The organism is Pseudomonas sp. HMSC063H08 (assembly GCF_001813645.1).
Taxonomy (GTDB): domain Bacteria; phylum Pseudomonadota; class Gammaproteobacteria; order Pseudomonadales; family Pseudomonadaceae; genus Pseudomonas; species Pseudomonas aeruginosa.
The window spans coordinates 181459-239129 of record NZ_KV813417.1 but is presented as its reverse complement, the minus strand read 5'-3'; the positions used below and the strand labels follow the sequence as shown (position 1 = coordinate 239129).

Sequence of the window (57671 nt, the reverse complement as noted above, 5' to 3'; positions counted from 1 at the left end):
CGCCGAGCAGGCCGCCGCGCCGCTGACCCGCGCCCTGCGCGCGCTCGGCCAGCGGCCGCCGGCCGAACTGGCCCAGGCCAGCGCCAGCGAGGCGCTGGCCTGGGGCGTGGCGCACTGGGACGCCACGCGCATCCCGCGCTGCGCTACCCTTCCCGAGGAACGCCTGTAGCCCGCCCGGCGGCTTGCCGGCACCCACCCGCAGCCTGTAGCCTGCCGGCCCAAGCATGAGGGAAGCGGCATGTACATCTACCGACTGGTCCTGCTCCTGGTCGTGGGCATCTATCTCTTTTCCCCCGCCATCATGGACTGGTGGATCGACCCCAACGGCGCCTGGTACCGCCCGTACCTGCTGTGGCTGATCCTCATCGTGGTCACTTTCATCCTGCAGAGCCAGCGCGATGCTGACGAGCTTTAGCCTGACCCAGCTGATCCTGATCAGCGTCGCCTACCTCTCCACCCTCTTCGGCATCGCCTGGATCACCGAGCGCGGCTACGTGCCGCGCCGGCTGGTACGCCACCCGCTGGTCTACACCCTGTCGCTGGGCGTCTACGCCAGTGCCTGGGCGTTCTACGGCACGGTAGGCCTGGCCTACCAGTACGGCTATGGGTTCCTCGCCATCTACCTGGGGATTTCCGGGGCCTTCCTGCTCGCCCCGGTGCTGCTCTATCCGATCCTCCGGGTGACACGCGCCTACCAGCTGTCCTCGCTGGCCGACCTCTTCGCCTTCCGTTTCCGCAGTACCTGGGCCGGCGCCCTGACCACGCTGTTCATGCTGATCGGCGTGCTGCCGATGCTGGCCCTGCAGATCCAGGCGGTCACCGACTCGATCAGCATTCTCACCCGCGACCCGGCCCAGGAGCGGGTCGCATTCGTCTTCTGCACCCTGATCACCCTGTTCGCGATCCTCTTCGGCGCTCGCCACATCGCCACCCGCGAACGCCACGAGGGACTGGTGTTCGCCATCGCCTTCGAGTCGCTGGTCAAGCTGGTGATGCTCGGCGGTATCGGCCTCTACGCCCTGTACGGCGTCTTCGGCGGGCCGGAAGGCCTGGAAGTCTGGCTGCTGCAGAACCAGACCGCGCTGACCACCCTGCACACGCCGCTGGCCGAGGGACCATGGCGAACGCTGCTGCTGGTGTTCTTCGCCGCGGCCATCGTGATGCCGCACATGTTCCACATGATCTTCACCGAGAACCTCAACCCGCGCGCGCTGATTTCCGCCAGCTGGGGCCTGCCGCTGTTCCTGCTGCTGATGAGCCTTGCGGTACCGCCGATCCTCTGGGCCGGGCTGCGCCTCGGCGCCTCGACCACACCGGAGTACTACACCATCGGCCTCGGCCTGGCGGTGGACAGCCCGGCCCTGGCCCTGGCCGCCTTCATCGGCGGCATCTCCGCCGCCAGCGGGCTGACCATCGTGATGACCCTGGCGCTCTCGGGAATGGTCCTCAACCACCTGGTGCTGCCGCTCTACCAGCCGCCGGCGCAGGGCAACATCTACCGCTGGCTGAAATGGACCCGGCGCCTGCTGATCGTCGCCATCATCATGGCCAGCTACGCCTTCTACCTGCTGCTGGGCGCCGAACAGGACCTTTCCAACCTGGGCATAGTGTCCTTCGTCGCCACCCTGCAATTCCTTCCCGGCGCCCTCTCGGTGCTGTACTGGCCGACCGCCAACCGCCGCGGCTTCATCTCCGGGCTGATCGCCGGCATGCTGGTCTGGGCGATCACCATGCTGCTGCCCCTGATGGGGAACGTACAGGGCCTGTACCTGCCGCTGTTCGACGTGATCTACGTGCTGGACGACTCCAACTGGCACCTGGCGGCGCTGTCCTCGCTGGCGGCCAACGTGCTGGTGTTCACCCTGGTCTCGCTGTTCACCGAGGCCAGCGACGAGGAAAAAGGCGCCGCCGAGGCCTGCGCGGTGGACAACGTACGCCGTCCGCAACGCCGCGAACTGTTCGCCGGTTCGCCGCAGGAGTTCGCCAGCCAGTTGGCCAAGCCGCTGGGCGCCAAGACCGCGCAGAAGGAGGTCGAGCAGGCCCTGCGCGATCTCCACCTGCCCTTCGACGAACGTCGCCCCTATGCCCTGCGTCGCTTGCGCGACCGCATCGAGGCGAACCTTTCCGGGCTGATGGGACCCAGTGTCGCCCAGGACATCGTGGAGACCTTCCTTCCCTACAAGACCAGCGAAGAAAGCTATGTCACCGAGGACATCCACTTCATCGAGAGCCGCCTGGAGGACTATCACTCCCGGCTGACCGGCCTGGCTGCCGAACTCGACACCCTGCGCCGCTACCACCGGCAGACCCTGCAAGACCTGCCGATGGGCGTCTGCTCCCTGGCCAAGGACCAAGAAGTGCTGATGTGGAACCGCGCCATCGAGGAACTCACCGGGGTCGGCGCGCAGAAGGTCGTCGGTTCGCGCCTGTCGGCCTTGCCCGAACCCTGGAAGGGCCTGCTGGAACGTTTCATCGACGCCCCCGACGAGCACCTGCACAAACAGCGCCTGGTCTACGACGGCCACACCCGCTGGCTGAACCTGCACAAGGCGGCCATCGAGGAACCCCTGGCGCCGGGTAACAGCGGCCTGGTGCTACTGGTGGAAGACCTCACCGAAACCCAACTGCTGGAAGACAAGCTGGTCCACTCCGAGCGCCTGGCTTCCATCGGCCGCCTTGCCGCCGGGGTAGCCCACGAGATCGGCAATCCGATCACCGGCATCGCCTGCCTGGCGCAGAACCTGCGCGAGGAACGCGAAGGCGACGGCGAGCTGACCGAGATCAGCGAGCAGATCCTTGACCAGACCAAGCGCGTATCGCGCATTGTCCAGTCGTTGATGAGCTTCGCCCACTCCGGCAGCCACCTACAGGCCCTGGAACCGGTGTGCCTGAGCGAAGTCGCCCAGGAAGCCATCGGACTGCTGTCGCTGAACCGGCGTAGCGTCGAAGTAGAGTTCTTCAACCTCTGCGATCCGGCGCACTGGGTCGAGGGCGACTCGCAGCGCCTGGCCCAGGTGCTGATCAACCTGCTCTCCAATGCTCGCGACGCCAGCCCGCCGGGCGGCGCGATCCGGGTCCACAGCGAAGCCTCGGAACATACCGTGGACCTGGTCGTCGAGGACGAGGGCAGCGGCATTCCGAAGGCGATCATGGACCAGTTGTTCGAACCGTTCTTCACCACCAAGGACCCCGGCAAGGGGACCGGGCTCGGCCTCGCACTGGTCTATTCGATCGTGGAAGAGCATTATGGACAGATAACCATCGAGAGCCCGACGGATCACCAGCGAGAAGGCGGCACCCGCTTCCGCGTGACCCTGCCGCGGCACCCTGGCCCGACGGCCGAGCTGTAGACGAGCACGTCGAGAGAGCTGAATACATGGCACATATTCTGATCGTCGAAGACGAAACCATTATCCGATCTGCATTGCGACGCCTGCTGGAGCGCAACCAGTACCAGGTCAGCGAAGCCGGCTCGGTGCAGGAAGCCCAGGAGCGCTACACCATCCCCTCCTTCGACATGGTGGTCAGCGACCTGCGCCTGCCGGGCGCCCCCGGCACCGAACTGATCAAGCTCGCCGAAGGCATTCCGGTGCTGATCATGACCAGCTACGCCAGCCTGCGTTCGGCGGTGGATTCGATGAAGATGGGCGCGGTGGACTACATCGCCAAGCCTTTCGACCACGACGAAATGCTCCAGGCCGTGGCGCGCATCCTCAAGGACCGCCAGGAGAACCGCAGCGCGGCCCCGGTCTCCGCCAACGGCGGCAAGGCCGGCGGCGAGCGCGGCGCCAGCCCGGCGGCAGCCGACGGCGAGATAGGCATCATCGGCTCCTGTGCGCCGATGCAAGAGCTGTACAGCAAGATTCGCAAGGTCGCGCCGACCGACTCCACGGTACTGATCCAGGGCGAGTCCGGCACCGGCAAGGAACTGGTCGCCCGCGCCCTGCACAACCTGTCGAAGCGCGCCAAGGCGCCGCTGATCTCGGTGAACTGTGCGGCGATTCCGGAAACCCTGATCGAATCCGAGCTGTTCGGCCATGAAAAAGGCGCCTTCACCGGTGCCAGCGCCGGGCGCGCCGGGCTGGTCGAAGCGGCCGACGGCGGCACCCTGTTCCTCGACGAGATCGGCGAACTGCCGCTGGAGGCCCAGGCCCGCCTGCTGCGCGTATTGCAGGAAGGCGAGATCCGCCGGGTCGGCTCGGTGCAATCGCAGAAGGTCGACGTGCGCCTGATCGCCGCCACCCACCGCGACCTGAAGACCCTGGCCAAGACCGGACAATTCCGCGAAGACCTCTATTACCGCCTGCATGTGATCTCGCTGAAGCTGCCCGCCCTGCGCGAGCGTGGCAACGACGTGATGGAGATCGCCCGCGCCTTTCTGGCTCGCCAGTGCACCCGGATGGGGCGCGCGCCACTCAGCTTCGCCCACGACGCCGAACAGGCGATCCGCCATTACCCATGGCCGGGCAACGTGCGCGAGCTGGAAAACGCCATCGAGCGGGCGGTGATCCTCAGCGAGAGCCAGGAAATCCACGCCGACCTGCTGGGTATCGACATCGAGCTGGACGACCTCGAGGACGACTTCGCCGCCGACCTCGGCCTCGGCCCGGCGGGCGCCGCGGCCAGCAACCACGAGCCCACCGAGGACCTTTCGCTGGAAGACTACTTCCAGCACTTCGTCCTCGAGCACCAGGACCACATGACCGAGACCGAGCTGGCCCGCAAGCTGGGCATCAGCCGCAAATGCCTGTGGGAACGCCGCCAGCGCCTGGGCATTCCGCGACGCAAATCAGGGGCCTCGGCCGACTCGTAACACCCTGCAACCTGTTACCGCAGACGTACCGCGTAACAGAAACCGGGTTCATCGGTAACGGGAACCCGGTTTTTTTGTGCCCTCCGCCGACCCACCGAAAACCTCAACCCATTGATTTTACTGGGTTTCGAAAAACTGGCACGGCATCTGCTTATGTATTGGCACAACAACAATAACAAGCAACGACGAAGACAATAAAAACAACACGTAACGACTCCAGCACAACAAAAACAAAATCGCGGAGGCGCAGCTAACTGATTCTTTTGGAGAGGAGTTGCTGTCGGGACCCGTCCCGCAGCCAGTCGGAAGAAGAATAAAACTGCCTCGAGGCAGCGCACAGACTGGTTGGATCGCTCGACGATCATGGCAGCATCAGCGACCAAAGCAATCCGTTTGCTATTGAACTCCCAGCCTGGGAGATATCCCTGAAGCGACTGGCTCAAGGGACGGGTCGACAAACAAAAACAACAAGCCCGAAATCATAATAAAAACAAAGCACGCACCTACTTGGGGGGGAGCTTCGGCTCCCCCAGTAGCTTCACCCCTCCCTCTGTTTTTCCCGTTTTTCCTTCGCCTTACACCATTTCCCCATCCAATGCTAGAATCCGCGCAGACTATGCGGCCATCCGCATGCCTTGCCAGATTCACCGCAGCCTTCCCGGCCCTCTCCCGCTTCGCGGGAACAGGATGTACGGCCCCTGTTCGTTTCTGTCAGGATGCATGGCGCAGTCGGTTCCGGCGCCCGGGACGCCCTGTGCGTCGCGGGGCCAAACATTCAACGGGTACAGAACACGCCTCGCCCGAGAGGTCCTGATAATGCCGCAGCATTACCCGACGTCCGTCCTGTTTGAGCAACGCAGGCGTGCAATCACCCACATCGTGCTCCCGATAACACATCCATGCTGAAAAAGCTGATCCAGACCATTCGTTCCCCCCTGCGCCGTCCGCGCGCCGTCCGTACAACCCCGGAAGTCATCGGTAACAACCAGCACTCCCTGCGCCGGGACCAGTTCAGCCGGAACGCCGTCAAGGTCGTCGAGATCCTCCAGCGGGCCGGCTACCAGGCCTACGTGGTCGGGGGCTGCGTACGCGACCAGATGCTCGGCATCGCTCCCAAGGACTTCGATGTCGCCACCAGCGCCACGCCGGAGCAGGTCCGCGCCGAATTCCGCAACGCGCGGATCATCGGCCGCCGCTTCAAACTGGTACACGTGCACTTCGGCCGCGAGATCATCGAGGTCGCCACCTTCCGCGCCCATCATCCGGAAGGCCAGGACGATGGCGATAGCCGCGCGTCCAGCAACGAAAGCGGCCGCATCCTGCGCGACAACGTCTATGGCAGCCTGGAAGACGACGCCCAGCGCCGCGACTTCACCATCAATGCCCTGTACTTCGACGTCACCAGCGAGCGGCTGCTGGACTACGCCAATGGCGTTCACGACATCCGCAATCGCCTGATCCGCCTGATCGGCGATCCGGAGCAGCGTTATCTGGAAGACCCGGTGCGGATGCTGCGGGCGGTACGTTTCGCCGCCAAGCTCGACTTCGAGATCGAAAAGCACAGCGCCACGCCGATTCGCCGGCTGGCCCCGCTGCTGCGGGAAATCCCTTCGGCGCGCCTGTTCGACGAGGTGCTCAAGCTGTTCCTCGCCGGCCGGGCCGAGCGCACTTTCGAACTGCTGGTCGAGTACGAACTGTTCGCGCCGCTGTTCCCGGCCAGCGCCAAGGCACTGCAGGCCAACCCCGACTACACCGGCAAGCTGATCCGCCAGGCCCTGGCCAATACCGATGCGCGAATTCGCCAGGGCAAGCCGGTAACCCCGGCCTTCCTCTTCGCCGCACTGCTCTGGCCGGCCCTGCCGGCACGCGTCGCGCAGTTGCAGGAGAAAGGCATGCCGGCCATCCCGGCGATGCAGGAAGCCGCCCACGAACTGATCAGCGAACAGTGCCAGCGGATCGCCATTCCCAAGCGTTTCACCCTGCCGATCCGCGAGATCTGGGATATGCAGGAACGTCTGCCGCGACGCCAGGGCAAGCGCGCCGACCTGCTCCTGGAAAACCCGCGCTTCCGCGCCGGCTACGACTTCCTCCTGCTGCGCGAAAGTGCCGGCGAGGAAACCGAAGGACTCGGCCAATGGTGGACCGATTACCAGGAAGTCAGCGACAGCGAGCGGCGCAACATGATCCGCGACCTGGTCAGCCAGGAAGACGGCAGCGCCCCGCGCAAGCGTCGCCGCGGCGGCAACAGCGGCCGTCGGCGCCGCGGGCCGCGCAAGGAAGGCAGCGGCGGAAGCGGCGAATGATCCAGCGCGTCTACGTGGCGCTGGGCAGCAACCTGGCCGAACCGCGCGAGCAGATCCAGGCTGCCCTCGATGCCTTCGAGCGGCTTCCCGAGACCCGCCTGGTCGCCGTCTCGCCGCTCTATGTCAGCGACCCGCTCGGCCCCGCCGACCAGCCGCGCTTCGTCAACGGCGTGGCGGCCCTCGACACCACCCTGGCGCCGCTCGACCTGCTCGACGCCCTGCAGGCCATCGAACTGGAACAGGGGCGCGTCCGCGACCTGCGCTGGGGTCCGCGCACGCTCGACCTGGACATCCTGCTGTTCGGCGAACAATTGCTCGACCTGCCGCGCCTGAAGGTGCCGCACTACCACATGCAGGCGCGCGCTTTCGTGCTCTATCCCCTCGCCGATCTCGCCCCCGACCTGCGCCTGCCCGATGGCCGCCACCTGCCGGAGCTGCTCGCGGCCTGTCCGTTCGAGGGCATCGAACGCCTTCCGGGCGCCTGACCCTGCCTGCCCGCCGCTGCGCGGATACCTCGCGGCGGGCTCTTCACACTGTTACCGAAAAGCTGACGAAGGACGCCGCGGATGGGCGTACACTGCGCGCGCAACCGCAGGCGGCGCGGCGTTCGGCAGTGGCAGTAACGCCGTAACAATGCGGTAACACCTGCAATTGACTTCGAGCCACCCCATCCGGACTATAAGTGGCCGTTTGCCCCGCGCCGGCTCATCACCGGCCCAACGAGGAGCCTTTCCATGCCTGATGTAACCCTGACCACCCTGCAAGGGTTGAAGCAGAGCGGCGAGAAGATCGCCATGCTGACCTGCTACGACGCCACCTTCGCCCACACCGCCAGCCAGGCCGGCGTGGACGTGCTTCTGGTCGGAGATTCGCTCGGAATGGTATTGCAGGGTCACGACAGCACCCTGCCGGTCAGCAACGAGGAAATGGCCTATCACACGGCCTGCGTGAAACGCGGTAACAAAGGTTCCCTGATCGTCACCGACCTGGCCTTCGAATCCAGCCATTCCGTGGCCCAGACCCTTGCCGACGCGGTCCGCCTGATGCAGGCCGGCGCACACATGGTCAAGCTGGAGGGTGGGGCCTGGCTGGCGGAGCCGATCGCCCGCCTGGCACAGATGGGCGTGCCGGTCTGCGCGCATCTCGGCCTGACCCCGCAGGCGGTCAACCTGTTCGGCGGCTTCAAGGTCCAGGGCCGCCAGGAAACCCAGGCGCGCCAGTTGCGCGCCGATGCCATCGCCCTGGAGCAGGCCGGCGCCGCCATGCTGCTGCTGGAGTGCGTGCCCAGCGTGCTGGCCGAAGAGATCACCCAGGCGGTGAAGATCCCGGTGATCGGGATTGGCGCCGGTGCGGCGACCGATGGCCAGGTGCTGGTCATGCACGACATGCTGGGTCTCTCGCTGACCGGCCGCTCGCCCAAGTTCGTCAAGGATTTCATGCAAGGCCAGGAGAGCATCCCAGCCGCCATCGCGGCCTACGTCCGCGCCGTCAAGGACGTGTCCTTCCCCGCCGCCGAACACGGATTCAACGCATGAACACCGTCAAGACCGTCCGTGAACTGCGCGCCGCGGTGGCGCGCGCCCGCAGCGAAGGCAAGCGCATCGGCTTCGTGCCGACCATGGGCAACCTCCACGCCGGCCATGCCGCGCTGGTAAAGAAAGCCGGCGAACGCGCCGACTTCGTGGTCGTCAGCATCTTCGTCAACCCGCTGCAATTCGGCCCCAGCGAAGACCTCGACAAATACCCGCGAACCCTCGCAGCCGACCAGGAACGCCTGCTCGAAGCCGGCTGCCACCTGCTGTTCACCCCGACCGTCGAGGAAATGTACCCCGACGGCATGGACGGGCAGACCCGCATCCATGTTCCCGGCGTCTCCGAAGGCCTTTGCGGCGCCAGTCGTCCCGGCCATTTCGAAGGCGTGGCGACCGTGGTCAGCAAGCTGCTGAACATGGTCCAGCCGGACCTCGCGCTGTTCGGCGAAAAGGATTTCCAGCAGTTGGCGGTGATCCGCAAGCTGGTCCGCGACCTCAACCTGCCGGTGCAGATCTTCGGCGAGCCGACGGTGCGCGCCGCCGATGGCCTGGCGTTGTCCTCGCGCAACGGTTACCTCGACGAGCAGCAGCGCGCCGCCGCCCCGGCGATCTACCGCACCCTGCGGCAGCTCGGCGAACGCATACGCGCCGGCGCCGAGGACTTCCCGGCATTGCTCGCCGACGCCCGCCAGGCCCTGGAACAGGCCGGGCTGCGCCCCGACTACCTGGAAATCCGCGAGCCGATCAGCCTGCGCCCCGGGGTACCCGGCGACCGCCAACTGGTGATCCTGGCCGCCGCCTACCTGGGCAGTACGCGGCTGATCGACAACCTCTCAATCAACCTCGATTGACGCATGCCGAGCCCCCGGTTCCCGGGGGCTTGAGCGCTCACCACGGACTCGCCATACTCTGCCGCCCCCCGCGGACCCGATAGGAGTCGCCCCATGCACGCCATCATGCTCAAAGCCAAGTTGCATCGCGCCGAAGTCACCCATGCCGTCCTCGACTACGAAGGCTCCTGCGCCATCGACGGCGATTGGCTGGACCTCTCCGGAATCCGCGAGTACGAACAGATCCAGATCTACAACGTCGACAACGGCGAGCGCTTCACCACCTATGCGATCCGCGCCGAGAACGGCTCGAAGATGATCTCGGTGAACGGCGCCGCGGCACACAAGGCCAAGGTCGGCGACCGCGTGATCATCTGCGCCTACGCACACTACAGCGAAGCCGAACTGGCCAGCCACAAGCCGCGCATGCTGTACATGGCGCCGGGCAACCAGCTCAGCCATACCAGCGAGGCGATTCCGATACAGGTCGCCTGACCTCGCCCCCTCTGGATAAAGCCCGGTTTCATCCGGGCTTTTTCATGTTCAAATAAGTGCGCCATCGAATTCCAACCAGAAGGTCAGCCATGAAGCACCACCTCACTCCGCTGGATGCCACGCAACTCGACAGTTGGCGCGCCCTGGCCGCCCATCGCCAGGAACTGCAGGACTTCAGGATGCGCCAGGCGTTCATCGACGATCCGGAGCGCTTCAAGCGGTTTTCCTTCAGCGCCTGTGGACTGTTCCTCGACTTCTCGAAGAACCTGATTCGCCAGGACACCATCGACCTGCTGGTGAAGCTGGCCGAGGAGGCACGGCTGAGCGACGCGATCAGGGCGATGTTCGACGGCGAGGCGATCAATGCCTCCGAACGCCGGCCGGTACTGCATACCGCGCTGCGTCGACCGATCGGCGACAAGGTGCTGGTCGATGGCGTCGACGTGATGCCGGAAGTCCACCGCGTCCTGCACCAGATGACCGAGCTGGTGGGCTACGTGCACAACGGCCTGTGGCGCGGCTATACCGAAAAGCCGATCACCGACGTGGTGAACATCGGCATCGGCGGCTCCTTCCTCGGCCCGCAACTGGTATCCGAAGCCTTGCTGCCGTTCGCCCAGAAAGGCGTGCGCTGCCACTACCTGGCGAACATCGACGGTAGCGAGTTCCATGAACTGGCCAGCCGCCTGAACGCCGAGACCACCCTGTTCATCGTTTCCTCCAAGTCCTTCGGGACCCTGGAAACCCTGAAGAACGCCCAGGCCGCACGCGCCTGGTACCTGGCCCAGGGCGGCACCGAGGAAGAGCTCTACCGCCATTTCATCGCCGTCTCCAGCAACAAGGAAGCCGCGATCGCCTTCGGCATCCGCGAGGAAAACATCTTCCCCATGTGGGACTGGGTCGGCGGCCGCTACTCGCTGTGGTCGGCCATCGGCCTGCCGATCGCCATGTCCATCGGCATCTCCAACTTCAAGGAACTGCTGTCCGGTGCCTACAACATGGACCAGCACTTCCAGACCGCGCCGTTCGAACGCAACATCCCGGTGCTGCTCGGCCTGCTCGGCGTCTGGTACGGCGACTTCTGGGGCGCGAACAGCCACGCGATCCTGCCCTACGACTACTATCTGCGGAATATCACCGACCACCTGCAACAACTGGACATGGAGTCCAACGGCAAGAGCGTGCGCCAGGACGGCACGCCGGTCACCAGCGGCACCGGGCCGGTAATCTGGGGTGGTGTCGGCTGCAACGGCCAGCACGCCTACCATCAGTTGCTGCACCAGGGCACCCAGTTGATCCCGGCGGACTTCATCGTCCCGGTGAGCAGCTACAACCCGGTGGCCGACCATCACCAGTGGCTGTACGCCAACTGCCTGTCGCAGAGCCAGGCGCTGATGCTCGGCAAGAGCCGCGAGGAGGCCGAGGCCGAACTGCGCGCCAAGGGCCTGCCGGAAGCCGAAGTGCAGCGCCTGGCGCCGCACAAGGTGATCCCGGGCAACCGACCGAGCAACACCCTGGTGGTCGAGCGCATCAGCGCCCGCCGCCTCGGCGCGCTGATCGCCATGTACGAGCACAAGGTCTACGTACAGAGCATCCTCTGGGGCATCAACGCCTTCGACCAATGGGGCGTGGAGCTTGGCAAGGAACTCGGCAAGGGTGTCTATTCGCGCCTGGTCGGCAGCGAGGAAACCCCGGCCGAGGACGCCTCCACCCAAGGCCTGATCGACTTCTTCCGCGGCCGCCATCGCGGCTGATCCGCCCCTCCCCAAAGCCCGGCCCTAGGCCGGGCTTTTTCATTCCGCCCTGCGATTGACCCCGGCGCCTTCCCCGCTCGCGCCTTTGGCACTTGAACATGGCACTCGCCTGGCCCACCCTTGGTCGAACCTGAAGAGGGGCCGCGTGCGGTCTCTCGACACCTTGCGGAGCAGAAAAACAAAGGAAACCGCCATGTTCGAGATCAGCGTCCACCCGGTGCCGGACGCCGTCCGCCAGCGTGCCTACCTGAACGACGACGACTACCAGCGCCTGTACCGCCAATCCGTCGAGAACCCCGACGAGTTCTGGAGCGAGCAGGCCAAGGCCTTCCTCGATTGGTTCAAGCCCTGGCACAGCGTCCACCACGGCGACCTGAGGAAAGGCCAGGCCACCTGGTTCAAGGGCGGCCAGTTGAACGTCGCCTACAACTGCATCGACCGCCACCTGGAACGCCGCGGCGAACAGATCGCGATCGTCTGGGAAGGCGACAACCCCAGCGAATCCGCGCACATCACCTACCGCAAGCTGCACCACAACGTCTGCCGCCTGGCTAACGTGCTGAAGAGCCGCGGCGTGGAAAAGGGCGACCGGGTCTGCATCTACATGCCGATGATTCCCGAGGCCGCCTACGCCATGCTCGCCTGCGCCCGCATCGGGGCGGTGCACTCGGTGGTGTTCGGCGGCTTCTCGCCGGACTCGCTGCGCGACCGCATTCTCGATGCCGACTGCCGCACCGTGATCACCGCCGACGAGGGCGTGCGCGGCGGCAAGTACATCCCGCTGAAGCAGAATGTGGAAAAGGCGCTGAAGGACTGCCCGGACGTCTCCACCGTGGTGGTAGTCGAGCGCACCCAGGGCGACATACCCTGGGTCGAAGGCCGCGACATCTGGTACCACGAGGCGCTCCACGCGGCCTCAGCCGACTGCCCGGCGGAAGCGATGGACGCCGAGGACCCGCTGTTCATCCTCTATACCTCCGGCAGCACCGGCAAGCCGAAGGGCGTATTGCACACCACCGGGGGCTACCTGCTCGGCGCGGCGATGACCCACAAGTACGTGTTCGACTACCACGATGGCGACGTCTACTGGTGCACCGCCGACGTCGGCTGGGTCACCGGACACAGCTATATCGTCTACGGCCCGCTGGCCAACGGCGCCACCACCCTCATGTTCGAGGGCGTGCCCAACTACCCGGACGCCTCGCGCTTCTGGCAGGTGATCGACAAGCACCAGGTGAATATCTTCTACACCGCGCCGACCGCGATCCGCGCGCTGATGCGCGAAGGCGACGCCCCGGTCCGCCAGACCTCGCGCAGCAGCCTGCGCCTGCTCGGCTCGGTGGGCGAGCCGATCAACCCGGAGGCCTGGGAGTGGTACTACCAGGTGGTCGGCGAGAAGCGCTGCCCCATCGTCGATACCTGGTGGCAGACTGAGACCGGCAGCATCCTGATCACCCCGTTGCCCGGCGCCACTGCGCTAAAGCCAGGCTCGGCGACCCGCCCGTTCTTCGGCGTGCAACCCGTGCTGCTCGACGAGAAAGGCAAGGAAATCGACGGCGCGGGCAGCGGCGTACTGGCGATCAAGGCCAGTTGGCCGAGTCAGATCCGCAGCGTCTACGGCGACCACCAGCGGATGATCGACACCTACTTCAAGCCCTACCCCGGGTATTACTTCAGCGGCGACGGCGCGCGCCGCGACGAGGACGGCTACTACTGGATCACCGGCCGGGTCGACGACGTGATCAATGTCTCTGGACACCGGATCGGCACCGCCGAGGTCGAGAGCGCGCTGGTCCTGCACGATGCGGTGGCCGAGGCGGCGGTGGTTGGCTGCCCGCATGACGTGAAGGGCCAGGCCATCTACGCGTTCGTCACCCTGATGGCCGGCAGTCAGCCCAGCGAGGCGCTGCAACAGGAATTGCTGGCCCTGGTCGGCAAGGAGATCGGCAGCTTCGCCAAGCCGGATCACCTGCAATGGGCGCCCAGCCTGCCGAAGACCCGCTCCGGCAAGATCATGCGGCGTATCCTGCGCAAGATCGCCTGCAACGAGCTGGACAGTCTCGGCGATACCTCGACCCTGGCCGATCCGGGAGTGGTGCAGGGGTTGATCGACAATCGCCTCAACCGCTGACCCGCGCAACCGTCCCGCCGCCCTGCGGCGCGGGACGGTTCCAGTCGCTCCGGCGCCTGGGTTAAGCTCGTACCTGCCCCGTCGTAGCGGGCCCCCCATGGAAAGCGTCCGTCGCCATATTGAAAGCCAGGTGCTGAGCCTTACCGGGCTCGCCGTCGGCGGTGTCGACTTCGAATCGCCGAAAGGCGATCCGGGCCTGTTCGGCCCCGACGCCGCCTGCTGGAAGGTCCACGGCGACTTCAGCAGCATGATGATCGGCGGCATCGGCGCGCTGCTCCTGCAGATGCTCCATCCGCTGGCCCTGGCGGGGGTGTGGGACCACTCCAATTTCCGCGACGACCTGCTCGGGCGCCTGCGTCGTACCGGTCAGTTCATCTCGGCCACCACCTACGGCCCGCTGGCCGATGCCGAGCGACTGATCGAGCGGGTCCGGCGCATCCACGAAAGCGTCATCGGCCAGTTGCCCGACGGCACGCCCTATTCCGCCAGCGACCCGGACCTGCTGACCTGGGTGCATGTCGCCGAGGTCAGCAGCTTTCTCAAGTCCTACCTGCGCTATCTCAATCCCGACCTGCCGGGCAGCGAGCAGGACCGTTACTACTCGGAAATCGCCCTGGTCGCCGAACGCCTCGGCGCCCGCGCGGTACCGCGCGACCGCGAGCAGATCGCCGCCTACCTGGAGGCGATGCGTCCGCGGCTGCGTTGCGACGAACGCACCCGTGAAGTGGTGCGGATTCTCTTCAACGCGCCGGCGCCCAGCACCCTGGCCAGGCCGTTCGGCGCGCTGATGCTGCGCGCAGGCGCCGAGCTGTTGCCGGAATGGGCCGGATCGATGCTCGACCTCCCGTTCAGTCCGCTGCAACGCCGCCTGATCCGCGGCAGCGTCAGGCGCAGCGTACCCTTGCTGCGCTGGGCGGTGCGCAACGCTTCGATGCATCGAGCCTGCCGGCGCATGGGGCTGCCGCCGGTGAGCCACTGAACTTTCGTGCCGTGACAGCAAGAATACCCGTCCAAAGGCTCTGAAACGGCGCGAATCACGGTCGGAACCTTGAGGCCGTGCCATACTCCAACGCACCGCTTAGAACGGAAAACGAAAGAGAGCCATGCCCAAAGGACTGAAACGCGCTGTCAGCGCCCTGCTGATCACCTTCCTCGTCTATTGCCTGCTGGGCTTCCTGCTCATACCCGGCATCGGGCTGCGCGTCGCCAACCAGCAACTGGCGCAATACGCCACCGTCCCCGCACGTCTCGAACGTATCGAATTCAACCCCTTCAGCCTGGAATTGACCCTCTGGGGTCTGCGCCTGGGCGACGAGAAGAACCCCCAGCTGGCCTTCCGCCGGCTGTACGCCAACCTGCAGCTGGACAGCCTGTGGAAACGCCAGCTGCACCTGGCCGACGTCGAGCTGGAAGGTCCGCATACCGAACTGCTGTTCGACGAGAAGGGCCAGCTCAACCTGGCCAGCCTGTTCAGGATCCCGCCGAGCGAATCGCCCGAGCCGGAACAGCCGAGCGACCCGTTCCCGCTGCGCATCGACCGCATCCAACTGGCCGAGGGCAGCCTGCACTTCCAGGACCTGCGACCGAGCGAGCCGGTGGACTTCAGCTTCGATCCGCTGGGCTTCGAGCTGCACAACCTCAGCACCCTGCCCGACGACGGCGCGAAGATGACCCTGGTCGCCACCGGCCCGAACGGCGGCCGCCTCGACTGGGAAGGCGACCTGACCCTGGTGCCGATCACGTCCAGGGGCCACCTGAGCGTCAAGGATATCCAGCTCAAGGCCTGGTGGCCCTATGTCCGCGACAATGCCCCGCTGGTGCTGGAGAACGGCGTGGTCAGCCTCTCCAGCGACTATCGCCTGGACCTGTCCAAGGACACCCAACTGCTGCTCGACAAAGCCGCGCTGAAACTCGCCGACTTCAGCATCAATTCGCCCCAGGGCAAGCCGCTGGCCAAGCTCGCCAGCCTCGACGTGGCCGCTACCACCCTGGACCTGGCCAAGCAGGAAGTGGTGCTCGGCGAAGTCCGCAGCCAGGGCCTGGAGGCCTGGGCCGCGCGCGAGAAGGACGGCCAGCTAGACTGGCAGAAACTGTTCGCCGACTTCACTCCGCCGCCACGCAAGGCGCCTGCGCCCAAGCCGGCGGAAAACACCGATCCCGCCGCTGCCCCGGCCGACGCGGCGCAGACCACCCGCGAACCGGCAACCGACGGTGCCGCCAAGGCAGCCGCGATAGCCTCGGGCGACGCGGGCAAGGACAGGCCTGCGGAGAAGGACGCCAGCGTCGCCGAGACGGAAAGGGCAACGGACGACAAAGAGTCCGCCAAGGTCGCGGAAGGCACTGCCGACAAGGTAGCCAAGCAAGAGACGAGCAAGGCTCCGAAGACCGGCAAGGCAACCGGGCAGGAAACGGCCAAGACTGCGGAGATCGACAAGGCGGCCAACGACAAGCCGCAACAGCTCGCCGGCACTGCAAAGACGCCTCCGCCGGAAAGTACGAAAGCCGCCGCGGAGACGCCCGCCAAGCCCTGGCACATCGTCCTGCGCGACGCCCAGCTGCGCGGCTACAAGGCGCACCTGGTGGATCGCCAGCCGGCCACCGAGGTCCCGCTGGAAGTCGGCCCGCTGGACCTCGACCTGCAGAACGTCGACAGCCTCGGCAAGACCCCCTTCGACCTCAAGCTCAAGACCGGCCTCGGCAACCGCGGCCAGGTCCAGGCCAGCGGCCAGGTGGTGCTCGACCCGGTCAGCGCCAGGCTCAAGGTCAGTACCCGCGACATCGACCTGCGCGTGGCCCAGGCCTACATCTCGCCGTTCATCCGCCTGGAACTGCGCAGCGGCTTCCTTGGCAGCGAGCTGGCGGTCGACCTGAAGAGCGTCGAGCCGCTGGCCTTCAGCGTCGACGGCAGCGCCGAAGTCAGCCAGTTGCATACCTTGGATACCATCAAGGACCGCGACTTCGTCAAATGGACCAAGCTGACCCTCAACGGCCTCGCCTACCGACACGAGGACAGCCTGTCGATCCAGAGCGTGTCCTTCGAGGAGCCCTACGCCCGCTTCATCATCAACGAAGATCGCAGCACCAACGTCAGCGAGCTGATCATCCCGCAACCGGCTAGTTCGTCCGGCAAGGCCGCCGCCGAAAGCAAGAACGCGCCGGCGAGCAAGCCGCTGGGCATCCACATCGGCGGCGTACGGATCAACAACGGCTCGGCGAACTTCGCCGACCTGACTCTGATGCCGCCGTTCGGTACCGCCATCCAGCAGCTCAGCGGCGAAGTCGGCACCCTCGACACGCGCAACTCGCAGCCGGCCAAGGTGGACATCAAGGGCAAGGTCGACAAGTACGCACCGGTGACCATCGCCGGCGAACTGGACCCATTCGACCCGCTGAAGAAGCTCGACATCACCACCAGCTTCAAGCGCGTCGAGCTGACCACCCTGACGCCCTATTCCGGCAAGTTCGCCGGCTACCGCATCCGCAAGGGGCGACTCAACCTGGACCTGCACTACCAGATCGAACGCAGCCAACTGAAGGCGGAAAACAAGGTCCTGCTGGAAGGCCTGCAACTCGGCGAGAAGGTCGACAGCCCGGATGCCGTGGACCTGCCGGTGAAGCTGGCGGTAGCCCTGCTCAAGGACACCAAGGGCAACATCGATATCCAGTTGCCGGTGGCCGGTGATCTGAACAACCCGGAGTTCAGCGTCATGCCGATCGTCTGGCAGACCCTGCGCAACCTGGTCCTGCGCGCCGTGCAGGCGCCGTTCAAGTTCATCGCCGGCCTCGCCGCCGGCGGTAACGAGGATCTCGGCACGGTACCCTTCGCCGCGGGCAGCGACGAGCTGACGCCGGAAGCCCAGGCCAACCTCGACAAGCTCGCCGATGCGCTCAAGGAGCGGCCGGCGCTGCGCCTGGAAGTGGAAGGCGTGGCCTCCGCCGCGGCTGACGGTCCCTCGATCGGCGCCAAGCGTCTCGAACTGGAATACCAGAACACCTACTACCGCATGCTCCAGCGTCGCGGCGACAAGGTCCCGAGCGACGCCAAGCAACTCGAGGTACCGGAGAACATGCAGGCACCGCTGCTCGAAGGCATCTACCGGACCCGCCTGAAGCAGCAGCCACCAGCCGAGTGGAAAGAACTGGACAGCGACGAACGCACCGCGAAGATGCGCGAAGCGGTGATCGCTTCCTGGGCCAAGAGCCAGGTGCTGCTGCGCCAGATCGGCCAGGCCCGGGCCACCCGGATCAAGGATTACCTGGTGGAGAAAGGCCAGTTGCCGGACGATCGCATCTACTTGATCGACGTCAGTTTCGCCGAAGGCGAAGTCAAGGGTAATGTCGACACCCAATTGCACCTGGATAGCGAGTGATACCTTGCACAAGCGATTCGCCGCCCTCGCGGCCCCCCTGCTCTTCCTCGCCTGCGCTAGCGCGCAGGCCGACACCATGCGTTGCGGCAGCGCGCTGGTCAGCGTCGGCGACCGTGCCTTCGAAGTACAGCAAAAGTGCGGCGATCCGGATCACCGCGACGACGTCGGCTATACCCTGGGCAGCTACGATCGGCGGGAATTCAAGGTCGAGGAGTGGGTGTACGGCCCGCGCAACGGCGTGACCTACATCCTGACCTTCGAAGCCAACAAGCTGAAACGCATCGAGTTCAAGCGTTGAATCGCTCGCTTCCGCGTACCGGCCTGGTGGCGCTGCTGTCCCTGCTGCCATTGGCACATGCGCAGGCCGATTCGCTGCGTTGCGGCAGCCGCCTGGTCAGCACCGGCGACAGCAGCGCCGACGTTCTTGCGCGCTGCGGCGAGCCACGCAGCCGCGACAGCCTGGGTTATCGCGAGGTCGTCGGGGAATGGGGCAAGCGCTACGAGGTCGAGGTCCAGGAATGGATCTATGGCCCATGGAACGGCATGCTGTATTTCGTCCGTTTCGAGGGCAACCACCTCAGCGCCATCCAGAGCCGGCGCGGCGACTGAATCCAGCGCCCATGAAAAAGCCCCGCCGGGCAATCTATCCCGGCGGGGCTTCTTTCTACCTGCTCACAGGCGGTCGCTGAAGTCGCGAACTTCCTGTTCAGCCCTTTCCTTGGACCAGCCATAGCGTTCCTGCAGCTTGCCGACCAGGTATTCGGCATGTCCGTCGGCAGCCTGGAGATCGTCGTCGGTCAGATCGCCCCAACGTTCCTTGATCTTGCCGGTGAGTTGCTTCCACTTACCTTTGATCACATCGGAATTCATCGGTCTTCCTCCTGGTGACGAGGGAAAAGGGGTCGTTCGGCCCGGGCGCTTACTCGACCGATTTCAGGCCATCGGCGGAAACGGCTTTCACGCCCTTGATGCCCTTGGCGGTCTCGATCGCCAGGTCACGCTCGGCATCGCTCTTCACGTTGCCGGAAAGGGAAACCACACCTTTGTTGGTCTCGACCTTGATATCGACGCCACTGACATTCTTGTTGGCGATCAGGCTGGATTTCACCTTGCTGGTGATCCAGGTATCGGAAACCGCTTCTTCGGTTTTCTGCATAGTGTCGTTGGCCGCCAGGCTGATGGGCTGGGCAGCGAACGCATTGGCCATCGAGAAGCTCAGAGCAGTGGCAGTAGCAGCGGCAATAGCGAGTTTGCTGAATTTCATTGCGGTTTCTCCTATGGATTTCGAAAAACTGCAGCCATTCCTGGCGTCAGTTGCATAGTAGATATCGCAAGCGCTGTGCCAGTTTTCCTCTAAAATAAAATCCTTTAAAAACAATAAGTTAAAAAACAGGCTGGAAGCGAGACGGTTGCAGAATGCCGAATTGGCGATGACAGGGCTTGCAAAATGCAAGGATTCGCCCCCTTCGCCGAGAAGCGTGTCGCGGAAACGAAAACAGGGCCCGAGGGCCCTGTTTTCATCGATCACGACTCGACTTACACGCCGGAAGCTTCGGCGGCAGCCACGTCCTTGATCGACAGCTTGATGCGGCCACGGTTGTCCACGTCGAGCACCAGGACCTTCACTTCCTGGCCTTCCTGCAGCACGTCGGTGACCTTGTCGATGCGCTTGTCGCTGATCTGCGAGATGTGCACCAGGCCGTCCTTGCCCGGCAGGATGTTGACGAAGGCACCGAAGTCGACGATGCGCTCCACCTTGCCGACGTAGATCTTGCCGATCTCGGCTTCCGCGGTGATCGCCAGGACGCGCAGCTTGGCGGCCTCGGCGGCTTCCTTGGTTTCGCCGTAGATCTTCACGCTGCCATCGTCCTCGATGTCGATCGAGGCCTTGGTCTCTTCGCAGATACCACGGATGGTCGCGCCGCCCTTGCCGATGACGTCGCGGATCTTGTCCGAGTCGATCTTCATCTGCAGCATGGTCGGGGCGTTCTCGGACAGCTCGGCGCGCGGCTTGGCGATGACCTGGTTCATCTGGCCGAGGATGTTCAGGCGAGCTTCCAGGGCCTGGCCCAGGGCGATCTCCATGATCTCTTCGGTGATACCGTTGATCTTGATGTCCATCTGCAGGGCGGTGACGCCCTTGTCGGTACCGGCAACCTTGAAGTCCATGTCGCCCAGGTGGTCTTCATCACCGAGGATGTCGGTCAGGACGGCGAACTTCTCGCCTTCCTTGACCAGGCCCATGGCGATACCGGCGACCGGCGCCTTGACCGGCACACCGGCATCCATCAGCGCCAGGGAGGCGCCGCACACGGAGGCCATCGAGCTGGAACCGTTGGACTCGGTGATCTCGGAAACCACGCGAATGGTGTAGGGGAACTCGTCCTGGGTCGGCAGCATGGCAGCGACGCCACGACGGGCCAGACGGCCATGGCCGATTTCACGACGACCCGGGCTGCCCATGCGGCCGCACTCGCCTACCGAGAAGGGCGGGAAGTTGTAGTGCAGCATGAAGGCGTCCTTGCGCTCGCCTTCCAGGGTATCCAGCAACTGGGCATCGCGCGCGGTGCCGAGGGTCGCGACGACCAGGGCCTGGGTTTCGCCACGGGTGAACAGCGCGGAACCGTGGGTCTTGCCGAGCACGCCGACTTCGATGCGCAGCGGACGCACGGTACGGGTGTCACGACCGTCGATACGCGGCTTGCCGTTGACGATGTTCTCGCGAACGGTGCGGTATTCCAGCAGGCCGAATACGTCCTTGACCTCGGAAGCCGGGAACTTGCCCTCTTCCTCGCCGGCGAACAGGGCCACGGCCTGGTCGCGCAGCTCGCCCAGACGGTTGTAGCGGTCCTGCTTGATGGTGATGGTATAGGCCTGGGAGATCGCTTCGCCCAGCTCTGCCTTGATGGCGTTGACCAGCACGGTGTTTTCCGCCGGGGCTTTCCAGTCCCAGGCCGGCTTGCCAGCTTCGGCGGCCAGCTCCTTGACGGCACGGATCACCGCCTGGAACTCGTCGTGGGCGAACAGCACGGCACCGAGCATCTGGTCTTCGGTCAGTTCGTCGGCCTCGGACTCCACCATCAGCACGGCGTCTTCGGTACCGGCCACGACCATGTCGAGGCTGGAACTCTGCAGTTGCTCGTAGGTGGGGTTGAGGATGTAGCCGATTTCCGGATGGAAACCGACGCGGGCGGCGCCGATCGGGCCGGCGAACGGAATGCCGGAGATCGCCAGGGCGGCGGAGGTACCGATCATCGCGGCGATGTCCGGATCGGACTTCTTGTTGGTGGAAACGACGGTGCAGACGACCTGCACTTCATTCATGAAACCTTCGGGGAACAGCGGACGGATCGGACGGTCGATCAGGCGCGAGGTCAGGGTTTCCTTCTCGGAAGGACGTCCTTCACGCTTGAAGAAACCGCCGGGGATACGGCCTGCGGCGTAGGTCTTTTCCTGGTAGTGCACGGACAGCGGGAAGAAGTCGCGGCCTTCGGCCGGCGACTTGGCGCCGACCACGGTGACCAGCACGCTGACGTCGTCCATGGTGACCAGTACGGCGCCGGTGGCCTGGCGAGCGATACGGCCGGTCTCGAGAGTGACGGTCGACTGACCGAACTGGAATTGCTTGGTTACCGGGTTCACGGTGTCTTTACCTTCTATGTTGCCTTGGGGGAAATCGGTGGAATGCCGGGAGTCGGACCCGAATCGATTCCTAGAAAGCGCGAAGCTGGAAGCCCGACGCCGATACCCGCCTCGTGTGCGGGTATCGACGCCAGACTTCCAGCTCCTTGCTTCAAGCTGCCGACCGGCGTCGCTTAGCGACGCAGACCCAGACGGCCGATCAGGGCAGTGTAGCGAGACACGTCTTTGCCCTTCAGGTAGTCCAGCAGCTTACGGCGCTGGTTAACCATACGGATCAGACCACGGCGGGAATGGTGATCCTTGCCGTTGGCCTTGAAGTGATCCTGCAGCTTGTTGATGTTGGCGGACAGCAGGGCTACCTGCACTTCCGGGGAACCGGTGTCGCCTTCAGCTTGCTTGTATTCGTTAACGATCTGCGCTTTTTCTTCAACGCTCAGTGCCATGATGGGCTTCCTCTGAGTGAACAGGCCGGGAATCGCTTCCCGTGTTTTAAAAGGAGGAATGACCGTGCCTGCTGACAGCCACCCTCGTATCGGTCTTATGACCGAATCAGTCGACGCGGGGCGATACGCCCGTCGTCGGTCACTTCACCGATACCGATGAAACGACCTGTCTGATCCTGCACCCGCAACCAGCCGAACTTCGGCGCTTCCGGGGCCCGCACCGGCTGCCCGTGCAGCCAGTAGTACGCACTGTGCTCGGACAACTGCAACACCGGCCAATGCAACAGGCCGCTGTCTTCCGGCATCAGGAATTGGTCCAGCGCTTCCGGACCACCTTCGGCATGCACGCGTTCGAGCGTCTCGAGGGTGATCGCCTGGGCCAGGGCGAACGGCCCGGCCTGGGTCCGCCGCAGTGCCGCGACGTGCGCGCCGCAGCCCAGGACCTGGCCAAGATCTTCCACCAGCGTACGCACGTAGGTGCCTTTGCTGCAGGAAACGGCCAGGGTCGCACAGGGCGGCTCGAAGGAGAGCAAATCCAGGCGCGTAATAGTAACAGAACGCGCCTCGCGCTCCACTACCTCTCCTGCACGGGCGAGCTTGTACAGCGGCTGTCCGTCTTTCTTCAGCGCCGAGTACATCGGCGGCACCTGCTCTATGTCGCCACGGAAGCGCGGCAGGGCCTGTTCGAGATCGTCCCGACCGACGGTCACGTCCCGCTCGGCGAGCAGTTCGCCCTCGGCGTCGCCGGTGGTGGTGGTGATGCCCATGCGCATCACCGTCTCGTAACCCTTGTCGGCATCGAGAAGATACTGGGAGAACTTGGTCGCCTCGCCGAAGCACAGCGGCAGCACCCCGGTGGCCAGCGGGTCGAGGCTGCCGGTGTGGCCGGCCTTCTCGGCATTGAGCAGCCAGCGGACTTTCTGCAGTGCCTGGTTGGAACTCATGCCGCGAGGCTTGTCGAGCACCAGGATGCCGCTGATGGAGCGGCGGATACGCTTCACCTGGGCCACGCTCAGTCCTCGGTCTCGTCGCCGTGGCGGCGGCCGTCTTCGGCCACCGCACGTTCGATCAGCGCGGACAGCTCGGCGCCGCGGCGGATGCTTTCGTCGTAGTGGAAATGCAGTTGCGGCACGCTGCGCAGCTTCATCGACTTGCCCAGCAACATGCGCAGGTAGCCGGCGGCATCGTTGAGGATTTCCATGTTCAGGGCGATCTTGCCGGCATCGTCCTGGCCCATGACGGTGATGAACACCTTGGCGTGCGCCACATCGCGGCTGACCTCGACACCGGTGATGGTGACCAGGCCCAGGCGCGGGTCCTTGATCTCGCGCTGGATCAGTTGAGCCAGTTCGCGTTGCATCTGATCGCCGATACGCTGGGTACGGCTGTAGTCTTTTGCCATTTTTCAACCTGCCTCCAGCGACACCCGGCCACTGGAAAAAAAAGCGACAAACGCCCGGGACAGCTGGAAGCCGGCCCGGGCGCTGTGGTTACGCACTCGCCATCAAAGGCTGCGTGCGACTTCGACCTTCTCGAACACTTCGATCTTGTCGCCGACCTTGACGTCGTTGTAGCTCTTCACGCCGATGCCGCACTCCATGCCGGCACGCACTTCGGCGACGTCGTCCTTGAAGCGACGGAGAGACTCCAACTCGCCTTCGAAGATGACCACGTCGTCGCGCAGTACGCGAATCGGACGGTTGCGGTGCACCATGCCCTCGGTGACCATGCAGCCGGCGATCGCGCCGAACTTCGGCGAGCGGAACACGTCGCGTACCTCGGCGATGCCCAGGATGTTCTCCCGCAGATCGCTGCCGAGCATGCCGGTCAGGGCCTTCTTGACGTCCTCGATGATGTCGTAGATCACGTTGTAGTAACGCATATCCAGACCTTCGGCTTCGACGATCTTGCGCGCGCCGGCGTCGGCACGCACGTTGAAGCCGAACAGCACCGCGTTGGAAGCCAGCGCCAGGTTGGCGTCGGACTCGGTGATGCCACCGACGCCACCACCGACCACGCGGACCTGCACTTCGTCGTTGCCCAGGCCGCTGAGCGAGCCTTGCAGAGCCTCGAGCGAACCGCGCACATCGGCCTTGAGGACGATGTTCAGGGTCTTCTTCTCTTCCTGGCCCATGTTCTCGAAGATGTTTTCCAGCTTGCCGGCATGGGCACGCGCCAGTTTCACCTCACGGAACTTGCCTTGACGGAACAGGGCGACTTCGCGGGCCTTCTTCTCGTCGGCGACCACGGTCATCTCGTCACCGGCATCCGGCGTACCGTCCAGGCCGAGGATCTCGACCGGGATCGACGGGCCGGCTTCCTTGATCGGCTTGCCGTTCTCGTCGAGCATGGCGCGGACACGACCGTAGTTGATGCCGACCAGCACCATGTCGCCCTGGCGCAGGGTACCGTCCTGGACCAGCACGGTGGCCACCGGGCCGCGTCCCTTGTCCAGGCGCGACTCGACTACCACGCCACGGCCCGGGGCCGACGGAGTGGCTTTCAGTTCGAGCACTTCCGCCTGCAGCAGGACCGCTTCGAGCAGTTCATCGACGCCAGTACCGAGCTTCGCCGAAACCGGGACGAAGGGAGCGTCGCCGCCCCACTCTTCCGGGATCACGTCGAGAGCGGCCAGGCCGTTCTTGATGTTGTCCGGGTTGGCCTCGGGCTTGTCGATCTTGTTCACCGCGACCACGATCGGCACGCCCGCCGCTTTCGCGTGCTGCACGGCTTCCTGGGTCTGCGGCATGACGCCGTCGTCGGCCGCGACCACCAGGATCACGATGTCGGTCGCCTGGGCGCCACGGGCACGCATCGCGGTGAACGCGGCGTGGCCGGGGGTATCCAGGAAGGTCACCATGCCACGCTCGGTTTCGACGTGGTAGGCACCGATATGCTGGGTGATGCCACCGGCCTCGCCCGCGGCGACCTTGGCGCGACGGATGTAGTCGAGCAGCGAGGTCTTGCCGTGGTCGACGTGGCCCATGACGGTGACGACCGGCGCGCGGGTGACCGCCTCGCCTTCGAACTTCAGGGACTCGGCCAGTTGTTCTTCCAGCGCGTTCTCGCTGACCAGCTTGACCTTGTGGCCCAGCTCTTCGGCGACCAGTTGGGCGGTCTCCTGGTCCAGGACCTGGTTGATGGTCACCGGGGAGCCCATCTTGAACATGAACTTGACGACTTCGGCGCCCTTGACCGACATCTGGGCGGCCAACTCGGCTACGGTGATGGTCTCACCGATGTTCACTTCACGCACGATCGGTCCTGTCGGGTTCTGGAACCCGTGCTGGTTGCGCTTCTTCAGCTTCGACTTGCCACCACGACCGCCGCGACGGTAACCATCGCTTTCCTCGTCGGTGCTGCGTGGAGCCACGCGCGGAGCAGGAACCTTTTCCTTCTCCTTGACCGAGGGACGGTGCTGGGTGTGCTTGCGGTCGCGGCGGTCATCGTCCTCGTCACGCTTGGGCGCGCGGCGCGGCTCTTCCTTCTTGCGTTCTTCCACGGCGGCAGGCTTGGCCACCGGTTCGGCAACCGCGACATCCGCCACCACGGCAGGCTCGGCACCGGCAGTAGCCGCTGCTTCCTGGGCAGCCTTGGCACGCGCAGCTTCCTCGGCCTTGCGCGCTTCCTCTTCGGCACGCTGGCGGGCAGCGGCCTCTTCGGCCTTCAGACGCTCCGCCTCTTCCGCCGCGCGCTGCTCCTCGAGTTCGCGCTGGCGCTCGGCCTCGATCTCGTCGGGGCTGCGCTTGACATAGGTTTTCTTCTTACGAACTTCGACGCTCACCGTCTTGCTGCCACCCACTTTCAGCGTGGTAGCGGTCTTGCGTTGCAGGGTGATCTTGCGCGGCTCGCTGGCGCGATCGCCATGGCTGCCTTTCAGGTGGGTCAGCAGGGCTTGTTTCTCGCTATCCGTTACAACTTGTTCGGCACTGGTGTGCGGCAGACCTGCGTCACGCATCTGCAGCAGCAGGCGCTCCACCGGTGTGTCGACCACCTGGGCCAGTTCTTTCACCGTGACTTGCGTCATGCACTTCTCTCCTCAGGCCGCGACTGCTTACTCGAACCAATGGGCCCGGGCGGCCATGATCAACTTGCCGGCACGCTCTTCGTCCATGCCGTCGATGTCGAGCAGATCGTCGATCGATTGCTCGGCCAGATCTTCACGGGTGGTTACGCCACGCAGCGCCAGGTCCAGGGCCAGCTCCTTGCTCATGCCATCGAGGCTGAGCAGGTCTTCTGCCGGTTGTGCGTCGGCGAGCTTCTCTTCGGTCGCAATGGCCTTGGTCAGCAGGCGATCCTTGGCACGGGAGCGCAGCTCGTTGACGATGTCTTCGTCGAAGCCATCGATGCTGAGCATCTCTTCCATCGGTACGTAGGCGATTTCCTCAAGAGTCGTGAAGCCCTCTTCCACCAGTACCTGGGCCAGTTCCTCGTCGACATCCAGCTCGTCGACGAAGCGCTGCAGGATATCCCCGGTCTCGGCCTGTTGCTTGGCCTGGATATCCGCCTCGGTCATCACATTCAGGGTCCAGCCGGTCAACTGGCTGGCCAGACGGACGTTCTGGCCACTGCGGCCGATAGCCTGCGCCAGATTGTCCTCGGCGACGGCGATATCCATGGTATGGGTATCCTCGTCGACGATGATCGCCGCCACCTCGGCCGGAGCCATGGCGTTGATCACGAATTGCGCCGGGTTGTCGTCCCACAGGACGATGTCCACCCGTTCTCCACCGATCTCGCCGGATACCGCCTGGACGCGCGAACCGCGCATGCCGATGCAGGCGCCCTGCGGGTCGATGCGCTTGTCCTTGGAACGAACGGCGATCTTGGCGCGCGAGCCCGGGTCACGGGCGGCGGCCATCACGTCGATCAACTGCTCGGCGATTTCCGGTACTTCGATGCGGAACAGCTCGATCAGCATTTCCGGCGCGGTACGCGACAGGACCAGCTGAGGACCGCGGTTCTCGGTACGGATCTCCTTCAGCAGGGCGCGCACGCGGGTGCCAACGCGGAAGGTCTCGCGCGGAATGATCTGGTCGCGGGCCAGCAGCGCCTCGGCGTTGTTGCCGAGATCGACGATGACGTTGTCGCGGGTGACCTTCTTCACGGTACCGGAAATGATCTCGCCGACCTTCTCGCGGTAGGCATCGACCACCTGGGCGCGCTCGGCCTCGCGGACCTTTTGCACGATGACCTGCTTGGCAGTCTGCGCAGCGATGCGGCCGAACTCGATGGATTCGATCTTTTCTTCGATGACCTCGCCGACCTTCGCGCCCGGCTTCTGCTCCTGGACGTCCTCGACGGTGATCTCGGTGGCGGGGTCCTGGTAGTCCTCGTCGGCGACGACGTGCCAACGACGGAAAGTCTCGTAGCTGCCGTTATGACGATTGATCTCGACGCGCAGGTCGACCTCGTCCTCGAAACGTTTCTTGGTGGCGGTCGCCAGAGCCAGCTCCAGCGCCTCGAAAATCACGCCGGCCGGTACGCCCTTTTCGTTGGATACCGACTCAACAACCAGCAGTACTTCTTTGCTCATTGTACGCCTCGCCTTTCAATCCATTGGATCCGCGGATTCGCGTCTCAATCAAAACGGGGAATGATGTTGGCCTTGTCGATCGAATCGATCGGCAGCAGGTACTCGTGATCGTCCACCAGGACCACCACATCCTGCTCCTCCACACCACGGAGAATGCCTTGGTAGTTACGCCGCCCCTCATAGGGCGAACGCAGCCTGATCTTCACTTGCTCGCCGGCATGCTTGGCGAACTGTTCGAGGGTGAACAGCGGCCGATCCATGCCCGGAGAGGACACCTCCAGGGTGTACTCGCCGCTGATCGGGTCTTCGACGTCGAGAATACCGCTGACCTGCCGACTGACGGCTTCACAGTCATCGATGAGGATGCCTTCGGGGCGGTCGATATAGACGCGCAACACCGAATGACGACCCTGGGAAATGAACTCGACGCCCCAGCACTCATAGCCGAGCGCCTCGACCACAGGGGCCAGCAAGGCCTGCAACTGTTCTAGCTTGCTCGACACCTGATCGCCTCGCGTATGTCGTAGAAACAAAAAATGGGCGAAACGCCCATCCCTAAATTGCCACTCGGAACCGTGGCATGGACTGTCCAGCTAACAAAAAGCCCCTAAAAAGGGGCCCTGAAAAACTGGTTGCGGGGGCTGGATTTGAACCAACGACCTTCGGGTTATGAGCCCGACGAGCTACCAGACTGCTCCACCCCGCGTCAAAGCTGGTGCAAGATTATACGACCGACACCCTGGTGGGTCAACCGAACCTTGCGGAGACAAACCCCGCAGGACGGGGCTTGCTTATATGGTACCGAGGAGGGGACTCGAACCCCTACAGCCTATGGCCACTACCACCTCAAGGTAGCGTGTCTACCAATTCCACCACCTCGGCAGAAACCTTTCTCTTACTTCTGTTCAGGAGCCGCCGGTACATCGCCTGCACTTCCCGCAGGCTTGGACTGCTCCTGAAGAACCGGCACATCGTCAGCGGCCGGTGCTTTCTCTTGCTTCTGCTCCAGAACTGCCGGATCCGGCAGCCCGATGTGTTGCAGAGCATCAGACTTTTCTTTAGCGAAGTACGCTAAGCCAAGGCTGGTCAAGAAAAAAACCGCTGCCAGTATACCAGTAATCCGACTCAAAAAGGTAGCGGAACCTTGGCTTCCGAAAACAGTTGCCGAAGCACCTGCACCGAAAGAAGCCCCTGCATCCGCACCCTTGCCATGCTGAACGAGGATCAGACCAACAAGACCCAATGCCATCAGCAGATGCACGACAATTACGACCTTTTCCAGCATCTTCAGCTTCCCGCGGCACGACAGATCGCGCCGAACTCATCCGCATTGAGGGAGGCTCCACCTACCAGCCCCCCATCGATATCCGGCATGCCGAACAACTCGGCTGCACTTGCCGCCTTTACACTGCCGCCGTAAAGGAGTCGCACACCTTTTGCGACCTCGGCATTTTCCGCTGCCAGTTGCGCGCGGATCGCCGCGTGCACTTCCTGGGCTTGCGCGGGGGACGCGGTCAACCCGGTCCCGATCGCCCAGACCGGCTCGTAAGCCACGACTGCGCGAGCAAAAGCTCCAACACCCAACTCGTCGATCACGCTTCCCAGCTGCCTTGCGACAACCTCCAGCGTCTTGCCCGCCTCGCGCTCCGCCCGGGTCTCCCCGACACACAGCACCGGCACCAGGCCGCACGACTGAGCCGCGGCAAACTTGCGACTCACAACCTCGTCACTCTCGCCGAGAATCAGGCGACGCTCCGAGTGGCCCACAAGGACCATGCTACAACCGACATCCGCCAACTGACTGGGAGCAGTCTCACCGGTCAGCGCGCCTTGCATCGGCTCGACGGCGCTGTTCTGCGCACCTACATCGATCGCCTTGCCGGCCAGGCCCTGGATGACCTGGCTGATGAACAAGCAAGGCGGCATCACAGCTACATCGACTCCGCTCGGCAACGCCAGCTGACGCAAGCCTTTGATCAACTCGGCCACACTGGAATGCGTACCGTGCATTTTCCAGTTACCGGCCACCAAGGGTCGACGCATGCTGTACCTCGCGGGGCAAAGTGGGCGCAGATGTTACTCAACAGTTTCCAGACTGGCAAGCAAAATCAAGCACATACCTCAGAAACAATTTTTGCCAGCTGTTCGGCGTGGGCACGAACGCTAGCTTCCTCGTCGCCCTCGACCATCACCCGGACCAACGGCTCCGTGCCGGATTTGCGCAGCAGGACACGACCGCGCCCGCCCATTTGCTCGGTGACGCGGACGCTGGCCTCCTTCACCGAGGGGTGCTCGAGCGGATCGTTTTCGCCCTTGAAGCGCACATTGATCAGCACTTGGGGGCACTTGCGAATCCCCTGGCGCGCCTCGGCCAGGGTCTGGCCGCGATGCTTGAGCGCCATCAGCACCTGTAGCGCCGCGATGATGGCATCGCCCGTCGTGGTGTTCTGGCAGCAGACGATATGCCCCGAATTCTCCCCTCCCAGCATCCAGTTCCGAGCCAGCAGTTCGGCCATCACATAGCGATCGCCGACCTTCGCCCGCACGAACGGGATATGCAGTTCCTGCAAAGCCAGCTCCAGGCCGAGGTTGCTCATCAGGGTGCCGACCACACCACCTTGCAGCCGCCCGCTTTCCTGCAGGTCGCGCGCGATGAGGAAAAGCAGTTCGTCGCCATCCACGACCGCACCGGTATGGTCGACCATCATCACCCGGTCGCCGTCGCCGTCGAAGGCGATGCCGAGGTCGGCATGGTGCTCGACCACCGCAGCCTGCAGGCCATCCAGGTGAGTGGAGCCGCACTTGTCGTTGATGTTCAGGCCATTCGGGCTGGCCGCCAGCACCGTCACTTCCGCGCCCAGTTCCCGGAAGACGCTGGGAGCGATCTTGTAGGTAGCGCCGTTGGCGCAGTCGAGCACGACCTTGAGACCGTTGAAGTCGGTGCTGGTCGGCACGCTGCTCTTGCAGAATTCGATGTAGCGCCCCGCCGCGTCATTGATCCGCGAAACCTTGCCGAGACGGGCGGACTCCACCACGGTCATCGGCGCATCGAGCAGTTCCTCGATCATCAGCTCGACGTCGTCCGGCAGCTTGGTCCCCTGCCCGGAGAAGAACTTGATGCCGTTGTCGTCGTGGGGATTGTGCGAAGCGCTGATCACCACCCCGGCCTCGGCGTGGAAAGTCCGCGTCAGGTAGGCGATGCCGGGGGTAGGCATCGGTCCCAGCAACAGGGTATCGGCGCCGGAAGCGGAGAGCCCGGCCTCGAAGGCCGACTCGAACATGTAACCCGAGCTGCGCGTGTCCTTGCCGATCAGGACCCGGCAGTTGCCCTGCCGGCGGAAGGCCATGCCCACCGCCCAGCCCAGCTTGAGAACGAAGTCCGGAGTAATCGGAAACTCGCCAACACGACCACGGATACCGTCAGTCCCGAAGTATTTTCTGCTCATCTTTTGTCTTCCGTGCTCAATCCGCCATTTCAACGGCGGAGATCATTCGCATCACGTCGACGGTCGCCGCCACGTCATGCACTCGAATTATCCGTGCGCCCTTGGCCAGCGCCAGGGCCGCCAGCGCGAGACTGCCGTAGAGGCGTTCGTCCACCTCCCGCCCCAGTACCTTGCCGATCATGCTCTTGCGCGAAACGCCGACCAACAACGGCAGGCCCAGGCCATGGAGCGCCTGCAGATGCCTGAACAGCACCAGGTTGTGCTCCAGTGTCTTGGCAAAACCGAAACCCGGATCCAGTAACAGCCGCTCGCGGTCGATTCCGGCCGCCACGCAGGCATCCACACGCTCCTGCAGGAACGCGCCGACTTCCGCCACCACATCCTGGTAGGCAGGCGCATCCTGCATGGTCTGCGGTTCTCCGCGCATGTGCATGAGACAGACCGCCAGGCCGCTATCCACCGCAGCATCCAGCGCACCGTCGCGCTGCAGCGAACGGACGTCGTTGATCAGACCCGCTCCGAGACGCGCAGTTTCGCGCATGACCGCAGGCGTGGAGGTATCCACCGAAATCACGACGTCCAGTTCGCGGGCGATGCGTTCGACTACCGGAGCGACCCGCTCCAGCTCCTCCGTCGGAGAAACGCTGCGCGCACCGGGACGGGTCGACTCGCCGCCGACGTCGATGAGCGTTGCGCCTTCCAGCACCATGCGCTCGGCATGCCGCAGGGCATCGTCCAGCCGGTCGTAACGGCCGCCGTCGGAAAAGGAATCGGGGGTGACATTGAGGATGCCCATGACATGTGGGCGGGCCAAATCAAGAACCCGACTGCCGCAAGGCAGTCGGGTCGGGTATTGCGGATTGCTCATTCAGGGCTCTCAGTGCTCGCCGGCCGGCCCACCGATGGGAGGGGTGTTCTCGCGGCGGCCCGACTCTTCCAGGTTGGCCGGCGGGGTGCCGGTACCCGAACCACCCTGCCAGTCACGCGGCTCGCGCGGCACGCGACCGGCCATGATGTCGTCGATCTGGTCGGAGTCGATGGTCTCGTACTTCATCAGTGCGTCGGCCATCATCTCCAGCTTGTCGCGGTTCTCGTCGAGCAGTCGCTTGGCGGTACCGTAGCAGTCGTCGATGATGCGCCGGACTTCCTGGTCGATCATCTTGGCGGTCTCGCCCGACACATTGGCGTGCTGGCTGCCGGCGCTACGGCCGAGGAACACCTCGCCCTCCTCCTCCGCGTACATCAGCGGGCCGAGCTTCTCGGACAGACCCCACTTGGTCACCATGTTCCGCGCCAACTGGGTAGCACGCATGATGTCGTTGGAAGCGCCAGTGGTGACGCCTTCGAAGCCGAGGGTCATCTCTTCCGCGATACGGCCGCCGAACAGCGAGCAGATCTGGCTTTCCAGCGCGCGCTTGGACAGGCTGTAGCGATCTTCCTCGGGGAGGAACATGGTCACGCCCAGGGCACGTCCGCGCGGAATGATGGACACCTTGTAGACCGGGTCATGCTCCGGCACCAGGCGACCGACGATGGCGTGGCCGGCCTCGTGGTAGGCGGTGTTGCGCTTCTCCTTCTCGGACATGACCATGGTCTTGCGCTCGGCGCCCATCATGATCTTGTCCTTGGCCAGCTCGAACTCGCGCATGTCGACGATGCGCTTGTTGGAGCGCGCGGCGAACAGCGAGGCCTCGTTGACCAGGTTGGCCAGGTCGGCGCCGGAGAAACCGGGCGTACCGCGGGCGATGACGGCAGGATCGACATGGTCGCCCAGCGGCACCTTGCGCATGTGCACCTTGAGGATCTGTTCGCGCCCGCGGATATCCGGTAAGCCGACCACCACCTGGCGGTCGAAGCGGCCCGGACGCAGCAGCGCCGGGTCCAGAACGTCCGGACGGTTGGTGGCAGCGATGACGATGATGCCATCGTTCATCTCGAAGCCATCCATCTCCACCAGCAACTGGTTGAGGGTCTGCTCGCGCTCGTCGTGACCGCCGCCCAGGCCGGCGCCGCGATGGCGGCCGACGGCGTCGATCTCGTCGATGAAGATGATGCACGGCGCGTGCTTCTTGGCCTGGTCGAACATGTCGCGGACACGGGAAGCGCCCACGCCGACGAACATCTCGACGAAGTCGGAACCGGAAATGGTGAAGAACGGCACCTTGGCTTCGCCGGCGATGGCCTTGGCCAGCAGGGTCTTGCCGGTGCCGGGCGGGCCGACCATCAGCACGCCACGCGGGATACGGCCGCCCAGGCGCTGGAACTTGCCCGGATCGCGAAGGAACTCGACCAGCTCGCTGACCTCCTCCTTGGCCTCGTCGCAGCCGGCGACGTCAGCGAAGGTGGTCTTGACCTGGTCCTCGGACAGCAGGCGCGCCTTGCTCTTGCCGAAGCTCATCGGGCCGCCGCGACCGCCGCCGCCGCCCTGCATCTGGCGCATGAAGAACATGAACACGGCGATGATCACCAGGATCGGGAAGCTGGCGACCAGCAACTGGGTCCAGATGCTCTGCTGTTCGGGCTGCTTGCCCTCGACCACGACGTTGTTGTTGACCAAGTCGCCGATCAGGCCGTTGTCCTGGATCGCCGGGCGGATGGTCTTGAAGGTATCGCCGTCGCTACGCTTGCCGGTGATGACATAGCCATCCACGGTCACTCGCTCGACCTTGCCATCCTTGACCTGCTGGATGAAGTCCGAGTAGTTCAGCGTCTGTGGCTCGCTCGGGCTCGAGAAATTGTTCATCACGGTCACCAGTACCGCCGCGATGATCAGCCACAGAATCAGATTCTTTGCCATGTCGTTCAATTGACTACCCTCTGAAGCCGGCTCCGTCCTGGAAACCGCTTCACACGACGGCCAGACTCCTTCCGGCCAAAAGTACTACACAAGCGCCCGCGCACGCAGGCGTTGTCTGTAACCCTTTATGAACCCTCGCCCGTCCCGGCACAACAGGTCATCGACCAATAGACAGGCTATAGGGTCAATCATTCCAGTCTATTCCCCGCGAAAGCCGCGTGCGAGCAGATACTGTTCCCGCGAACGATCACGCGACGACAGGGGCTTGCGCATCTGTACCTTGTCGAACATTTCCCGGGCCTGCTTGTGGTACTGGTCGAAACCTTCGCCCTGGAAGATCTTGATCAGGAAATCGCCGCCCGGTCGCAGCACACGGCCGGCCAGGTCCAGCGCCAGTTCGCAGAGATACATGGCGCGCGGCTGGTCGGCGGCCCGCACTCCACTCATATTGGGGGCCATATCGGAAATCACAAGGTCTACCGGATGATCGCCGATCGCCTCGAGGATCCGCGCGAACACCGCGTCCTCGGTGAAGTCGCCCTGGATGAAGGTGACGTCGGGGATGCTGTCCATCTCGAGGATGTCCGAAGCGATCAGCCGACCACGGTCGCCGATCACCCGGCTGGTGACCTGCGACCACCCGCCCGGCGCGGCGCCCAGGTCGACCACGGTCATGCCCGGACGCAGGATGCGGTCCTTCTCCTGGATCTCCAGCAGCTTGTAGCTGGCGCGCGAGCGATAGCCATCGCGCTGGGCCATCTTCACGTAGGGATCGTCGAAATGTTCTTTCAGCCAACGCTGGCTGGTTTTGGAGCGGGCCACGGAATACCTCTTCGGGCACCCCCGGTCGGCGGGGGCAGCATCACTTGGACTAAAACTGGGGTAAAATAGACGACTTTTTCCCAGGGGTCTGATTATGGCGCTCACTCAAGAGCAGAAGAAACAGTTCAAATCTATCGGTCACCACCTGAAACCGGTATTGATCGTAGCCGAGAACGGCTTGACCGAAGGCGTTCTCGCCGAACTCGAGCGCGCACTCAACGATCACGAACTGATCAAGGTGAAACTGGCGCTGGCCGAGCGCGACGATCGCCGCGCCCTGCTCGACGAACTCTGCGCGCAGTCGCGCAGCGACCTGGTGCAAAGCATCGGCAAGATGGCGCTGGTCTATCGGAAGAACCCGAAGCCGAACAAGAATCTCTCGAACATCAGCCGTTTCGCCGGCATCTGATGCCCCATCCAACCAAGGTCGGGAAACTTCCCGACCTGGTTCAGACGCCTTCCTCGTCCCGCCCCGGTACCGGCTGCAACACCAGCAGCAGGCCACACATCGCCACCGCCAGGTAGTTGAACAGCAGCCAGCGCACCGCCTCGGGCGCCAGCCCACGCACCAGGAAATACACCAGGCAGAGCAGCGCGACGGCGAGCAACAACTGACCGCGAAGGTCTCGCCAGAGGCTCCTCGGCCCGTGGCTCGACACCAACACCAGCGCTTGCAGCACCGCACAGAATCCGGCGAAGCCGATCAGCAGCGGCGTCAACGCCGCGGCTACGGTTTCCACCAGCAGCGGCGCCAGTCCGGTCTTGGCCAACGCAGGCAGGACCACGAACTGCAGCAACCAGAGGCCGCCGACCCAGAACGTCTGGGCCAGCAGCCAACTGATCGCGCCTGCGCGCAACGGGGCGCGCTTAGATATGGCGAACCTCGACGATCTCGTACTCGACGTCGCCGCCCGGGGTTCTCACCAGCACGGCATCGCCTTCGGTCTTGCCGATCAGCGCACGGGCGATCGGCGAATTCACCGAGATCTTGCCACCCTTGATATCCGCCTCGTCGTCGCCGACGATCTGGTAGGTCACGGTCTCGTCGGTCTCGACGTTGGCGATGTCGACGGTGGTGCCGAAGATCACCTTGCCGCTGTGCGGGATGGCGGTGACATCGATGACCTGGGCGTTGGACAGCTTGGCCTCGATGTCGCGGATACGCGCCTCGACCATGCCCTGCTGTTCGCGCGCCGCATGGTACTCGGCGTTTTCCTTGAGGTCGCCCAGTTCACGCGCTTCGGCGATGGCCTGGCTGATCTGCGGGCGCAGCACGCCCTTCAGGTGTTTCACTTCTTCTTCCAGGGCGCGGGCGCCCTGGACGGTCATGGGGAACTTGCTCATGCCTTGATTCCTGCGTGGAGATCCTGCAGACGCCGAACGGTCTTCTCGGGACCGAACTTGAGCGCCTCACAGATCGCCTGCCCACCCGCAATGGTGGTGGTGCAGCAGATCTTGTGCTGCAGGGCGTTTCGACGAATGGAGTAGGAGTCAGCGATGGACTGCCGGCCCTCGGTGGTGTTGATGATCAGGGTGACCTCGTCGTTCTTGATCATGTCCACCACGTGCGGGCGACCTTCGGTCACCTTGTTCACGCGACGCACCGGCAGGCCTGCGGCTTCGATGACACGCGCGGTACCGGCGGTGGCTACCACTTCGAAGCCCAGCGCGACCAGGTCGCCAGCCACCTGGGCGGCGAACGGCTTGTCGTCTTCGCGGACGCTGATGAAGGCGCAACCGGCGGTCGGGAGGATCTCGCTGGCCCCCAACTGAGCCTTGGCAAAGGCTTCGGCAAAGCTATCACCGACGCCCATCACTTCACCAGTGGACTTCATTTCCGGGCCGAGGATCGGATCGACGCCGGGGAACTTGGCGAACGGGAACACCGCTTCCTTGACGCTGAAGAACGGCGGGATGATTTCCTGGGTGAAGCCGACCTCGGCCAGGGTCTTGCCGGCCATGACGCGGGCGGCGACCTTGGCCAGCGACTCGCCGACGCACTTGGAGACGAACGGCACGGTACGCGAGGCGCGCGGATTGACCTCGATGACGAAGATATCCTCGCCCTGCACCGCCATCTGCACGTTCATCAGGCCGACCACGCCAAGCTCCAGGGCCATTTTCTTGACCTGCTCGCGGATCTCGTCCTGGATGTGCTGCGGCAGCGAGTACGGCGGCAGCGAACAGGCGGAGTCGCCGGAGTGAACGCCAGCCTGCTCGATATGCTGCATGATCGCGCCGATCACCACGATCTCGCCGTCGCATACCGCGTCGATGTCGACTTCGATGGCGCAGTTGAGGAAGTGGTCGAGCAGCACCGGGCTGTCGTTGGAAACCTGCACCGCCTCGCGCATGTAGCGCTTGAGTTCTTCTTCCTGGTAGACGATTTCCATCGCCCGCCCGCCCAGCACGTAGGACGGGCGTACCACCAGCGGATAACCGATGGCCTTGGACGCGGCCAGGGCCTCGTCTTCGCTGCGCGCGGTGGCGTTGGCCGGCTGGCGCAGGTTCAGGCGCTGGACCATCTGCTGGAAGCGCTCGCGGTCTTCGGCACGGTCGATGGCGTCCGGGCTGGTGCCGATGATCGGCACGCCGGCCTCTTCGAGGGCGCGGCAGAGCTTCAGCGGGGTCTGGCCGCCGTACTGGACGATCACGCCCTTGGGCTGCTCGACGCGGACGATCTCAAGGACGTCCTCGAGGGTCACCGGCTCGAAGTACAGGCGGTCGGAGGTGTCGTAGTCGGTGGAGACGGTTTCCGGGTTGCAGTTGACCATGATGGTCTCGTAGCCGTCTTCGCGCATCGCCAGCGCCGCGTGCACACAGCAGTAGTCGAACTCGATGCCCTGGCCGATGCGGTTCGGACCGCCGCCGAGGATCATGATCTTCTCGCGGCTCGACGGGTTGGCCTCGCACTCTTCCTCGTAGGTCGAATACATGTAGGCGGTGTCGGTGGCGAACTCGGCGGCGCAGGTATCGACACGCTTGTAGACCGGCAGCACCTTCAGCTTGTGGCGATGGCTGCGCAGGTTCTTCTCGGTGACGCCTAGCAGCTTGGCCAGGCGCGCGTCGGAGAAGCCCTTGCGCTTGAGCTTGTACATCAGCTCGCGATCGATGGAGGACAGGCCGAGGGTCTTGACCTTCTCCTCGTCCTTGACCAGGTCCTCGATCTGCACCAGGAACCATTCGTCGATGCGGGTCAGCTCGAACACTTCCTCGACGCTCTTGCCGGCGCGGAAGGCGTCGGCGACGTACCAGACACGCTCGGCGCTGGGCACGGTCAGCTCGCGCTTGAGGATGCTGTCGGCCTCCGGGTCGTTCAGGTCGAGCTTCGGATCGAAGCCGGTGGCGCCGACTTCCAGGCCGCGCAAGGCTTTCTGCACCGACTCCTGGAAGGTCCGGCCGATGGCCATGACTTCGCCGACCGACTTCATCTGGGTGGTCAGGCGGGCATCGGCTTTCGGGAACTTCTCGAAGGCGAAGCGCGGGATCTTGGTCACCACGTAGTCGATGGCCGGCTCGAACGACGCCGGGGTGCGACCGCCGGTGATGTCGTTCTGCAGTTCGTCGAGGGTGTAGCCGACCGCCAGCTTGGCGGCGATCTTGGCGATCGGGAAACCGGTGGCCTTGGAGGCCAGGGCCGAGGAGCGGGAAACCCGCGGGTTCATCTCGATCACCACCATGCGCCCGGTGTTCGGGCAGATGCCGAACTGCACGTTGGAACCGCCGGTTTCCACGCCGATCTCGCGCAATACCGCCAGCGAGGCGTTGCGCATGATCTGGTATTCCTTGTCGGTCAGGGTCTGCGCCGGTGCCACGGTGATCGAGTCACCGGTGTGCACGCCCATCGGGTCGAAGTTCTCGATGGAGCAGACGATGATGCAGTTGTCCTTCTTGTCGCGGACCACCTCCATCTCGTACTCCTTCCAGCCGATCAGCGACTCGTCGATCAGCAGCTCGTTGGTCGGCGACAGGTCGAGGCCACGGGCGCAGATCTCTTCGAACTCTTCACGGTTGTAGGCGATACCGCCGCCGGTGCCGCCCATGGTGAAGGACGGACGGATGATGCAGGGGAAGCCGACCTGCTCGAGCACGCCGTAGGCCTCCTCCATACTGTGGGCGATGCCCGAGCGCGGACAGGCCAGGCCGATATCCTTCATCGCCTTGTCGAAGCGCGAGCGGTCCTCGGCCTTGTCGATGGTATCGGCATTGGCACCGATCATCTCCACGCCGAACTTCTCCAGCACGCCGTGGCGCTCCAGGTCCAGGGCGCAGTTCAGCGCAGTCTGGCCGCCCATGGTCGGCAGCAGCGCGTCGGGGCGTTCCTTCTCGATGATCTTGGCCACGGTGGCCCACTTGATCGGCTCGATGTAGGTCGCGTCGGCCATCGCCGGGTCGGTCATGATGGTCGCGGGGTTGGAGTTCACCAGGATGACGCGGTAGCCCTCCTCGCGCAGGGCCTTGCAGGCCTGGGCGCCGGAGTAGTCGAATTCGCAGGCCTGGCCAATCACGATGGGGCCGGCACCGAGGATCAGGATGCTCTTTATGTCTGTACGTTTTGGCATGGGACTCTCGTTGCAATAATCAGGACAGGGTTGCGGTGGCCAGCTTCACACCAAAGCCGACGAACAGGGCGCCGACGCCCGAAGTGGCGCCGGCAGCCAACCGTTGCCGCCGGCGGAACCAGGCCGCCAGCCGCACACCGGTGAAAATCAGGAAGCTCAGGTAAAGGGCGCTGACCAGTTCCAGGATCACCGCCAGCACCAGGAACGACAGGCCCGGATAGGCATAGCCGGGATCGACGAACTGGATGAAGAAGGAGATGAAAAACAGGATCGCCTTGGGATTCGACAGGCTGAGCAGCAGCGCCTTGCGGAACGGCTGGTGGACATCCACCTGTTCGGCCTGCGCCGCCGTCGCCTCGGGATTGCGCAGCTTGCGCCAGGCGCCCCGCAGCATGCCGACGCCGAGATAGAACAGGTAGGCCGCACCGAGGTACTTCAGGCCGATGAACAGCATCGGCTCGGCCTTCAGCAGGGACGCCACGCCGAGGGCCGACAGCAGCATCAGCACCGCGTCGCCGAGGAACACGCCGCAGGCGGCCCGGTAGCCGGTCGCCACGCCACGCTGGGCCGAAGTCGCGAGGACGAACAACGAGTTCGGTCCGGGCAACAGGATCACGAAAACCACACCCAGCACGTAGGTCCAGAAATCGGTTATCCCCAGGGTCGGCATGGCTCTGCTCCTCAGCGACGCTCGGCCATCGCCGAGATGAAGCGGTCGAACAGCGGGGCGACGTCATGCGGACCGGGGCTCGCCTCGGGGTGGCCCTGGAAGCTGAAAGCGACCTTGTCGGTGCGCTCGATACCCTGCAGGGTACCGTCGAACAGCGACTTGTGAGTGGCTCGCAGGTTGTCCGGCAGGGTGCTCTCGTCGACCGCGAAACCGTGGTTCTGGCTGGTGATCATCACCACGCCGCTGTCCAGGTCCTGCACCGGGTGGTTGGCGCCGTGGTGCCCGTGGCCCATCTTCAGGGTCTTGGCGCCAGAGGCCAGGGCCAGCAACTGATGGCCGAGGCAGATGCCGAACACCGGGATCTCGGTATCGAGGAATTCGCGGATCGCCTGGATCGCGTAGTCGCACGGTTCGGGGTCGCCGGGGCCGTTGGAAAGGAAGATGCCGTCAGGGTTCAGCGCCAGCACTTCGCTGGCCGGTGTCTGCGCCGGCACCACGGTCAGGCGGCAGCCGCGCGCCACCAGCATGCGTAGGATGTTCAGCTTCACGCCGTAGTCGTAGGCCACCACGTGATACGGCAGTTCACCGGCCGGGATCTCCGGATGACTGTCGCTTTCCAGGTTCCAGACGCTGGAGCGCCACTCGTAGCGCTCGGCGGTGGTGACCTCCTTGGCCAGGTCCATGCCCTTCAGGCCGGGGAAGGCGCGAGCCAGCTCCAGCGCGCGTTCCTCGGTAGCGTCGGCACCAGCCAGGATGCAGCCGTTCTGCGAACCCTTCTCGCGGAGGATACGGGTCAGGCGACGGGTATCGATGCCGGCGATGGCGACGGTGCCGTTGGCTTTCAGGTAGTCAGGCAGCGACTGCTTGCTGCGCCAGTTGCTGGCGATCAGCGGCAGGTCGCGGATGATCAGGCCGGCGGCCCAGACGCGGTTGGCCTCGGCGTCTTCCGGGGTGGTACCGGTATTGCCGATGTGCGGGTAGGTCAGGGTGACGATCTGCTGGGCGTAGGAAGGATCGGTAAGGATTTCCTGGTAGCCGGTCATGGCGGTGTTGAACACCACCTCGCCAACGGTCTGGCCGTCGGCACCGATGGCTTCACCGCGAAAAATGCTGCCGTCGGCAAGTGCAAGTATGGCTGGCTTAGTCAAGAAGACCTCCCGTAAATCAAGCCTGACTGGTCGCGCAGGTGTAAAAAAGCGGGATGACACCGTGAAGAGTCATCCCGCTTTTTTTCGATTCATGCTGCGCTGCTTTTAGTGGACACACTAAAGCTGTAGTTTACAGAATCGCGACATTCCGGTCCACCAATAAGACGACGTGCGGCAGCGTCTCAGCGTAGACCGAGCACATCCTGCATGTCGTACAGGCCGTTCTCCTTGCCCTCCAGCCACAGCGCCGCACGCACCGCGCCACGGGCAAAGGTCATGCGGCTGGAAGCCTTGTGGGTGATCTCCACGCGCTCGCCCTCGGCGGCGAACAGCACGGTGTGGTCGCCCACCACGTCGCCGGCGCGCACGGTGGCGAAGCCGATGGTTTCCCGCGCCCGCGCGCCGGTCTGCCCCTCACGTCCGTAGACCGCCACTTCCTGGAGGTCCCGGCCGAGCGCCTGGGCTACCACCTCGCCCATGCGCAAGGCGGTGCCGGACGGTGCATCGACCTTGTGCCGGTGATGGGCCTCGATGATCTCGATATCCACTTCGTCGCCCAGCACCCGTGCCGCAGTATCCAGAAGCTTCAGGCAAAGGTTCACGCCGACGCTGAAGTTGGCAGCGAAGACGATCGGGATATCCTTCGCCGCTTCGGCCAGCAGCAGCTTCTCGTCGGCGCTGAAGCCGGTGGTGCCGATGACCATCGCGCGGCGCGCCTTGCGGCACTGCTCGATGTTCTTCAGGGTTACGGAGGGATGGGTGAAGTCGATCAGGACGTCGAACTCCTCGCAGACCTTGCCCAGGTCCCCGGACAGCGGCACGCCGATCCGGCCGAGACCGGCCAGCTCGCCGGCGTCCGCCCCCACCAGGGTGCTATCCGGACGATCCACCGCCGCCGTCAGCCCGGCGGCACCGCCGGTCTGCTGAACGGCCTCGATCAGGTTCTTGCCCATGCGCCCGGCGGCGCCCACTACGGCTATACGTCGCATAAAACCACTCCACGCGGAACCCGGACGCGGCGGTCAGGCCGCGCCCATGGCTTTGTTTATAGGTCGTCGAAGAAACGCTTCATGCCTTCGAACCAGCCACTGGCCTTGGGCGAATGCGAGGTGTCGCTCTGCAACGACTTGCGGAACTCCTCGAGCAGCTCGCGCTGGCGCTTGTCCAGGTTCACCGGGGTTTCCACCACCACCTTGCACATCAGGTCGCCGGCGCCGCCGCCACGCACCGGGGCCACGCCCTTGCCGCGCAGGCGGAACAGCTTGCCGGTCTGGGTGCTTTCCGGAATCTTCAGCTTGACCCGGCCATCCAGGGTCGGCACTTCCAGCTCGCCACCCAACGCAGCGTCGGCGAAACTGATCGGCACTTCGCAGTACAGATGCTTGCCGTCGCGCTGGAAGATCGGGTGCTCGCGCACATTGACCACCACGTACAGGTCGCCCGCCGGACCACCCATGCTGCCGGCCTCGCCTTCGCCGGTGAGGCGGATGCGGTCGCCGGTGTCGACGCCGGCCGGCACCTTCACCGACAGGGTCTTCTGCTCTTCCACGCGCCCCTGGCCATGGCAGGAGCCACAGGGATCGGAAATCATCTTGCCGGTGCCGTGGCAGCGCGGGCAGGTCTGCTGGACCGAGAAGAAGCCCTGCTGCATGCGCACCTGGCCGATACCGCCGCAAGTGGTGCAGGTGACCGGTGTGGTACCGGGCTTGGCGCCGCTGCCGTTGCAGGTCTTGCAACCGACCAGGGTCGGCACGCGGATGGTGACGGTGGTGCCGCGTACCGCCTCTTCCAAGTCGAGATCCAGGGTGTAGCGCAGGTCCGCGCCGCGCTGCGCGCCGCCGCGCGAGCCACCGCGGGCGCCGCCGCCACCGAAGAAATCGCTGAACACATCGCCGAAGATGTCGGAGAAGCTCGCCCCGCCGAAACCGGCGCCAGCGCCCCCACCCATGTTCGGATCGACGCCGGCATGGCCGTACTGGTCGTAGGCCGCCCGCTTGCTGGCATCGGAGAGGACCTCGTAGGCCTCGTTGGCCTCCTTGAACTTGTCCTCGGCTTCCTTGTCGCCAGGATTGCGGTCCGGGTGGTATTTCATCGCCAGGCGACGGTAGGCCTTCTTCAGGTCCGCCTCGCTGGCGCCACGCTCAACCCCCAGAACCTCGTAAAAGTCTCGTTTCGCCATAACCTTTCCGTCTCAATTAAGGACCCTCCAGACACGCCAACGCGGGAGCAGGCTCCCGCGTGGCGGATCATGCGTACCGGCCTGGCCGGCACGCGGGGCAGAAGCAAGCCGGGGCTTACTTGTTGTCCTTGACCTCTTCGAACTCGGCGTCCACCACGTCGTCAGCGGCTTTCGCCTGCTCGCCCTGGGGAGCGTCTTCGCCCTGCTGGGCCTGTTCGGCGTACATCTTCTGCGCCAGCGGGGTGGAAGCCTGGGACAGAGCGTTCATCTTGGCCTCGATCTCGGCCTTGTCGTCGCCCTTCACCGCCGCTTCCAGCTCGCCCAGCGCCTTCTCGATGGTCGCCTTGTCCTCGGCGGTGGCCTTGTCGCCCGCCTCGGTGATCATCTTGCGGGTCGCGTGGACCAGCGCGTCGCCCTGGTTGCGAGCGGCAGCCAGTTCCTCGAACTTGCGGTCCTCCTCGGCGTTCGCCTCGGCATCGCGGACCATCTGCTGGATCTCATCCTCGGACAGGCCGGAGGATGCCTTGATCACGATGGACTGCTGCTTGCCGGTGGCCTTGTCCTTCGCCGAGACGTGCAGGATGCCGTTGGCATCGATATCGAAGGTCACCTCGATCTGCGGCACGCCGCGCGGAGCCGGCGGAATGTCGGCCAGGTCGAACTTGCCCAGCGACTTGTTCTGCGCGGCCTGCTTGCGCTCGCCCTGCAGCACGTGGATGGTCACCGCGCCCTGGTTGTCGTCGGCGGTGGAGAACACCTGCGACTTCTTGGTCGGGATGGTGGTGTTCTTCTCGATCAAACCGGTCATCACGCCGCCCAGGGTCTCGATGCCGAGGGTCAGCGGGGTCACGTCGAGCAGCAGCACGTCCTTCACGTCGCCGGCCAGGACCGCGCCCTGGATGGCGGCACCGACAGCCACGGCTTCGTCCGGGTTGACGTCCTTGCGCGCTTCCTTGCCGAAGAACTCGGCAACGGTCTTCTGTACCAGCGGCATGCGGGTCTGGCCGCCGACCAGGATCACTTCATGGATATCGGAAACATCCAGGCCGGCATCCTTCAGCGCGGTGCGGCACGGCTCGATGGTGCGCTGCACCAGGTCTTCGACCAGGGACTCCAGCTTGGCGCGGGAAACCTTGACGTTCAGGTGCTTCGGACCGCTCGCGTCGGCAGTCACGTACGGCAGGTTGACGTCGGTCTGCTGGGTCGAGGACAGCTCGATCTTGGCTTTCTCGGCCGCTTCCTTCAGACGCTGCATGGCCAGCGGGTCGCCCTTCAGGTTGATGCCGCTTTCCTTCTTGAACTCGTCGACGAGGTAGTCGATCAGGCGGATGTCGAAGTCTTCGCCGCCGAGGAAGGTGTCGCCGTTGGTGGCCAGCACTTCGAACTGATGCTCGCCGTCGACTTCGGCGATCTCGATCACCGACACGTCGAAGGTACCGCCGCCCAGGTCATAGACGATCACGGTGTGGTCGCCCTTGGCCTTGTCCAGGCCGTAGGCCAGCGCCGCCGCGGTCGGCTCGTTGATGATCCGCTTGACGTCGAGGCCGGCGATGCGGCCGGCGTCCTTGGTGGCCTGGCGCTGGCTGTCGTTGAAGTAGGCCGGAACGGTGATCACCGCTTCGGTGACCGGCTCGCCGAGGTAGTCTTCGGCGGTCTTCTTCATTTTCTTCAGCACTTCGGCGGAAATCTGCGGAGGTGCCATCTTCTGGCCCTTCACTTCCACCCAGGCGTCGCCGTTGTCGGCCTTGACGATGCTGTACGGCACCATCTGGATGTCTTTCTGTACCACGTTCTCTTCGAAGCGACGGCCGATCAGGCGCTTCACCGCATACAGGGTGTTCTGCGGGTTGGTGACCGCCTGGCGCTTGGCCGGCTGGCCCACCAGGGTTTCGCCATCGTTGGTGTAGGCGATGATCGAGGGGGTGGTACGCGCGCCCTCGGCGTTCTCGATGACCTTGACGTTACCGTTCTCCAGGATAGCCACGCAGGAGTTGGTGGTACCCAGGTCGATGCCAATGATTTTGCCCATATTCACTCTCCAGAAACTTTGATTCCGTGCGACCCGCCCGTGGGTCTCGTGCTCGGTTGACTACCCAGATGGGGTCGTCGCGTCGAATTTCAAGCCTGCTCGTCGATGGAAGGCGGGGTTTCCGCCGGCGCCTTGCTGACCACCACCATCGCCGGACGCAGCAGGCGGCCGTTGAGCAGGTAGCCTTTCTGGAACACCTTGAGGACACTGCCCGGCTCGGCCGAAGCGCTTTCCTGCATGGCCATCGCCTGGTGCTGCTCGGGGTTGAAAGGCTCGCCTTCCGGGTTCAGCGCCTCCACCTGGTAGCGGCGCAGGGTGTCGTCGAACATCTTCAGGGTCAGTTCCATCCCTTCGCGCATCGGCTTGATCGCCTCGTCGTTGGGATCGGACATCTCCAGGCCGCGCTCGAGGGTGTCGACCACCGCCAGCAGGTCGCCGGCGAATTTCTCCAGCGCGAACTTGTGCGCCTTCTCGACATCCTGCTCCGCACGCCGGCGTACGTTCTGCAGATCCGCGACCATGCGCAGCGCCTGGTCCTGGGCGGCAGCCAGCTGCTCCTCCAGTTCCTGCACGCGGGCGGTCAGGTCCTCGGCGGCGCCGGTGGGCTGCTCGGGGGTCTGTTGATCCAGGGTCTGCTGTTCGTCAGCCATGCCACTCTCCTTCAAAAATAAGCTGGCAAATACAAGGCGAACGCATAAGTTCGCAACGTTGCCGGCTATATGGGGACGGCTTTCCACGGTTCAAGGGGCGAGCGGCAATTGCCAGCCGGAAAAAATACTGTATAAATAACCAGACAAAACCCACGGAGCCACCCGCCATGCTGGTTCACCTGTCCGTTCACAACTACGCCATCGTCGAGCACCTGGATCTCGAACTCGCTACCGGCATGAGCGTGATCACCGGCGAAACCGGCGCGGGCAAGTCGATCATGCTCGACGCCCTCGGCCTTACCCTCGGCGACCGCGCCGACAGCGGCGCGGTACGTCCCGGAGCGGACAAGGCCGACATTCTCGCCAGCTTCGACGTCAGTGCCATCGCCGAGGCCCGCGACTGGCTCGCCGAGCGCGACCTGGAACAGGACGGTCCGTGCATCCTGCGCCGGGTGATCACTGCCGAAGGTCGCTCGCGTGCCTACATCAACGGCACGCCCTGCCCTCTGGGCGACCTGAAGAGCCTGGGCGAACTGCTGATCGACATCCATAGCCAGCACGAGCACCAGTCGCTGCTGAAGAGCGAGACCCACCGGCGCCTGCTCGACGAGTACGCCGGCTGCCAGGAGCTGGCGCGCCAGGTGCAGCTCGCCGCGCAACGCTGGAAGCAGACCAGCCAGGAACTCGAACGCCTGTCGCGTAGCGGCGACGAACAGCGCGCCCGCCACCAGTTGCTCAGTTACCAGCTGGAAGAACTGGAAAACCTGTCCCTCGGCGAAAACGAACTGGAAAGCCTGGAGCAGGAGCAGAAGACCCTGAGCAACGCCGAAAGCCTGCTCGCCGCCTGCCGCCAAGTCGTGGAAATGTGCAGCGAGAGCGATGCCGGCAACGTCCTTTCCGCGCTCAATGCCAGCCTCAGCCGCCTGACCTCGTTCAGCGGCCAGCCCGCCGCCCTCGGCGAAGCGGTCAACCTGTTGTCCAGCGCGCAGATCCAGGTCGAGGAGGCGATCGGCGAACTGAACCGCTTCGTCGACCACTTCGATGCCGATCCCAATCGCCAGCAGCAGGTCGAGGAGCGCCTGGACGTCATTTATTCCCTGGCGCGCAAGCACCGGGTCCAGCCCGCCGAACTGGCCGACCTGCAGCAGCGCCTGTTCGACGAACTGGAGGCGCTGAACGCCGACGACGAAGCGGTCGGACGCCTGGGCGACGAGCTGGCCGCCTACGCCCGGCATTACCAGGAAAAAGCCGACGAACTGAGCCGCCTGCGCCAGGCCGCGGCCGCACCTCTTGCCGCCAGCGTGGAACAGGAGATGCAGCGCCTGGGCATGCCCGGAGGGCGCTTCGCCATCGTCCTGCATCCCGGCGACAGCGCCGAGCCGCAGGCCAACGGACTGGAAAGCGTGGAGTTCCTGGTCAGCGCCAACCCCGGGCAGCCGTTGAAAGGGCTGGCCAAGGTCGCCTCGGGCGGCGAACTGTCGCGGATCAGCCTGGCGATCCAGGTGATCACGGCACAGACCTCGCGCATCCCCACCCTGGTCTTCGACGAAGTCGACGTCGGCATCGGAGGCCCCACCGCCGAAGTGGTCGGACAGTTGCTGCGTCGCCTCGGCGAACGCGGCCAGGTCCTCACCGTGACCCACTTGCCGCAGGTCGCCGCCCAGGGCCACCAGCACCTGTTCGTGCACAAGGAACGCGGCAGCAGCGAAACCCGCACGGCGGTCGCCACCCTGAACAAGGCCCAGCGGATCGAGGAGATCGCCCGCATGCTCGGCGGCGTCGACCTGACCAAGGAATCCCTGGCCCACGCGAAGAAACTGGTCAACCTGGCCGCCCAGAACTGAACGTTCCTTCAATGGAAAATGAAAACGGCGACCCCAGGGTCGCCGTTTTCGCATGGAACCGTTGCGCGACTACTTCTTCTTGCGCACGTAGAGCACCAGATTGTGATCGACCAGCTCGAAGCCGCGCTCGCGGACGATTTCCTTCTGGCGCTTCTCGATTTCCGCGTCCATGAACTCGATCACCTCGCCGGTATCGACGCAGACCATGTGGTCGTGGTGGCCGCTATCGGCGAGCTCGAACACGGCATGGCCGCCATCGAAGTTGTGACGCACCACCAGGCCGGCGGCCTCGAACTGGGTCAGCACCCGATAGACGGTTGCCAGGCCCACGTCCTCGCCTGCTTCCATCAGCGCCTTGTACACGTCTTCGGCGCTCATGTGGCGTTGCTCGGCCGAGTCGAGCATCTGCAGGATCTTGACCCGCGGCAGGGTCACTTTAAGGCCGGCTTTTCGAAGTTCGCTATTTTCAACCATGTCTGCTTTCTCAGCGCGGGATGTTTCGCAGTATCCCGGAATACGGGTATGATCGGGCTTTTATTTGCCCAGCCAAGATAGTGGAAGTCGCTCACCGATGCAAAACGCCAAGCTCATGCTGACCTGTCTCGCTTTCGCGGGGCTTGCCGCACTCGCCGGTTGCTCGTTTCCTGGCGTCTATAAAATCGACATCCAGCAAGGCAACGTCGTAACGCAGGACATGATAGACCAGTTGCGTCCCGGAATGACCCGACGCCAAGTGCGGTTTATCATGGGCAACCCGCTGATCGTCGATACCTTCCACGCCAATCGTTGGGACTACCTCTACAGCATCCAGCCGGGCGGCGGTCGTCGCCAGCAGGAACGCGTCAGCCTGTTCTTCAACGACAGCGACCAACTGGCCGGCCTGAACGGCGACTTCATGCCCGGCGTCAGCCGCGACGAAGCGATCCTCGGCAAGGAAGGCAGCACCACCGTCACCCAGCCGGCCGACCAGCAGAAACCGGAAGAGCAGAAGGAAGAGCCGCCGAAACCGGGCTCCACCTTGGAACAGCTCCAGCGCGAAGTGGACGAAGCCCAGCCGGTACCGGTTCCGACCCCCGAACCTTTGGACCCCAGCCCGCAATGACGGCTGGCGTTCCACGAAAAAGCCCGGCATTCGCCGGGCTTTTTCATTTCCGCAGGAAACCCCGCGGCTAACCGCCTTCGCGCTCGCTCCGGGCCCGTGCGGCACGCTGCTTGCGCACCTCCTTGGGATCGGCGATCAACGGGCGGTAGATCTCCACCCGTTCGCCGGCCTCCAGCACCCGCTCCTCCGGGCGAGCCAGGAGCTTGCCGAAGATACCCAGCGGACAACCTTGCACATCCAGCCCTGGAAACGCCTCGGCGATGCCGGAGAGCAGCACGGCCTCGCGTGCGCTGGTACCTGCCGGCACGCTCAGGCGCAGTAACGCCTGTCGCTCCGGCAGCGCGTAGACCACCTCGACGGCGATCTCAGCCATAGAGTTGCTTGGCGCGCTGGCAGAACGCGTCGACCATGGTGTTGGCGGCCTGGGTGAACAGCGGCCCGAGGGTCGCCTTGACCAGCGGCCCGGCGTAATCGAAGGTCAGGTCGAGAGTGATCTTGCAAGCCTTCTCGCCCAGCGCCTTGAACTGCCAGACGCCATGCAGTTCGGTGAACGGTCCGTTTTCCAGGTTCATCTCGATGGAAGCTCCCGGCACCAGCACGTTGCGGGTGGTGAAGCGCTGGCTGAGGCTACCCTTGGCCACGGTCAGCTCGGCGCGCATCAGGCTTTCGCTCTCCTCCAGGACCTGGCTGGCCGAACACCAGGGCAGGAACTCCGGATAGCGCTTCACGTCGTTCACCAGATCGAACAGCGCACGGGCGGGATAAGGCAACAGCGCCGAACGCTGGATATGGGTGCTCATAGAACTCTCACTTCTGCTGTCGAGCGGGCGACTCCCCAAGCATAGCCGGCGGGACGGCGGCATCCGCCACGGCGGCGCGCTGCGCCCGCCGACCGGGGCCAGGGTTCGGCAGAAAAACGCTCAGCGCAGCCTGACGCCACTTGAAGACTTTTCTTACAAAACCTTGGCCAGCGGCCAGGAAAAGAGTGGGCATTGTCCGAAATTCACCTCTATCCCTCAAGCGCGACGCCGCCCCATAGCGGTGAAGCCGGCGACTCCCTATAATGCGCCGCCTATGGCTAAGCAGAAGAAACACCCTTCGGGGACCATCGCGCAGAACAAGAAGGCTCTGCACGACTATTTCATCGAACAACGCTTCGAGGCGGGCGTCGCCCTGGCGGGCTGGGAAGTGAAAAGCCTGCGCGCCGGCAAGGCCCAACTGGTCGACAGCTACGTGCTGCTCAAGGATGGCGAGGCCTGGCTGCTCGGCAGCCACATCACGCCCCTGACCACCGCCAGCACGCACGTGATCGCCGACCCGGTGCGCACGCGCAAGCTGCTGCTGCACAAGCGCGAACTGGGCAAGCTGTTCGGCGCCGTGCAACAGAAGGGCTACGCCTGCGTCGCCCTGTCGATGTACTGGAAGAAGCACCTGGTCAAGTGCGAGATCGCCCTGGCCAAGGGCAAGAAGGACTTCGACAAGCGCCACACCGAGAAGGAGCGCGACTCCGATCGGGAGATCCAGCGCGCCATGCGCCACGGCAAGGACGACTGAGCGCGTCCCTGCCCGCGCCTCGCTAGTCCTCCTGCACGCTGCGCCGGCGCTGCGAGCGCTTCATCCTGCGCGCCTCTTCCTGGACCTCCGCCAGGACCTCCTGCACATAGTGGATGTGCTGGTTGGACACCTCCCGGGCCAGCTCCGCCTGACCGCTGATGATCGCGTCGTATAGGCGCTGGTGCTGCTCCATCAGTTGCGCGCGGGTTTCCGTGCGCTGCGCGTACATCCCGCCGATATTGGTCACCACGTTGCGCCGCAACAAGTCGAACAGGCCCTTGATGGTGTGCAGCAGCACGGTGTTGTGGCTGGCCTCGGCGATCGCCAGGTGGAAGCGCGCGTCGGCGGCGCCCTCTTCCGCGCTGACCTGGTCGTTGCGCGCATAGCAGGCCTGGAGCGCCTCGAAGGCCTCGGTCAGGCGCTGGTGATCGAGGGAGGTCGCACGCAGCGCCGCGTAGTAGGCACAGGACCCTTCCAGCGTGTGGCGAAACTCCAGCAGGTCGCGCTGGGCCTCCGGGTTACCCTCCAGCAGGTGCAGCAGCGGATCGCTGAAAGTCGCGCCCAGCGATTCGGTCACATAGTTGCCGCCACCCTGGCGGCTGACCAGCAGCCCCTTCGCCACCAGTTTCTGGATCGCCTCGCGCAGCGACGGCCGGGAAACCCCGAACTGCTCGGCAAGCACGCGCTCGGCGGGCAGCCGCTCGCCGGACTTCAGCGTGCCCTCCAGGATCATCGCCTCCAGTTGCGCAACGATGTCATCCGACAGACGGCGCTGCCTGACCTGACCAAATTCCATATCCCGACACCCTTACCCGAAGTTTCGTCGCAAAGCCTCTGCCATGCGCCCAGCGCGAAAAAGAGAGGAAGCGTACCGAGCCGCTCCCCGCACCACAAGCGAGGCGCCACGAGCCCCGCACGAGCATCCTTAGACAAAAGTCGTAGACGGGCAAATTGACACGCCGAACGCTCGACTCTTAACCTGAGCGCTCGCTTTTGTAAATTGGTCTTACCAATTATGCGAGCTTTGCCAGGTTCGGCTGCCCAGCGCCCTTGCACACACAGGTCTTGGCGCGTGTCCGATCTGGTCACAGGCAAACCCAACAACAATTAGGGAGCCAACCCCCATGCAAGCCTGGCAACAACTCTATACCCCCCTAGGCAGTCTCGGCCTGTCGGCCGCCGCGGCCGTCATCCCGATCGTGTTCTTCTTCCTCGCCCTGGCGGTATTCCGCCTCAAGGGCCACATCGCCGGCAGCATCACCCTGGCGCTGGCCATCGCGGTGGCCATCTTCGCCTTCCACATGCCCGCCGACATGGCCTTCGCCGCCGCCGGCTACGGCTTCCTCTACGGTCTCTGGCCGATCGCCTGGATCATCGTCGCGGCGGTCTTCCTCTACAAACTGACGGTGAAGAGCGGCCAGTTCGAGGTGATCCGCAGCTCGGTGCTGTCGATTACCGGCGACCAGCGCCTGCAGGTACTGCTGATCGGCTTCTCCTTCGGGGCCTTCCTCGAAGGCGCCGCCGGTTTCGGCGCGCCGGTGGCGATCACCGCCGCCCTGCTCGTCGGCCTCGGCTTCAATCCGCTCTACGCCGCCGGCCTGTGCCTGATCGCCAACACTGCGCCGGTGGCCTTCGGCGCACTGGGCATCCCGATCATCGTCGCCGGCCAGGTGACCGGCATCGACGCCTTCAAGATCGGCGCCATGACCGGCCGCCAACTGCCGTTCCTGTCGATCCTGGTACCGTTCTGGCTGGTGTTCATGATGGACGGCTGGCGCGGCATCCGCGAAACCTGGCCGGCCGCCATCGTCGCCGGCGGCAGCTTCGCCATCACTCAGTACCTGACGTCCAACTTCATCGGCCCGAAGTTGCCGGACATCACCTCGGCGCTGGTCAGCCTGGTCTCCCTGACCCTGTTCCTCAAGGTCTGGCAGCCGCAGGGCGCCAGCGAAGCGCTCGCCGCCAGCGGCGGCGCGGCCGTGGCCGGTGGCGGCTACGGCGGGCAACGCAGCGTCGAACCGTCCGCCTACAGCTTCGGCGAGATCCTCAAGGCCTGGTCGCCGTTCCTGGTGCTCACCGTACTGGTGACCATCTGGACCCTGAAACCTTTCAAGGCCCTGTTCGCCCCGGGCGGCGAGCTCTACTGGCTGGTGTTCAACTTCGCCATCCCGCACCTCGACCAACTGGTGGTCAAGGGCGCGCCGATCGCCACCAGCGCCACGCCGATCGCCGCGGTATTCAAGTTCGACCCGATCTCCGCCACCGGCACGGCGATCTTCCTCTCGGCGCTGGTATCGATGTTCATCCTGCGCATCGGAGCGAAAATTGGTATTACCACTTTCAAGGAAGTCCTGGTGGAGCTGAAGTGGCCGATCCTGTCCATCGGCATGGTCCTGGCCTTCGCCTTCGTCACCAACTACTCGGGCATGTCCACCACCCTGGCCCTGGTCCTGGCCGGTACCGGCGCGGCGTTCCCGTTCTTCTCGCCGTTCCTCGGCTGGCTGGGGGTATTCCTGACCGGTTCGGATACGTCCTCCAACGCCCTGTTCAGCTCCCTGCAGTCGACCACCGCGCACCAGATCGGAGTCAGCGACACCCTGCTGGTGGCCGCCAATACCAGCGGCGGCGTGACCGGCAAGATGATCTCCCCGCAATCCATCGCCGTGGCCTGTGCCGCGACCGGGATGGTCGGCAAGGAATCCGACCTGTTCCGCTTCACCCTGAAGCACAGCCTGATCTTCGCCGCGCTGGTCGGACTGATCACCCTGGCCCAGGCATACCTATTCACCGGCATGCTGGTGCACTGACCGCGCCCTGATCGGCCGCGCGTCGGCGATACTGCGCAGGAAATGGCCCGGGGGAGACTCGCCTACGATCGTAGGCCCGGCTCCCTTGGCCATTTCCGCCGTGTCCCGCTCCACTGCGCTCGATGCAAAACCTTTCGACACAACGGAAGAGCCCAATGATCATTTCCGCTTCCACCGACTACCGCGCCGCCGCCCAACGCAAGCTGCCGCCGTTCCTCTTCCACTACATCGACGGCGGCGCCTACGCCGAGTACACCTTGCGTCGCAACGTCGAGGACCTGTCGGCCATCGCCCTGCGTCAGCGGGTGCTGAAGAACATGTCCGAGCTGAGCCTGGAAACCCGCCTGTTCAACGAGACCCTGGCGATGCCGGTGGCGCTCGCCCCGGTCGGTCTCACCGGCATGTACGCCCGCCGCGGCGAAGTCCAGGCGGCACGCGCGGCGGCGGCGAAGGGCGTGCCCTTCACCCTGTCGACGGTATCGGTGTGCCCGATCGAGGAGGTCGCCCCGGCCATCGACCGGCCGATGTGGTTCCAGCTCTACGTGCTGAAGGACCGCGGCTTCATGCGCAACGCCCTGGAGCGGGCCAAGGCCGCCGGCGTCACCACCCTGGTGTTCACCGTCGACATGCCGGTCCCCGGCGCCCGCTACCGCGACGCCCATTCCGGCATGAGCGGCCCCTACGCCGCGCCGCGCCGCATCCTGCAAGCCATGACCCACCCGGCCTGGGCCTGGGACGTCGGCCTGCTGGGCAAGCCCCACGACCTCGGCAACATTTCCGCCTACCGCGGCAACCCGACCGGACTGGAGGACTACATCGGCTGGCTGGGCGCCAACTTCGACCCGTCGATTTCCTGGAAGGACCTGGAGTGGATCCGCGAGTTCTGGGACGGCCCGATGGTGATCAAGGGCATCCTCGACCCCGAGGATGCCAGGGATGCGGTGAAGTTCGGCGCCGACGGCATCGTCGTCTCCAACCACGGCGGCCGCCAGCTCGATGGCGTGCTGTCCAGCGCCCGCGCGCTGCCGGCGATCGCCGACGCGGTGAAGGGCGAACTGGCGATCCTTGCAGACTCCGGCATCCGCACCGGTCTCGACGTGGTGCGGATGATCGCCCTCGGCGCCGACAGCGTGCTGCTCGGCCGCGCCTTCGTCTACGCCCTGGCCGCCGCCGGCGAGGCCGGGGTGCGCAACCTGCTCGAACTGATCGAAAAGGAAATGCGCGTGGCCATGGTCCTCACCGGGGCCAAGTCGATCGGCGAGATCAGCGCCGACTCGCTGGTCCGCGAACTGGGCGCCTGAGACGCCCGCCAGAAAAGCCTGAAAACGCCCGGGGCGTGACCGTCGTCCCAGGGCCGAGGAAAGCCGATGAGCCTGCCGATTCCCTTTCTCGAGACCGTCGAGCGGCTGATACCGCGCGAACGCCGCTTCGACGACCCGCTGTCGACCCTGGCCTTCGGCACCGACGCCAGTTTCTACCGGTTGATTCCCAAGCTGGTGCTGCGCGTCGAAAGCGAGGACGAGGTCGCCGCGATCCTATCCGTCGCCTACCGCGAGCAGGTCCCGGTGACCTTCCGCGCCGCCGGCACCAGCCTCTCCGGCCAGGCCATCAGCGACTCGGTGCTGCTCGTCCTCGGCGACAACTGGAACGGCCGGGAAATCCGCGCCGACGGCGCGCAGATCCGCCTGCAGCCGGGTGTCATCGGCGCCCAGGCGAACGCCTGGCTGGCGCCGTTCGGCCGCAAGATCGGTCCCGACCCGGCCTCGATCAACGCCTGCAAGATCGGCGGCATCGTCGCCAACAACGCCAGCGGCATGTGCTGCGGCACCGCGCAGAACAGCTACCACACCCTTGCCGGCCTGCGCCTGCTGCTGGCCGACGGCACCCGCCTGGACAGCGAGGACCCGGCCAGCGTCGCGGCCTTCCGCGCCAGCCACGGCGAGCTGCTGGAACGGCTCGCCGAACTCGGCCGCGAGACCCGCGCCAACGCCGAACTGGCCGCGAAGATCCGTCACAAGTACCGGCTGAAGAACACCACCGGCCTGTCGCTGAACGCGCTGGTCGACTACGACGAGCCGCTGGACATCCTCACCCACCTGATGGTCGGCTCCGAGGGCACCCTCGGCTTCATCAGCGCGGTGACCTACGACACCGTCCCGGAACACCCGCACAAGGCCTCGGCGCTGCTGGTTTTCCCCACGGTGGAAACCTGCTGCACGGCGGTCGCGGTGCTCAAGCGCCAGCCGGTCTCGGCGGTGGAACTGCTCGATCGGCGCAGCCTGCGCTCGGTGGAGAACATGCAGGGCATGCCGGAATGGGTGAAGAGCCTTTCCGCCGGTGCCTGCGCCCTGCTCATCGAGTCCCGCGCGGCGAGCCGCACGCTGCTGCACGAACAGCTCGGGCGGATCATGGCCTCCATCGCCGAATATCCGCTGGAGAAGCAGGTCGACTTCAGCGAAGACCCGGCGGTCTACAACCAGCTCTGGCGCATCCGCAAGGACACCTTCCCGGCTGTCGGCGCGGTGCGCGAGACCGGCACCACGGTGATCATCGAGGACGTCACCTTCCCCGTCGAACGACTGGCCGAGGGAGTCAACCGCCTGATCGAGCTGTTCGACAAGCACCGCTACGATGAGGCGATCCTCTTCGGCCACGCGCTGGAGGGCAACCTGCACTTCGTCTTCACCCAGGGCTTCGACTCGCCCGAGCAGATCGCCCGCTACTCGGCGTTCATGGACGACGTGGCGCACCTGGTGGCGGTGGAGTACGGCGGCTCGCTGAAAGCCGAGCATGGCACCGGGCGCAACATGGCGCCGTTCGTCGAACTGGAGTGGGGCGAGGACGCCTATCGCTTGATGTGGCAGCTCAAGCGCCTGCTCGACCCGCGCGGCATCCTCAACCCGGGTGTGGTCCTCAGCGACGACCCGCAGAGCCACCTGAAGAACCTCAAGCCGCTGCCGGCCGCCGACGAGATCGTCGACAAGTGCATCGAGTGCGGTTTCTGCGAACCGGTCTGCCCGTCGCGCGGACTGACCCTCACGCCACGCCAGCGCATCGTCCTGTGGCGCGACATCCAGGCGAAGAAGCGCGCCGGCGTCGACACCACGGCGCTGGAGCGCGACTACCGCTACCAGGGCATCGACACCTGCGCCGCCACCGGCCTATGCGCCCAGCGCTGTCCTGTGAACATCAACACCGGCGAGCTGATCCGCAAGCTGCGCGGCGCCGACGCCCGCCACGCCGAAGGCGCCACCTGGCTGGCGCGCAACTTTGCCGGCGCCATGCGCGCTGCGCGCTTCGCCCTGCTCGCTGCCGACGGCGCCCGGCGCCTGCTTGGCGCGCCCCTGCTGGCCAGGGCCAGCCACAGCCTCAGCCAGGCCAGCGGCGGCCGCGTGCCGCAATGGACGCCGGCGCTGCCGCAGCCGGTACGCTTGGCGCCGCCGCCCGCCCCGCTCGACGACGAGCGGCCACGGGTGGTCTATCTCGCCGCCTGCGTCTCGCGCGCCATGGGCCCGGCCTTCGGCGACGAAGAGCGCGAGCCGCTGCTGGACAAGACCCGCCGTCTGCTGGAAAAGGCCGGCTACCAGGTGGTGTTCCCGGATAACCTGGACAACCTCTGCTGCGGCCAGCCGTTCGCGTCCAAGGGGTATGCGAAGCAGGCCGACGACAAGCGCGACGAGCTGCTCGCCGCCCTGCTCCAGGCCAGCCGCGGCGGCCTCGACCCGATCTACTGCGACACCAGCCCCTGCACCCTGCGCCTGGTCCAGGGTCTGGACGATCCGCGGCTGCAGATCCACGACCCGGTGAAATTCATCCGCAGTCACCTGCTCGATCGCCTGGAGTTCATCCCGCAGGACAAACCGGTAGCGGTGCACGTCACCTGCAGCACCCAGCACCTCGGCGAGAGCCAGGCGCTGATCGACCTGGTCGGCCGCTGCACCCGCGAGGTGGTGATCCCGGAAGGCATTCACTGCTGCGGCTTCGCCGGCGACAAGGGCTTCACCACGCCGGAACTGAACGCTCACTCCCTGCGCAGCCTGAAGGATGCCGTGCAGTTCTGCGAGGAAGGCGTGTCCACCAGCCGTACCTGCGAGATCGGCCTCAGCGAGCACGGCGGGATCGACTACCGCGGGGTGGTCTACCTGGTGGACCGGGTGACGCAGGCGAAGGGCGCGCCTCGGTAGGGCGAATAACCGCCTCGCGGTTATCCGC

General features: G+C 64.8%; 50 protein-coding genes and 2 tRNA genes (1 of these 52 running past the window's edge). 22 read left to right on the top strand and 30 right to left on the bottom strand.

The window, feature by feature from the left end:
• From gluQRS to HMPREF2924_RS11680, 15 genes are all read left to right on the top strand, one after another.
• Positions 1-169, top strand: partial view of a tRNA glutamyl-Q(34) synthetase GluQRS gene (gene gluQRS / locus HMPREF2924_RS11750; RefSeq protein ID WP_003135219.1) — the 3' end only. The gene continues 713 nt to the left of window position 1, outside the view; 169 of the gene's 882 nt are visible here — the last part of the coding sequence; its start codon lies off the left edge, out of view; it ends in the stop codon at positions 167-169.
• A 69-nt stretch (positions 170-238) separates the two neighbouring features.
• Positions 239-415, top strand: a complete 177-nt coding sequence (locus tag HMPREF2924_RS11745; RefSeq protein WP_003095129.1) for a hypothetical protein — start codon at positions 239-241, stop codon at positions 413-415.
• Positions 399-3350: a two-component system sensor histidine kinase CbrA gene (cbrA, locus tag HMPREF2924_RS11740; protein WP_003135222.1), complete on the top strand. Its 2952-nt coding sequence runs from the start codon at positions 399-401 to the stop codon at positions 3348-3350. The genes HMPREF2924_RS11745 and cbrA overlap by 17 nt, the downstream gene beginning before the upstream one ends.
• A 26-nt stretch (positions 3351-3376) precedes the next feature.
• Entirely contained in the window at positions 3377-4813 is a 1437-nt protein-coding gene (gene cbrB, locus HMPREF2924_RS11735; protein ID WP_003095138.1) for a two-component system response regulator CbrB, read from the top strand.
• Between the two features lie 899 nt (positions 4814-5712).
• Positions 5713-7116: a polynucleotide adenylyltransferase PcnB gene (locus tag HMPREF2924_RS11730; RefSeq protein WP_003135224.1), complete on the top strand. Its 1404-nt coding sequence runs from the start codon at positions 5713-5715 to the stop codon at positions 7114-7116.
• Positions 7113-7601 carry a 2-amino-4-hydroxy-6-hydroxymethyldihydropteridine diphosphokinase gene (gene folK, locus HMPREF2924_RS11725; RefSeq protein WP_003100189.1) on the top strand — a complete coding sequence of 163 codons (489 nt, stop codon included), beginning with the start codon at positions 7113-7115 and terminating at the stop codon, positions 7599-7601. Before HMPREF2924_RS11730 ends, folK begins: the two co-directional genes overlap by 4 nt.
• Positions 7602-7850: 249 nt before the next feature.
• On the top strand, positions 7851-8651 hold the full coding sequence (gene panB / locus HMPREF2924_RS11720) for a 3-methyl-2-oxobutanoate hydroxymethyltransferase (protein ID WP_003095147.1): 801 nt from the start codon (positions 7851-7853) through the stop codon (positions 8649-8651).
• The gene (panC, locus tag HMPREF2924_RS11715; RefSeq protein WP_003135226.1) at positions 8648-9499 is read left to right on the top strand and encodes a pantoate--beta-alanine ligase; all 852 of its coding nucleotides are present in this window, start codon (positions 8648-8650) and stop codon (positions 9497-9499) included. The genes panB and panC overlap by 4 nt, the downstream gene beginning before the upstream one ends.
• A 93-nt stretch (positions 9500-9592) precedes the next feature.
• Positions 9593-9973 (top strand): aspartate 1-decarboxylase, encoded by a 381-nt coding sequence (gene panD / locus HMPREF2924_RS11710; RefSeq protein WP_003095150.1) that lies wholly within the window; start codon positions 9593-9595, stop codon positions 9971-9973.
• 89 nt (positions 9974-10062) lie between these two features.
• A complete protein-coding gene (pgi, locus tag HMPREF2924_RS11705) occupies positions 10063-11727 on the top strand; it encodes a glucose-6-phosphate isomerase (protein WP_003100194.1) in 1665 nt (554 codons plus the stop codon).
• 193 nt (positions 11728-11920) lie between these two features.
• On the top strand, positions 11921-13858 hold the full coding sequence (gene acs, locus HMPREF2924_RS11700; RefSeq protein ID WP_003135230.1) for an acetate--CoA ligase: 1938 nt from the start codon (positions 11921-11923) through the stop codon (positions 13856-13858).
• Between the two features lie 97 nt (positions 13859-13955).
• Positions 13956-14837 (top strand): oxygenase MpaB family protein, encoded by an 882-nt coding sequence (locus HMPREF2924_RS11695; RefSeq protein ID WP_003109315.1) that lies wholly within the window; start codon positions 13956-13958, stop codon positions 14835-14837.
• Positions 14838-14961: 124 nt separating this feature from the next.
• Complete coding sequence (locus HMPREF2924_RS11690) at positions 14962-18228, top strand: DUF748 domain-containing protein (RefSeq protein WP_003135232.1); 3267 nt, start codon at positions 14962-14964, stop codon at positions 18226-18228.
• A gap of 4 nt (positions 18229-18232) precedes the next feature.
• Complete coding sequence (locus HMPREF2924_RS11685; protein ID WP_003125381.1) at positions 18233-18526, top strand: DUF2845 domain-containing protein; 294 nt, start codon at positions 18233-18235, stop codon at positions 18524-18526.
• A complete protein-coding gene (locus tag HMPREF2924_RS11680) occupies positions 18523-18837 on the top strand; it encodes a DUF2845 domain-containing protein (RefSeq protein WP_003135234.1) in 315 nt (104 codons plus the stop codon). Before HMPREF2924_RS11685 ends, HMPREF2924_RS11680 begins: the two co-directional genes overlap by 4 nt.
• Before the next feature lie 63 nt (positions 18838-18900).
• Here HMPREF2924_RS11680 and HMPREF2924_RS11675 read toward each other — a convergent pair whose 3' ends face one another.
• The 17 genes from HMPREF2924_RS11675 to rlmE form a co-directional block, all read right to left on the bottom strand.
• Positions 18901-19098, bottom strand: a complete 198-nt coding sequence (locus tag HMPREF2924_RS11675) for a CsbD family protein (RefSeq protein WP_003095174.1) — start codon at positions 19096-19098, stop codon at positions 18901-18903.
• 49 nt (positions 19099-19147) lie between these two features.
• Entirely contained in the window at positions 19148-19492 is a 345-nt protein-coding gene (locus tag HMPREF2924_RS11670) for a BON domain-containing protein (protein WP_003095177.1), read from the bottom strand.
• A 272-nt stretch (positions 19493-19764) separates the two neighbouring features.
• Positions 19765-21870: a polyribonucleotide nucleotidyltransferase gene (gene pnp / locus HMPREF2924_RS11665; RefSeq protein ID WP_003095181.1), complete on the bottom strand. Its 2106-nt coding sequence runs from the start codon at positions 21868-21870 to the stop codon at positions 19765-19767.
• Between the two features lie 173 nt (positions 21871-22043).
• Entirely contained in the window at positions 22044-22313 is a 270-nt protein-coding gene (gene rpsO, locus HMPREF2924_RS11660) for a 30S ribosomal protein S15 (RefSeq protein WP_003095184.1), read from the bottom strand.
• A gap of 95 nt (positions 22314-22408) precedes the next feature.
• Positions 22409-23323, bottom strand: a complete 915-nt coding sequence (gene truB / locus HMPREF2924_RS11655) for a tRNA pseudouridine(55) synthase TruB (protein ID WP_003135237.1) — start codon at positions 23321-23323, stop codon at positions 22409-22411.
• A 2-nt stretch (positions 23324-23325) separates the two neighbouring features.
• Positions 23326-23715 carry a 30S ribosome-binding factor RbfA gene (gene rbfA / locus HMPREF2924_RS11650; RefSeq protein WP_003095188.1) on the bottom strand — a complete coding sequence of 130 codons (390 nt, stop codon included), beginning with the start codon at positions 23713-23715 and terminating at the stop codon, positions 23326-23328.
• 102 nt (positions 23716-23817) lie between these two features.
• On the bottom strand, positions 23818-26340 hold the full coding sequence (gene infB, locus HMPREF2924_RS11645; RefSeq protein WP_070700489.1) for a translation initiation factor IF-2: 2523 nt from the start codon (positions 26338-26340) through the stop codon (positions 23818-23820).
• Between the two features lie 27 nt (positions 26341-26367).
• On the bottom strand, positions 26368-27849 hold the full coding sequence (gene nusA / locus HMPREF2924_RS11640; protein WP_003095192.1) for a transcription termination factor NusA: 1482 nt from the start codon (positions 27847-27849) through the stop codon (positions 26368-26370).
• Positions 27850-27893: 44 nt separating this feature from the next.
• Positions 27894-28352 (bottom strand): ribosome maturation factor RimP, encoded by a 459-nt coding sequence (rimP, locus tag HMPREF2924_RS11635; RefSeq protein WP_003095193.1) that lies wholly within the window; start codon positions 28350-28352, stop codon positions 27894-27896.
• Positions 28353-28478: 126 nt separating this feature from the next.
• A tRNA-Met gene (locus HMPREF2924_RS11630) sits at positions 28479-28555 on the bottom strand.
• Positions 28556-28645: 90 nt separating this feature from the next.
• Positions 28646-28731, bottom strand: a tRNA-Leu gene (locus HMPREF2924_RS11625).
• Between the two features lie 13 nt (positions 28732-28744).
• Complete coding sequence (gene secG / locus HMPREF2924_RS11620) at positions 28745-29134, bottom strand: preprotein translocase subunit SecG (protein WP_003135239.1); 390 nt, start codon at positions 29132-29134, stop codon at positions 28745-28747.
• A 2-nt stretch (positions 29135-29136) separates the two neighbouring features.
• Positions 29137-29892 (bottom strand): triose-phosphate isomerase, encoded by a 756-nt coding sequence (gene tpiA / locus HMPREF2924_RS11615; RefSeq protein WP_003100513.1) that lies wholly within the window; start codon positions 29890-29892, stop codon positions 29137-29139.
• A gap of 65 nt (positions 29893-29957) precedes the next feature.
• Positions 29958-31295: a phosphoglucosamine mutase gene (gene glmM / locus HMPREF2924_RS11610; RefSeq protein ID WP_003095196.1), complete on the bottom strand. Its 1338-nt coding sequence runs from the start codon at positions 31293-31295 to the stop codon at positions 29958-29960.
• 16 nt (positions 31296-31311) lie between these two features.
• The gene (gene folP, locus HMPREF2924_RS11605) at positions 31312-32163 is read right to left on the bottom strand and encodes a dihydropteroate synthase (RefSeq protein WP_003113907.1); all 852 of its coding nucleotides are present in this window, start codon (positions 32161-32163) and stop codon (positions 31312-31314) included.
• A gap of 9 nt (positions 32164-32172) precedes the next feature.
• Positions 32173-34092: an ATP-dependent zinc metalloprotease FtsH gene (gene ftsH / locus HMPREF2924_RS11600; protein WP_003095200.1), complete on the bottom strand. Its 1920-nt coding sequence runs from the start codon at positions 34090-34092 to the stop codon at positions 32173-32175.
• A gap of 198 nt (positions 34093-34290) precedes the next feature.
• Positions 34291-34914 (bottom strand): 23S rRNA (uridine(2552)-2'-O)-methyltransferase RlmE, encoded by a 624-nt coding sequence (gene rlmE / locus HMPREF2924_RS11595; protein WP_003095202.1) that lies wholly within the window; start codon positions 34912-34914, stop codon positions 34291-34293.
• A 94-nt stretch (positions 34915-35008) separates the two neighbouring features.
• Between rlmE and yhbY the strand changes: the two genes are divergently transcribed.
• Positions 35009-35323, top strand: a complete 315-nt coding sequence (gene yhbY / locus HMPREF2924_RS11590; RefSeq protein WP_003095204.1) for a ribosome assembly RNA-binding protein YhbY — start codon at positions 35009-35011, stop codon at positions 35321-35323.
• 40 nt (positions 35324-35363) lie between these two features.
• Here the strand turns inward: yhbY and HMPREF2924_RS11585 are convergent, their stop codons facing one another.
• The 9 genes from HMPREF2924_RS11585 to grpE form a co-directional block, all read right to left on the bottom strand.
• Entirely contained in the window at positions 35364-35771 is a 408-nt protein-coding gene (locus tag HMPREF2924_RS11585; RefSeq protein ID WP_003109321.1) for a DUF4149 domain-containing protein, read from the bottom strand.
• A gap of 10 nt (positions 35772-35781) precedes the next feature.
• Complete coding sequence (gene greA / locus HMPREF2924_RS11580) at positions 35782-36258, bottom strand: transcription elongation factor GreA (protein ID WP_003095206.1); 477 nt, start codon at positions 36256-36258, stop codon at positions 35782-35784.
• A complete protein-coding gene (gene carB, locus HMPREF2924_RS11575) occupies positions 36255-39476 on the bottom strand; it encodes a carbamoyl-phosphate synthase large subunit (protein WP_003095207.1) in 3222 nt (1073 codons plus the stop codon). The genes greA and carB overlap by 4 nt, the downstream gene beginning before the upstream one ends.
• A gap of 19 nt (positions 39477-39495) precedes the next feature.
• Positions 39496-40146 carry a leucine efflux protein LeuE gene (gene leuE / locus HMPREF2924_RS11570; RefSeq protein ID WP_003095208.1) on the bottom strand — a complete coding sequence of 217 codons (651 nt, stop codon included), beginning with the start codon at positions 40144-40146 and terminating at the stop codon, positions 39496-39498.
• Between the two features lie 11 nt (positions 40147-40157).
• Positions 40158-41294: a glutamine-hydrolyzing carbamoyl-phosphate synthase small subunit gene (gene carA, locus HMPREF2924_RS11565; protein ID WP_003095209.1), complete on the bottom strand. Its 1137-nt coding sequence runs from the start codon at positions 41292-41294 to the stop codon at positions 40158-40160.
• Between the two features lie 182 nt (positions 41295-41476).
• Positions 41477-42283 carry a 4-hydroxy-tetrahydrodipicolinate reductase gene (dapB, locus tag HMPREF2924_RS11560; protein WP_003095210.1) on the bottom strand — a complete coding sequence of 269 codons (807 nt, stop codon included), beginning with the start codon at positions 42281-42283 and terminating at the stop codon, positions 41477-41479.
• A 56-nt stretch (positions 42284-42339) separates the two neighbouring features.
• A complete protein-coding gene (dnaJ, locus tag HMPREF2924_RS11555) occupies positions 42340-43473 on the bottom strand; it encodes a molecular chaperone DnaJ (protein WP_003095211.1) in 1134 nt (377 codons plus the stop codon).
• Between the two features lie 115 nt (positions 43474-43588).
• Positions 43589-45502, bottom strand: a complete 1914-nt coding sequence (gene dnaK, locus HMPREF2924_RS11550) for a molecular chaperone DnaK (RefSeq protein ID WP_003095212.1) — start codon at positions 45500-45502, stop codon at positions 43589-43591.
• A gap of 89 nt (positions 45503-45591) precedes the next feature.
• Complete coding sequence (grpE, locus tag HMPREF2924_RS11545; protein WP_003095213.1) at positions 45592-46152, bottom strand: nucleotide exchange factor GrpE; 561 nt, start codon at positions 46150-46152, stop codon at positions 45592-45594.
• Between the two features lie 167 nt (positions 46153-46319).
• Between grpE and recN the strand changes: the two genes are divergently transcribed.
• Positions 46320-47996: a DNA repair protein RecN gene (recN, locus tag HMPREF2924_RS11540; protein WP_003135243.1), complete on the top strand. Its 1677-nt coding sequence runs from the start codon at positions 46320-46322 to the stop codon at positions 47994-47996.
• Positions 47997-48065: 69 nt separating this feature from the next.
• On the opposite strand, the gene fur is transcribed toward recN, so the two are convergent.
• Positions 48066-48470 (bottom strand): ferric iron uptake transcriptional regulator, encoded by a 405-nt coding sequence (fur, locus tag HMPREF2924_RS11535; RefSeq protein ID WP_003095216.1) that lies wholly within the window; start codon positions 48468-48470, stop codon positions 48066-48068.
• 97 nt (positions 48471-48567) lie between these two features.
• Here fur and HMPREF2924_RS11530 point away from each other — a divergent pair, with 97 nt between their 5' ends.
• The gene (locus HMPREF2924_RS11530; RefSeq protein WP_003109323.1) at positions 48568-49098 is read left to right on the top strand and encodes an outer membrane protein assembly factor BamE; all 531 of its coding nucleotides are present in this window, start codon (positions 48568-48570) and stop codon (positions 49096-49098) included.
• A 67-nt stretch (positions 49099-49165) separates the two neighbouring features.
• On the opposite strand, the gene HMPREF2924_RS11525 is transcribed toward HMPREF2924_RS11530, so the two are convergent.
• Entirely contained in the window at positions 49166-49471 is a 306-nt protein-coding gene (locus HMPREF2924_RS11525) for an RnfH family protein (RefSeq protein ID WP_003095218.1), read from the bottom strand.
• Positions 49464-49898, bottom strand: a complete 435-nt coding sequence (locus tag HMPREF2924_RS11520; RefSeq protein WP_003100497.1) for a type II toxin-antitoxin system RatA family toxin — start codon at positions 49896-49898, stop codon at positions 49464-49466. Before HMPREF2924_RS11520 ends, HMPREF2924_RS11525 begins: the two co-directional genes overlap by 8 nt.
• 274 nt (positions 49899-50172) lie before the next feature.
• Here HMPREF2924_RS11520 and smpB point away from each other — a divergent pair, with 274 nt between their 5' ends.
• Positions 50173-50652, top strand: coding sequence for an SsrA-binding protein SmpB (gene smpB / locus HMPREF2924_RS11515; RefSeq protein ID WP_003100496.1), 480 nt, complete (start codon positions 50173-50175; stop codon positions 50650-50652).
• A 22-nt stretch (positions 50653-50674) separates the two neighbouring features.
• On the opposite strand, the gene HMPREF2924_RS11510 is transcribed toward smpB, so the two are convergent.
• Positions 50675-51448, bottom strand: a complete 774-nt coding sequence (locus tag HMPREF2924_RS11510) for an FCD domain-containing protein (RefSeq protein ID WP_003095221.1) — start codon at positions 51446-51448, stop codon at positions 50675-50677.
• Positions 51449-51776: 328 nt separating this feature from the next.
• On the opposite strand from HMPREF2924_RS11510, the gene HMPREF2924_RS11505 reads away from it, so the two are divergent.
• The 3 genes from HMPREF2924_RS11505 (at position 51777) to HMPREF2924_RS11495 (ending at position 57643) form a co-directional block, all read left to right on the top strand.
• Positions 51777-53459, top strand: a complete 1683-nt coding sequence (locus HMPREF2924_RS11505) for a lactate permease LctP family transporter (protein WP_070700486.1) — start codon at positions 51777-51779, stop codon at positions 53457-53459.
• A gap of 155 nt (positions 53460-53614) precedes the next feature.
• Positions 53615-54760: an FMN-dependent L-lactate dehydrogenase LldD gene (lldD, locus tag HMPREF2924_RS11500; protein WP_003095228.1), complete on the top strand. Its 1146-nt coding sequence runs from the start codon at positions 53615-53617 to the stop codon at positions 54758-54760.
• A gap of 66 nt (positions 54761-54826) precedes the next feature.
• Entirely contained in the window at positions 54827-57643 is a 2817-nt protein-coding gene (locus HMPREF2924_RS11495) for an FAD-binding and (Fe-S)-binding domain-containing protein (RefSeq protein ID WP_003135245.1), read from the top strand.
• Positions 57644-57671: the final 28 nt, after the last annotated feature.

Bases quoted from the DNA above. Each gene is read 5' to 3' on its own strand.
- HMPREF2924_RS11745 (WP_003095129.1), top strand. From the start codon at position 239: ATGTACATCTACCGACTGGTCCTGCTCCTGGTCGTGGGCATCTATCTC.
- cbrA (WP_003135222.1), top strand. From the start codon at position 399: ATGCTGACGAGCTTTAGCCTGACCCAGCTGATCCTGATCAGCGTCGCC.
- cbrB (WP_003095138.1), top strand. From the start codon at position 3,377: ATGGCACATATTCTGATCGTCGAAGACGAAACCATTATCCGATCTGCA.
- HMPREF2924_RS11730 (WP_003135224.1), top strand. From the start codon at position 5,713: ATGCTGAAAAAGCTGATCCAGACCATTCGTTCCCCCCTGCGCCGTCCG.
- folK (WP_003100189.1), top strand. From the start codon at position 7,113: ATGATCCAGCGCGTCTACGTGGCGCTGGGCAGCAACCTGGCCGAACCG.
- panB (WP_003095147.1), top strand. From the start codon at position 7,851: ATGCCTGATGTAACCCTGACCACCCTGCAAGGGTTGAAGCAGAGCGGC.
- panC (WP_003135226.1), top strand. From the start codon at position 8,648: ATGAACACCGTCAAGACCGTCCGTGAACTGCGCGCCGCGGTGGCGCGC.
- panD (WP_003095150.1), top strand. From the start codon at position 9,593: ATGCACGCCATCATGCTCAAAGCCAAGTTGCATCGCGCCGAAGTCACC.
- pgi (WP_003100194.1), top strand. From the start codon at position 10,063: ATGAAGCACCACCTCACTCCGCTGGATGCCACGCAACTCGACAGTTGG.
- acs (WP_003135230.1), top strand. From the start codon at position 11,921: ATGTTCGAGATCAGCGTCCACCCGGTGCCGGACGCCGTCCGCCAGCGT.
- HMPREF2924_RS11695 (WP_003109315.1), top strand. From the start codon at position 13,956: ATGGAAAGCGTCCGTCGCCATATTGAAAGCCAGGTGCTGAGCCTTACC.
- HMPREF2924_RS11690 (WP_003135232.1), top strand. From the start codon at position 14,962: ATGCCCAAAGGACTGAAACGCGCTGTCAGCGCCCTGCTGATCACCTTC.
- HMPREF2924_RS11675 (WP_003095174.1), bottom strand. From the start codon at position 19,098: ATGAATTCCGATGTGATCAAAGGTAAGTGGAAGCAACTCACCGGCAAG.
- HMPREF2924_RS11670 (WP_003095177.1), bottom strand. From the start codon at position 19,492: ATGAAATTCAGCAAACTCGCTATTGCCGCTGCTACTGCCACTGCTCTG.
- rpsO (WP_003095184.1), bottom strand. From the start codon at position 22,313: ATGGCACTGAGCGTTGAAGAAAAAGCGCAGATCGTTAACGAATACAAG.
- rbfA (WP_003095188.1), bottom strand. From the start codon at position 23,715: ATGGCAAAAGACTACAGCCGTACCCAGCGTATCGGCGATCAGATGCAA.
- infB (WP_070700489.1), bottom strand. From the start codon at position 26,340: ATGACGCAAGTCACGGTGAAAGAACTGGCCCAGGTGGTCGACACACCG.
- nusA (WP_003095192.1), bottom strand. From the start codon at position 27,849: ATGAGCAAAGAAGTACTGCTGGTTGTTGAGTCGGTATCCAACGAAAAG.
- secG (WP_003135239.1), bottom strand. From the start codon at position 29,134: ATGCTGGAAAAGGTCGTAATTGTCGTGCATCTGCTGATGGCATTGGGT.
- tpiA (WP_003100513.1), bottom strand. From the start codon at position 29,892: ATGCGTCGACCCTTGGTGGCCGGTAACTGGAAAATGCACGGTACGCAT.
- glmM (WP_003095196.1), bottom strand. From the start codon at position 31,295: ATGAGCAGAAAATACTTCGGGACTGACGGTATCCGTGGTCGTGTTGGC.
- folP (WP_003113907.1), bottom strand. From the start codon at position 32,163: ATGAGCAATCCGCAATACCCGACCCGACTGCCTTGCGGCAGTCGGGTT.
- ftsH (WP_003095200.1), bottom strand. From the start codon at position 34,092: ATGGCAAAGAATCTGATTCTGTGGCTGATCATCGCGGCGGTACTGGTG.
- yhbY (WP_003095204.1), top strand. From the start codon at position 35,009: ATGGCGCTCACTCAAGAGCAGAAGAAACAGTTCAAATCTATCGGTCAC.
- greA (WP_003095206.1), bottom strand. From the start codon at position 36,258: ATGAGCAAGTTCCCCATGACCGTCCAGGGCGCCCGCGCCCTGGAAGAA.
- carB (WP_003095207.1), bottom strand. From the start codon at position 39,476: ATGCCAAAACGTACAGACATAAAGAGCATCCTGATCCTCGGTGCCGGC.
- leuE (WP_003095208.1), bottom strand. From the start codon at position 40,146: ATGCCGACCCTGGGGATAACCGATTTCTGGACCTACGTGCTGGGTGTG.
- dapB (WP_003095210.1), bottom strand. From the start codon at position 42,283: ATGCGACGTATAGCCGTAGTGGGCGCCGCCGGGCGCATGGGCAAGAAC.
- dnaJ (WP_003095211.1), bottom strand. From the start codon at position 43,473: ATGGCGAAACGAGACTTTTACGAGGTTCTGGGGGTTGAGCGTGGCGCC.
- dnaK (WP_003095212.1), bottom strand. From the start codon at position 45,502: ATGGGCAAAATCATTGGCATCGACCTGGGTACCACCAACTCCTGCGTG.
- grpE (WP_003095213.1), bottom strand. From the start codon at position 46,152: ATGGCTGACGAACAGCAGACCCTGGATCAACAGACCCCCGAGCAGCCC.
- recN (WP_003135243.1), top strand. From the start codon at position 46,320: ATGCTGGTTCACCTGTCCGTTCACAACTACGCCATCGTCGAGCACCTG.
- fur (WP_003095216.1), bottom strand. From the start codon at position 48,470: ATGGTTGAAAATAGCGAACTTCGAAAAGCCGGCCTTAAAGTGACCCTG.
- HMPREF2924_RS11530 (WP_003109323.1), top strand. From the start codon at position 48,568: ATGCAAAACGCCAAGCTCATGCTGACCTGTCTCGCTTTCGCGGGGCTT.
- HMPREF2924_RS11525 (WP_003095218.1), bottom strand. From the start codon at position 49,471: ATGGCTGAGATCGCCGTCGAGGTGGTCTACGCGCTGCCGGAGCGACAG.
- HMPREF2924_RS11520 (WP_003100497.1), bottom strand. From the start codon at position 49,898: ATGAGCACCCATATCCAGCGTTCGGCGCTGTTGCCTTATCCCGCCCGT.
- smpB (WP_003100496.1), top strand. From the start codon at position 50,173: ATGGCTAAGCAGAAGAAACACCCTTCGGGGACCATCGCGCAGAACAAG.
- HMPREF2924_RS11510 (WP_003095221.1), bottom strand. From the start codon at position 51,448: ATGGAATTTGGTCAGGTCAGGCAGCGCCGTCTGTCGGATGACATCGTT.
- HMPREF2924_RS11505 (WP_070700486.1), top strand. From the start codon at position 51,777: ATGCAAGCCTGGCAACAACTCTATACCCCCCTAGGCAGTCTCGGCCTG.
- lldD (WP_003095228.1), top strand. From the start codon at position 53,615: ATGATCATTTCCGCTTCCACCGACTACCGCGCCGCCGCCCAACGCAAG.
- HMPREF2924_RS11495 (WP_003135245.1), top strand. From the start codon at position 54,827: ATGAGCCTGCCGATTCCCTTTCTCGAGACCGTCGAGCGGCTGATACCG.